The sequence below is a fragment of the Azotobacter armeniacus genome (genome assembly GCF_054779355.1).
Map to the genome: position 1 here is coordinate 1 of NZ_BAAGYK010000036.1, position 56596 is coordinate 56596.

At 62.8% G+C, this 56596-nt stretch carries 50 protein-coding genes and 3 pseudogenes (1 of these 53 cut by a window edge); 17 read left to right on the forward strand and 36 right to left on the reverse strand.

The features are described 5' to 3' along the window. The 10 genes and pseudogenes from ACYVD0_RS08610 to ACYVD0_RS08655 form a co-directional block, all read right to left on the reverse strand. A pseudogene (locus ACYVD0_RS08610) lies at positions 1 to 227 on the reverse strand (Tat pathway signal protein); the annotation flags it as partial. Positions 228 to 402: 175 nt separating this feature from the next. Then, complete coding sequence (locus ACYVD0_RS08615; RefSeq protein ID WP_460426438.1) at positions 403 to 1998, reverse strand: isocitrate lyase; 1596 nt, start codon at positions 1996 to 1998, stop codon at positions 403 to 405. A 278-nt stretch (positions 1999 to 2276) separates the two neighbouring features. Further along, positions 2277 to 3086, reverse strand: a complete 810-nt coding sequence (locus ACYVD0_RS08620; protein ID WP_460426439.1) for a secretin N-terminal domain-containing protein — start codon at positions 3084 to 3086, stop codon at positions 2277 to 2279. Positions 3087 to 3225: 139 nt separating this feature from the next. After that, positions 3226 to 3651, reverse strand: a complete 426-nt coding sequence (locus tag ACYVD0_RS08625) for a GNAT family N-acetyltransferase (RefSeq protein WP_460426440.1) — start codon at positions 3649 to 3651, stop codon at positions 3226 to 3228. Then, a complete protein-coding gene (locus tag ACYVD0_RS08630) occupies positions 3644 to 4810 on the reverse strand; it encodes a ribosomal protein uL16 3-hydroxylase (RefSeq protein ID WP_460426441.1) in 1167 nt (388 codons plus the stop codon). The genes ACYVD0_RS08625 and ACYVD0_RS08630 overlap by 8 nt, the downstream gene beginning before the upstream one ends. A gap of 78 nt (positions 4811 to 4888) precedes the next feature. Beyond that, on the reverse strand, positions 4889 to 6259 hold the full coding sequence (purB, locus tag ACYVD0_RS08635) for an adenylosuccinate lyase (protein WP_460426442.1): 1371 nt from the start codon (positions 6257 to 6259) through the stop codon (positions 4889 to 4891). A gap of 99 nt (positions 6260 to 6358) precedes the next feature. Continuing rightward, positions 6359 to 6982, reverse strand: a complete 624-nt coding sequence (gene hflD, locus ACYVD0_RS08640) for a lysogenization regulator HflD (RefSeq protein WP_460426443.1) — start codon at positions 6980 to 6982, stop codon at positions 6359 to 6361. Continuing rightward, positions 6979 to 8097 (reverse strand): MnmA/TRMU family protein, encoded by a 1119-nt coding sequence (gene mnmA / locus ACYVD0_RS08645; protein WP_460426444.1) that lies wholly within the window; start codon positions 8095 to 8097, stop codon positions 6979 to 6981. Before mnmA ends, hflD begins: the two co-directional genes overlap by 4 nt. Positions 8098 to 8172: 75 nt before the next feature. Further along, positions 8173 to 8607, reverse strand: a complete 435-nt coding sequence (locus tag ACYVD0_RS08650) for an NUDIX hydrolase (RefSeq protein WP_460426445.1) — start codon at positions 8605 to 8607, stop codon at positions 8173 to 8175. Between the two features lie 270 nt (positions 8608 to 8877). Beyond that, on the reverse strand, positions 8878 to 11103 hold the full coding sequence (locus ACYVD0_RS08655; protein ID WP_460426446.1) for an NADP-dependent isocitrate dehydrogenase: 2226 nt from the start codon (positions 11101 to 11103) through the stop codon (positions 8878 to 8880). Positions 11104 to 12298: 1195 nt separating this feature from the next. Here ACYVD0_RS08655 and ACYVD0_RS08660 point away from each other — a divergent pair. After that, a pseudogene (locus ACYVD0_RS08660) lies at positions 12299 to 12569 on the forward strand (transposase); the annotation flags it as partial. 303 nt (positions 12570 to 12872) lie between these two features. Here ACYVD0_RS08660 and cspD read toward each other — a convergent pair. Next, positions 12873 to 13148 carry a S1 domain-containing protein gene (cspD, locus tag ACYVD0_RS08665; protein ID WP_460426447.1) on the reverse strand — a complete coding sequence of 92 codons (276 nt, stop codon included), beginning with the start codon at positions 13146 to 13148 and terminating at the stop codon, positions 12873 to 12875. Between the two features lie 228 nt (positions 13149 to 13376). Here cspD and clpS point away from each other — a divergent pair, with 228 nt between their 5' ends. Together clpS and clpA are read left to right on the forward strand one after the other, a co-directional pair. Next, positions 13377 to 13739 carry an ATP-dependent Clp protease adaptor ClpS gene (gene clpS / locus ACYVD0_RS08670; RefSeq protein WP_460426448.1) on the forward strand — a complete coding sequence of 121 codons (363 nt, stop codon included), beginning with the start codon at positions 13377 to 13379 and terminating at the stop codon, positions 13737 to 13739. Between the two features lie 29 nt (positions 13740 to 13768). Beyond that, positions 13769 to 16039 (forward strand): ATP-dependent Clp protease ATP-binding subunit, encoded by a 2271-nt coding sequence (clpA, locus tag ACYVD0_RS08675; RefSeq protein ID WP_460426449.1) that lies wholly within the window; start codon positions 13769 to 13771, stop codon positions 16037 to 16039. A gap of 70 nt (positions 16040 to 16109) precedes the next feature. On the opposite strand, the gene infA is transcribed toward clpA, so the two are convergent. The 4 genes from infA to trxB all read right to left on the reverse strand — a co-directional run bounded on the left by infA (position 16110) and on the right by trxB (position 18899). Further along, the gene (gene infA, locus ACYVD0_RS08680; protein ID WP_002553999.1) at positions 16110 to 16328 is read right to left on the reverse strand and encodes a translation initiation factor IF-1; all 219 of its coding nucleotides are present in this window, start codon (positions 16326 to 16328) and stop codon (positions 16110 to 16112) included. 102 nt (positions 16329 to 16430) lie between these two features. Beyond that, the gene (locus tag ACYVD0_RS08685; protein WP_460426450.1) at positions 16431 to 17138 is read right to left on the reverse strand and encodes an arginyl-transferase family protein; all 708 of its coding nucleotides are present in this window, start codon (positions 17136 to 17138) and stop codon (positions 16431 to 16433) included. Between the two features lie 80 nt (positions 17139 to 17218). Beyond that, positions 17219 to 17899 (reverse strand): leucyl/phenylalanyl-tRNA--protein transferase, encoded by a 681-nt coding sequence (gene aat, locus ACYVD0_RS08690; protein WP_460426451.1) that lies wholly within the window; start codon positions 17897 to 17899, stop codon positions 17219 to 17221. Positions 17900 to 17951: 52 nt separating this feature from the next. Beyond that, the gene (trxB, locus tag ACYVD0_RS08695; protein ID WP_460426452.1) at positions 17952 to 18899 is read right to left on the reverse strand and encodes a thioredoxin-disulfide reductase; all 948 of its coding nucleotides are present in this window, start codon (positions 18897 to 18899) and stop codon (positions 17952 to 17954) included. 607 nt (positions 18900 to 19506) lie between these two features. Here trxB and ACYVD0_RS08700 point away from each other — a divergent pair. The 6 genes from ACYVD0_RS08700 to cysG all read left to right on the forward strand — a co-directional run bounded on the left by ACYVD0_RS08700 (position 19507) and on the right by cysG (position 27615). Next, positions 19507 to 22269 carry a DNA translocase FtsK gene (locus ACYVD0_RS08700; RefSeq protein WP_460426453.1) on the forward strand — a complete coding sequence of 921 codons (2763 nt, stop codon included), beginning with the start codon at positions 19507 to 19509 and terminating at the stop codon, positions 22267 to 22269. Between the two features lie 27 nt (positions 22270 to 22296). Further along, positions 22297 to 22920: an outer membrane lipoprotein carrier protein LolA gene (lolA, locus tag ACYVD0_RS08705; RefSeq protein ID WP_460426454.1), complete on the forward strand. Its 624-nt coding sequence runs from the start codon at positions 22297 to 22299 to the stop codon at positions 22918 to 22920. A 13-nt stretch (positions 22921 to 22933) separates the two neighbouring features. Continuing rightward, positions 22934 to 24259 (forward strand): replication-associated recombination protein A, encoded by a 1326-nt coding sequence (locus tag ACYVD0_RS08710; protein WP_460426455.1) that lies wholly within the window; start codon positions 22934 to 22936, stop codon positions 24257 to 24259. Further along, the gene (gene crcB / locus ACYVD0_RS08715) at positions 24256 to 24630 is read left to right on the forward strand and encodes a fluoride efflux transporter CrcB (RefSeq protein ID WP_460426456.1); all 375 of its coding nucleotides are present in this window, start codon (positions 24256 to 24258) and stop codon (positions 24628 to 24630) included. The genes ACYVD0_RS08710 and crcB overlap by 4 nt, the downstream gene beginning before the upstream one ends. Positions 24631 to 24650: 20 nt before the next feature. Next, the gene (serS, locus tag ACYVD0_RS08720; RefSeq protein WP_460426457.1) at positions 24651 to 25931 is read left to right on the forward strand and encodes a serine--tRNA ligase; all 1281 of its coding nucleotides are present in this window, start codon (positions 24651 to 24653) and stop codon (positions 25929 to 25931) included. 289 nt (positions 25932 to 26220) lie between these two features. Next, entirely contained in the window at positions 26221 to 27615 is a 1395-nt protein-coding gene (gene cysG / locus ACYVD0_RS08725) for a siroheme synthase family protein (RefSeq protein ID WP_460426458.1), read from the forward strand. A 37-nt stretch (positions 27616 to 27652) separates the two neighbouring features. Here cysG and ACYVD0_RS08730 read toward each other — a convergent pair whose 3' ends face one another. The 7 genes from ACYVD0_RS08730 to ACYVD0_RS08760 all read right to left on the reverse strand — a co-directional run bounded on the left by ACYVD0_RS08730 (position 27653) and on the right by ACYVD0_RS08760 (position 31143). Further along, positions 27653 to 28639, reverse strand: a complete 987-nt coding sequence (locus tag ACYVD0_RS08730; RefSeq protein ID WP_460426459.1) for a glycosyl transferase family protein — start codon at positions 28637 to 28639, stop codon at positions 27653 to 27655. Continuing rightward, positions 28636 to 28971 carry a TusE/DsrC/DsvC family sulfur relay protein gene (locus ACYVD0_RS08735; RefSeq protein WP_460426460.1) on the reverse strand — a complete coding sequence of 112 codons (336 nt, stop codon included), beginning with the start codon at positions 28969 to 28971 and terminating at the stop codon, positions 28636 to 28638. The genes ACYVD0_RS08730 and ACYVD0_RS08735 overlap by 4 nt, the downstream gene beginning before the upstream one ends. After that, a complete protein-coding gene (tusB, locus tag ACYVD0_RS08740; RefSeq protein WP_460426461.1) occupies positions 28968 to 29264 on the reverse strand; it encodes a DsrH/TusB family sulfur relay protein in 297 nt (98 codons plus the stop codon). The genes ACYVD0_RS08735 and tusB overlap by 4 nt, the downstream gene beginning before the upstream one ends. Next, positions 29264 to 29623, reverse strand: a complete 360-nt coding sequence (gene tusC / locus ACYVD0_RS08745; RefSeq protein ID WP_460426462.1) for a sulfur relay protein TusC/DsrF — start codon at positions 29621 to 29623, stop codon at positions 29264 to 29266. Before tusC ends, tusB begins: the two co-directional genes overlap by 1 nt. A 1-nt stretch (position 29624) precedes the next feature. After that, a complete protein-coding gene (tusD, locus tag ACYVD0_RS08750; protein ID WP_460426463.1) occupies positions 29625 to 30017 on the reverse strand; it encodes a sulfurtransferase complex subunit TusD in 393 nt (130 codons plus the stop codon). An 89-nt stretch (positions 30018 to 30106) separates the two neighbouring features. Next, the gene (locus ACYVD0_RS08755; RefSeq protein WP_460426464.1) at positions 30107 to 30778 is read right to left on the reverse strand and encodes a Bax inhibitor-1/YccA family protein; all 672 of its coding nucleotides are present in this window, start codon (positions 30776 to 30778) and stop codon (positions 30107 to 30109) included. Between the two features lie 203 nt (positions 30779 to 30981). Beyond that, on the reverse strand, positions 30982 to 31143 hold the full coding sequence (locus ACYVD0_RS08760) for a hypothetical protein (RefSeq protein WP_165493833.1): 162 nt from the start codon (positions 31141 to 31143) through the stop codon (positions 30982 to 30984). A gap of 222 nt (positions 31144 to 31365) precedes the next feature. On the opposite strand from ACYVD0_RS08760, the gene ACYVD0_RS08765 reads away from it, so the two are divergent. The 4 genes from ACYVD0_RS08765 (at position 31366) to ACYVD0_RS08780 (ending at position 39614) form a co-directional block, all read left to right on the forward strand. Beyond that, entirely contained in the window at positions 31366 to 33384 is a 2019-nt protein-coding gene (locus ACYVD0_RS08765; RefSeq protein ID WP_460426465.1) for an alpha-1,4-glucan--maltose-1-phosphate maltosyltransferase, read from the forward strand. 28 nt (positions 33385 to 33412) lie between these two features. Then, entirely contained in the window at positions 33413 to 36739 is a 3327-nt protein-coding gene (gene treS, locus ACYVD0_RS08770; protein WP_460426466.1) for a maltose alpha-D-glucosyltransferase, read from the forward strand. After that, a complete protein-coding gene (gene glgB / locus ACYVD0_RS08775; RefSeq protein WP_460426467.1) occupies positions 36736 to 38940 on the forward strand; it encodes a 1,4-alpha-glucan-branching protein in 2205 nt (734 codons plus the stop codon). The genes treS and glgB overlap by 4 nt, the downstream gene beginning before the upstream one ends. A gap of 134 nt (positions 38941 to 39074) precedes the next feature. Then, positions 39075 to 39614: a hemerythrin domain-containing protein gene (locus ACYVD0_RS08780; protein WP_460426468.1), complete on the forward strand. Its 540-nt coding sequence runs from the start codon at positions 39075 to 39077 to the stop codon at positions 39612 to 39614. A 67-nt stretch (positions 39615 to 39681) separates the two neighbouring features. Here the strand turns inward: ACYVD0_RS08780 and ACYVD0_RS08785 are convergent, their stop codons facing one another. Then, positions 39682 to 40377: a P-loop NTPase family protein gene (locus ACYVD0_RS08785; RefSeq protein ID WP_460426469.1), complete on the reverse strand. Its 696-nt coding sequence runs from the start codon at positions 40375 to 40377 to the stop codon at positions 39682 to 39684. A 99-nt stretch (positions 40378 to 40476) separates the two neighbouring features. Then, positions 40477 to 40899, reverse strand: a complete 423-nt coding sequence (gene cadR, locus ACYVD0_RS08790) for a Cd(II)/Pb(II)-responsive transcriptional regulator (RefSeq protein ID WP_460426470.1) — start codon at positions 40897 to 40899, stop codon at positions 40477 to 40479. 107 nt (positions 40900 to 41006) lie between these two features. Here cadR and ACYVD0_RS08795 point away from each other — a divergent pair, with 107 nt between their 5' ends. Then, entirely contained in the window at positions 41007 to 41639 is a 633-nt protein-coding gene (locus tag ACYVD0_RS08795; RefSeq protein ID WP_460426471.1) for a cation transporter, read from the forward strand. 275 nt (positions 41640 to 41914) lie between these two features. Here the strand turns inward: ACYVD0_RS08795 and ACYVD0_RS08800 are convergent, their stop codons facing one another. The 3 genes from ACYVD0_RS08800 to nfsB all read right to left on the reverse strand — a co-directional run bounded on the left by ACYVD0_RS08800 (position 41915) and on the right by nfsB (position 44238). Next, positions 41915 to 42910, reverse strand: coding sequence for a tetratricopeptide repeat protein (locus tag ACYVD0_RS08800; protein ID WP_460426472.1), 996 nt, complete (start codon positions 42908 to 42910; stop codon positions 41915 to 41917). 353 nt (positions 42911 to 43263) lie between these two features. Continuing rightward, positions 43264 to 43488, reverse strand: a complete 225-nt coding sequence (locus ACYVD0_RS08805; RefSeq protein WP_460426473.1) for a hypothetical protein — start codon at positions 43486 to 43488, stop codon at positions 43264 to 43266. Positions 43489 to 43584: 96 nt separating this feature from the next. After that, entirely contained in the window at positions 43585 to 44238 is a 654-nt protein-coding gene (nfsB, locus tag ACYVD0_RS08810; protein ID WP_460426474.1) for an NAD(P)H-dependent oxidoreductase, read from the reverse strand. A 150-nt stretch (positions 44239 to 44388) separates the two neighbouring features. On the opposite strand from nfsB, the gene ACYVD0_RS08815 reads away from it, so the two are divergent. Beyond that, positions 44389 to 45321, forward strand: coding sequence for a LysR family transcriptional regulator (locus ACYVD0_RS08815; protein WP_460426475.1), 933 nt, complete (start codon positions 44389 to 44391; stop codon positions 45319 to 45321). Positions 45322 to 45492: 171 nt separating this feature from the next. Here ACYVD0_RS08815 and acuI read toward each other — a convergent pair whose 3' ends face one another. After that, positions 45493 to 46476, reverse strand: coding sequence for an MDR family oxidoreductase (gene acuI / locus ACYVD0_RS08820; protein ID WP_460426476.1), 984 nt, complete (start codon positions 46474 to 46476; stop codon positions 45493 to 45495). 862 nt (positions 46477 to 47338) lie between these two features. Here acuI and ACYVD0_RS08825 point away from each other — a divergent pair. After that, positions 47339 to 48193, forward strand: a complete 855-nt coding sequence (locus ACYVD0_RS08825) for a GNAT family N-acetyltransferase (RefSeq protein WP_460426477.1) — start codon at positions 47339 to 47341, stop codon at positions 48191 to 48193. Positions 48194 to 48240: 47 nt separating this feature from the next. On the opposite strand, the gene ACYVD0_RS08830 is transcribed toward ACYVD0_RS08825, so the two are convergent. From ACYVD0_RS08830 to ACYVD0_RS08860, 7 genes are all read right to left on the reverse strand, one after another. After that, entirely contained in the window at positions 48241 to 49218 is a 978-nt protein-coding gene (locus tag ACYVD0_RS08830; protein WP_460426478.1) for a putative bifunctional lysylphosphatidylglycerol flippase/synthetase, read from the reverse strand. Next, positions 49215 to 50453 carry a cardiolipin synthase B gene (gene clsB / locus ACYVD0_RS08835; RefSeq protein ID WP_460426479.1) on the reverse strand — a complete coding sequence of 413 codons (1239 nt, stop codon included), beginning with the start codon at positions 50451 to 50453 and terminating at the stop codon, positions 49215 to 49217. Before clsB ends, ACYVD0_RS08830 begins: the two co-directional genes overlap by 4 nt. Continuing rightward, positions 50450 to 51217 carry an endonuclease/exonuclease/phosphatase family protein gene (locus ACYVD0_RS08840; RefSeq protein WP_460426480.1) on the reverse strand — a complete coding sequence of 256 codons (768 nt, stop codon included), beginning with the start codon at positions 51215 to 51217 and terminating at the stop codon, positions 50450 to 50452. Before ACYVD0_RS08840 ends, clsB begins: the two co-directional genes overlap by 4 nt. Positions 51218 to 51639: 422 nt before the next feature. Next, entirely contained in the window at positions 51640 to 52989 is a 1350-nt protein-coding gene (locus ACYVD0_RS08845) for a zinc-dependent alcohol dehydrogenase (protein WP_460426481.1), read from the reverse strand. 37 nt (positions 52990 to 53026) lie between these two features. Then, positions 53027 to 53440 carry a CBS domain-containing protein gene (locus tag ACYVD0_RS08850; RefSeq protein ID WP_460426482.1) on the reverse strand — a complete coding sequence of 138 codons (414 nt, stop codon included), beginning with the start codon at positions 53438 to 53440 and terminating at the stop codon, positions 53027 to 53029. A gap of 228 nt (positions 53441 to 53668) precedes the next feature. Continuing rightward, positions 53669 to 55831 carry a glycogen debranching protein gene (gene glgX, locus ACYVD0_RS08855; protein ID WP_460426483.1) on the reverse strand — a complete coding sequence of 721 codons (2163 nt, stop codon included), beginning with the start codon at positions 55829 to 55831 and terminating at the stop codon, positions 53669 to 53671. 232 nt (positions 55832 to 56063) lie between these two features. Next, entirely contained in the window at positions 56064 to 56381 is a 318-nt protein-coding gene (locus tag ACYVD0_RS08860) for a DUF2934 domain-containing protein (protein ID WP_460426484.1), read from the reverse strand. On the opposite strand from ACYVD0_RS08860, the pseudogene ACYVD0_RS08865 reads away from it, so the two are divergent. Continuing rightward, positions 56329 to 56502, forward strand: a pseudogene (locus ACYVD0_RS08865) (helix-turn-helix domain-containing protein); the annotation flags it as partial. The gene ACYVD0_RS08860 and the pseudogene ACYVD0_RS08865 sit on opposite strands and share 53 nt — an antisense overlap. Positions 56503 to 56523: 21 nt before the next feature. Here the strand turns inward: ACYVD0_RS08865 and ACYVD0_RS08870 are convergent. Next, positions 56524 to 56596: the final stretch of a malto-oligosyltrehalose synthase gene (locus ACYVD0_RS08870; protein ID WP_460426485.1), read on the reverse strand. It continues 2687 nt past the right edge of the window; the window shows 73 of its 2760 coding nt (coding positions 2688-2760); the start codon falls outside the window, past its right edge — the gene reads right to left on this strand; its stop codon occupies positions 56524 to 56526.

The window sequence follows — 56596 nt, forward strand, 5'->3', positions numbered from 1 at the left end:
AACGGCAGGCGGCTGGGCCGCTTGAGCAGGCCGTTGGCCTCTCCGGCATCGCCGCTGCGCGGCATGGCCACACCGAGGAAGGCCAGCATGCCCATGGCCATTCCACCGGCAATCACCTGACGACGGCCGATGCCTTCGATCAGGTCGTTCATGTGCGGATTGCCCGAGTGATTGCTGGGTACTTCGTCGCCATCGCCGAACAGGGCGGTGTCTTTGTCGGTCGTCACGAGATAGCTCCGTTTAGGGGGGGTCGAACGGAGACGAACCTAAAGGGTGTGTACGACAAGAGAGTGACAGTGAGGGGAGGGCGCGCGGACTTTCGTCGCGTAACAGAGGCAAAAAAACATCCCCCGGCAAAGCTGGGGGATGTCAGGGGTCACGCTAGGTGCGAACGGGTTCCGATCAGTGGAACTGGTTCATGGTGTTGTCCTTGCCACCAGCCTTCAGGGCTGCTTCACCCGCGAAGTATTCCTTGTGGTTGTCGCCGATGTCGGAGCCAGCCATGTTCTGGTGCTTGACGCAGGCGATGCCCTGACGGAGTTCCTGACGCTGCACGCCCTTCACGTAGGCCAGCATGCCTTCTTCGGCGAAGTAGCCCTTGGCCAGGTTGTCGGTGGACAGCGCGGCAGTGTGGTAGGTCGGCAGGGTGATCAGGTGGTGGAAGATGCCAGCCTGAGCCGAACCGTCGCGCTGGAAGGTGCGGATCTTTTCGTCGGCGATCTGGGCCAGCTCGGTGTTGTCGTACTCGACGCTCATAAGCTTGGCGCGATCGTAGGCGGACACGTCCTTGCCTTCGGCAACCATGGCATCGAACACCTGCTGACGGAAGTTCAGGGTCCAGTTGAAGGACGGGCTGTTGTTGTACACCAGCTTGGCGTTCGGGATGACTTCGCGGATGCGGTCAACCATACCCTTGATCTGGCCAACGTGCGGCTTCTCGGTTTCGATCCACAGCAGGTCGGCGCCGTTCTGCAGGGAGGTGATGCTGTCCAGCACGCAACGGTCTTCGCCGGTGCCCTTGCGGAACTGGAACAGACCGCTGGCCAGACGCTTCGGACGCAGCAGCTTGCCGTTACGGTTCAGCACCACGTCGCCGTTCTTCATCTCGGCCGGGCTGATTTCTTCGCAGTCCAGGAAGGAATTGTACTTGTCGCCCAGGTCGCCTTCTTCGCGGGTCACGGCGATCTGCTTGGTCAGGCCGGCACCCAAGGAGTCGGTACGGGCGACGATCACGCCGTCATTCACGCCCAGTTCGAGGAATGCGTAGCGAACAGCGTTGATTTTGGCGAGGAAGTCCTCGTGCGGAACGGTCACCTTGCCATCCTGGTGGCCGCACTGCTTCTCGTCGGAAACCTGATTCTCGATCTGGATGCAGCAGGCACCGGCTTCGATCATCCGCTTGGCCAGCAGGTAGGTCGCCTCGGCGTTACCGAAGCCGGCGTCGATGTCGGCGATGATCGGTACCACATGGGTTTCGAAGTTGTCGATCTGAGCCTGGATTTCAGCTTCCTTGGCCTTGTCGCCAGCGTTGCGGGCGTCGTCCAGAGCGTTGAACAGCAGGTCCAGTTCGCGGGCGTCGGCCTGGCGCAGGAAAGTGTACAACTCTTCGATAAGCGAGGAGACGGCAGTCTTCTCGTGCATGGACTGGTCGGGCAGCGGGCCGAAGTCGGAGCGCAGGGCGGCAACCATCCAGCCGGACAGGTACAGGTAGCGCTTGTTGGTGGTCTTCAGGTGCTTCTTGATGGAGATCAGCTTCTGCTGCCCGATGAAGCCATGCCAGCAGCCCAGGGATTGGGTATAGACGGACGAGTCGGCGTCGTACTCGGCCATGTCCTTGCGCATGATGGCTGCGGTGTATTTTGCAATGTCCAGACCGGTCTTGAAGCGGTTCTGGATGCGCATGCGAGCGGCGTATTCCGGGGTGATGGCGCTCCAGCTGCTGCCGTACTTCTCTTTCAGGGCAGCAATGGCCTTGATCTCGTTTTGATATGCAGACATGGTCGATCCTTCAAAGTTGGAAATGGTTGAACACTGATTCCCACCTGAACCTGCATGTAGTCGATGATCAATACGGACAACACGCGGTAAAACGTCGAACCTTGTGGGCAGTACAGGCACAGAGCTAGCTCGGCTGGTTGGCTGGAGCAGGCTCCGGAGACCCTTGCCAGGGCCCCTGGTTAGCGGGAGCGAGGAAATCATGCCTAGGGTGGAATCTGTCGTCAATAAATTTGTAGTGAAATCTTATGCGCACTACACGAAAGTATGATGCGTGCTCTTCACTCAAGAGTCTCGACCTTCAGACGCATGGACAGTTCTTCCTGGGTAGACTCGGAGCGTTGGCGCAGCAGTCCCTGACGATCGTTCCAATGGCTTTCGCTGGCATTGCCGAGATCGATCCATTCGCCCAGGCGTCCGCTAACTTGGGTCTCCAGGGTCTGGACATCGATCACGCCGGGGCGGGAGGAGTCCAGTCGATCATTGTTGCTGCTGAGGGTGATATGCACGATCTCGCCGGAGATTCTTGCTGTAACGTAGGTGCCGCGGGTGACATCGCGGTAGTGGGTCTCGCGGTACACTTGTCCGTAGGGACCGACGTGGGTACTGCGCAGCGGCACGCTCTGGCCGGTCTGGATCAGCGCCGGGTAGCCTTCATTGGCCTGGATCTGTTGAAGGGCGCCGCCCCGGCTGTCAGTGCTGCGATTCAGAATGCGTACCCGGTTCTCGCCGTAGACCTGGCCGCGGCCAGACTGGATCTCCATACCGCCGGCGCCGACCGAGTCGTCCACGACATAGCCACGCCGCTCGCCGTTCTTCGCTTCGCTGCTGTCGACGCTGATCAGCAAGCGCCTGGGCGGTGTATCCAGTTGCTCGACCAGTCCGCGCAGTTCCTGGAGCTTCGCCGCCGGGGCATTGACGATGAGTTGGTTGCCGTAGGCATTGATCCGCCCGTCGTCACCGATAACCGACTGCGCCATGGGCAGCAGCTCGTCGGCCATCCGGTAGTTCAGCTGGATGATCTTGGTGGCGGCCAGTGCTTGGGTGGCGGAAAGCATCAGCAACACGACAAACAGTCTGCAGATCTTCATGGGTGGGACTCGGCAGGAAACCATTCATGCCGACATTCTAGGGGAGCGGGGCGGGAGAGTCTGTGGGGTTGGCTGCAGCTCTGTCCAGGACGTCCCGCGCCATCGCCAGGGGAGGGTGCGCAGGGCGTCCGCAGAAAGCTCAGTTGGTCTGGCGCATCATTTCCACATGGGGGATGCCGGCATCGAGGTATTCATCGCTGACCACGACGAATCCGAGACGCTCGTAGAAGCGCGTGGCATGCACTTGGGCGCTCAGGGTCAGGTGGTGGAGCCCACAGCGCTCGGCCTCGGCGATCACCGCACGCATCAGGGCGTCACCGATCTTCAGGCCGCGCCAGTCCTTGAGAACCGCAACACGGCCGATGTGTCCGTCGCGCAGCAGGCGCGCCGTGGCCACGGCGAATCCGCCTTCAAAAGCGAGAAAATGGACGGCTTCGGCATCCTCGCTATCCCACTCCAGTTCGGAAGGAACCGCCTGCTCGGCGATGAAGACGCTGTCGCGGATCCGTCGGATGTCGGCGTTGTCCTTTTGCCAGTCGGCGATCCGCACCTGGATCTCAGTCATCGGCGAACTCCAGACTGCCCAGCACGAACAGTTTCCAGAGGAGCTGACGGCCTTCCTCATCGGTCAGCCAGAAGGCAAGGTTGTCTGTATGCAGGGCATCGGCGCTGCAGATCAGCTTGAGCAGCTCGCGCAGATGACCGGGGAGCAGCCGGCTCTGGCCGCTGGCGAACATCAGTAAATCCTCGCCGACCTCGGACCAGGCCATGCGGGCGCTGGGGTTGCGGACCAGCACGCCACCTTCCTGCAGGTTGGCCAGGAAGTCCTTCTCAGGCATTTCCACGCTGGCGATCAATTCCGGGTAGCGCGGTTCGGTCATGAACTGGCCGAACCAGGTGAGCAGCAGGCGCTCGTCGCCCATATGCTCCTGGATCAGGCCCTTGAGGCGTTCCAAGGCATCGCGTTGGATCTGATACGGGTCCTCGCAGGGGCGGATGTCCGGATCGCCGTAGCGCTCCTCGTCGGGTAGGAATTGAGCAAGGAAGTCGGTGAAATGGGTCAGTACTTCGGCCGCACTGGGGGCACGGAAGCCCACCGAATAGGTCATGCAATCGTCGACCGCGGTGCCGAAGTGGGCCAGGCGGGGCGGCAGATAAAGCATGTCGCCGGGCTCCAGCACCCACTCCTCGCCACTCTGGAATTCGGCGAGGATGCGCAGATCGGCATGCTTCAGCAACGGGCTGTTGCTGTCGCACATCTGGCCGATCCGCCAGCGCCGCTTGCCGTGACCCTGCAGCAGGAATACGTCGTAATTGTCGTAATGCGGTCCTACGCCGCCTCCGGGAGCGGCATAGCTGATCATCACATCGTCAATCCGCCAACTGGGCAGGAAGCGGAAGCTTTCCAGCAGTTCGGCGACCTCGGGAACGAACTGGTCGACCGCCTGCACCAGCAGAGTCCAGTCGTGCGCGGGCAGGTTCTTGTAGGTTTCCTCGTCGAACGGGCCGCGGCGAAGTTCCCAGGGATGGTCGCCGTGCTCGACGATCAGGCGCGATTCGACTTCTTCCTCGAGCGACAGGCCAGCCAGTTCGTCCGGCGAGATGGGGCTTTCGAAGCCGGGGATGGCCTGACGGATCAGCAGGGGCTTCTTCTGCCAGTAGTCGCGCAGGAATTCGCGTGCGCTGAGGCCGCCTAGAAATTGAAGTGGAATATCAGAGGTCATAGATAAGCCCTTGCTCTGCAGAGAGAGCTGAAAATAAAAACGCCCGGCACTGCCGGGCGTGAAGATAAAGAGGCGAAATCAGATGCGCTTGGCCTGGGCGGTCGCATTGCCGATGTAACCGGCAGGGGTCAGCTTGTGTAGCTCGGCCTTGGCGGCAGTGGGGATATCCAGAGCGTCGATGAAGGCCCCGAGCGCTTCGGGGCTGATGCCCTTACCGCGGGTCAATTCCTTGAGCTTCTCGTAGGGATTGGCGACGCCATAGCGGCGCATCACGGTTTGGATCGGTTCGGCCAGAACTTCCCAGCATGCATCCAGATCTTCAGCAAGTTGTTGAATATTAAGCTCCAACTTACTAATTCCCTTAAGGGTAGCTTCATAGGCGATGATGCTGTGGGCGAAACCGACGCCAAGGTTGCGTAGTACGGTGGAGTCGGTCAGATCGCGCTGCCAGCGGGAGATCGGCAGCTTGCTGGCCAAGTGCTGGAGCAGCGCGTTGGCAATACCGAGGTTGCCCTCGGAGTTCTCGAAGTCGATCGGGTTGACTTTATGCGGCATGGTCGAGGAGCCGATCTCGCCGGCCACGGTCTTCTGTTTGAAGTAGCCGAGGGAGATGTAGCCCCAGACGTCCCGGTCGAAGTCGATGAGGATGGTGTTGAAGCGCGCGATGGCGTCGAACAGTTCGGCGATGTAGTCATGCGGTTCGATCTGGGTGGTGTAGGGGTTCCACGCCAAGCCCAGGTCAACTTCAATGAATTCGCGGGCATTGGCTTCCCAATTCACGTCAGGGTAGGCCGACAGGTGCGCGTTGTAATTGCCTACGGCACCGTTGATCTTGCCCAGGAGCGGCACGGCGGCGACCTGGATGATCTGCCGTTCGAGGCGATAGACCACGTTGGCCAGTTCCTTGCCGAGGGTGGTCGGCGAGGCTGGCTGACCGTGGGTACGCGACAGCATGGGCACATCGGCGAACTTCACCGCCAACTCGCGGATGGCCTGGGCGATCTGGCGCATCAGCGGCAGCAGCACGGCATCGCGGCCCTCGCGTAGCATCAAGGCGTGGGAGAGGTTGTTGATGTCCTCGCTGGTGCAGGCGAAATGGATGAATTCATTCACCTTGGCCAACTCCGGCAGCTTGCCGGCCTGCTCCTTGAGCAGGTACTCGACGGCCTTGACGTCGTGGTTGGTGGTGCGCTCGATCTCCTTGACGCGCTCGGCATGCTCCAGCTGGAAGTCCTCAGCCAGCTGGTTCAGCAGGGCGTTGGCCTCGGCGGAGAAGGGCATGACTTCAGGAATGCCGCTGTGGGCTGCCAGTCGCTGCAGCCAGCGGACCTCCACCATGACGCGGAAGCGGATGAGTCCGTATTCGCTGAAGATCGGGCGCAGGGCGCTGGTTTTGCCGGCGTAGCGGCCATCGACGGGGGACACCGCAGTGAGCGAGGAGAGCTGCATGGGAGGAGGTCTCGGACAGTCGGACTACAAAAAGGGCTGCAATGATACACGAAGGCGGACAGGGCGGCCGAACGCAATCTTCGGCCGACCAGTACCTCCTCAACTACGTCGTAACAACGGATAGAGTTCGTCGAGCAGTTTGCGGCGGCTGAACACTAGCTGCCAGCGGTGCCCGCCGAGCTGGCGCCATAGGCGTGCCGAACGGATTCCGGCGAGCAACAGGGCGCGGACCTTGGAGGCGTTGGCAGGGCTCTGCAGGTGGCGCATCTCGCCGTGCACCTGGATACGCTGACGGAAGGTGCTCAGTGTGTCTTCGTACAGGGAGGCGAAGGCGGCTATTACGTTCTCGTGGACCAGGCTCAGGTGCTGGACCTGCAGCTGGATCTGGTCCAGTCGCTGGCCCATGAGTTGCAACATGTCATCGTGCTTGTCCAGTTGCCGTTCTAGAGCGACCAGCGCGAGCGAGTAGCGCAGGGGCTCGCGCTGCAAGCTCTCCGGCTTGCGCTCGAGTGCGCTGGCCAAGGCGCGGTAGCCGTCGCGCAGATTGAGGTCATCGCCGCCGAACACTTCCAGCGTGTTCTTCGGGTTGCGTACCAGCAGACTGCCGAGCATGCAGGCAAGGTCGGCTTCGCCGACCTGTCCGGTCTTGGCGATCCTGTCGACCAGACAGGCCGATTCGAATATACCGCCGAGAGCAACCAGTTGTTCCTGTCTGGGGGTCATGGCTGCCTGCCCTCGCTATTCCATGGTGCGGCGCTCTCGATGACTCCGCCGCCTAGGCAGATCTCGCCATCATAGAGCACCACGGATTGGCCTGGAGTCACAGCTCGCTGAGGTTCGTCGAACACGATTCGGAAGCCCTCGGTGGTCTTTTCCAGGGTACAGGCCTGATCGCTCTGTCGATAGCGAACCTTGGCAGCCAGGCGCTGCGGCAGTGGGAAGTCGAGCGGATTCACCCAGAACATCTCCGAAGCGAGCAGGGCACGGGAGAACAGCCAGGGGTGCTGGTTGCCCTGGCCGACGACCAGTACGTTGCGGACCAGATCCTTGGCCAGAACATACCAAGGCTCGTCGGCAGCATCCTTCATCCCGCCGATACCCAACCCCTGGCGCTGGCCGATGGTGTGGTACATCAGGCCGTGGTGCTGGCCGATGACCTCGCCAGCGGTGGTCTCGATGAGACCCGGTTGGGCTGGCAGATACTGTTTGAGGAAATCGCTGAAACGGCGTTCACCAATGAAGCAGATGCCGGTGGAGTCTTTCTTTCTGGCCGTGGCCAGACCGTGCAGTTCGGCGATGGCGCGCACGGCCGGCTTCTCCAGCTCACCGACCGGGAACAGCGATCTGGCGATCTGTTCGCCGCCCACAGCATGCAGGAAATAGCTCTGGTCCTTGTTCGGGTCTAGTCCCTTGAGCAATTCGGTTCGGCCATCGGTATCACGGCGACGCACATAGTGGCCGGTAGCAATCATATCGGCGCCCAATAACAGCGCATAGTCGAGGAAAGCCTTGAACTTGATCTCACGGTTGCACAGGATGTCCGGATTCGGCGTGCGCCCGGCCTTGTATTCGGCAAGGAAGTACTCGAACACGTTGTCCCAGTATTCGGCGGCGAAGTTGGCGGTGTGCAGCTTGATGCCAATCCTGTCGCAGACGGCCTGAGCATCCGCGAGATCTTTCTTGGCCGTGCATTGTTCGGTGCCGTCGTCCTCCTCCCAGTTCTTCATGAATAGACCTTCCACCTGATACCCCTGTTGCAGAAGCAGGAGGGCGGAAACGGAGGAGTCCACGCCGCCGGACATGCCGACGATCACGCGAGTATGGGCAGGATCTTGCATAATTATTTGGAGTGGGGGTTCTGAAAAGGGGAATTCTATCAGGGTCCTGGGCCTGTCTGCGAAGGCGCGGCTTGTTCAGCGAATGAGGCTTAGCGGGAAGCGTTCCCCGGCCAGGTAGTCGTCGATGCAACGCAGTACAAGTGGGCTGCGCCAGCATTCCTGTTGTGCAAGTAGTTCCTCCCGGCTCAGCCAGCGGGGAGCGATGATTCCCTCGTCAAGCTGGTAGCCGGTGACCGCTCGCAGCGGATGGGCGGCAAAGCAGACGCGCTGATAGGTCACGCCGTTGGGCGCCGTATAGAGGTAAATGCCGATCACGGCTGTGAGTTCTACCTGCCAGCCGGTTTCCTCCAAGGTTTCCCGTAGAGCAGCTTCGAGCAGAGTCTCGTTGGCCTCGAGATGTCCGGCAGGCTGATTGAGGACTGTCCGATCATCCTGCAGCTCTTCTACCAGGAGGAAGAGACCGTTTTCTTCCACTACCGTGGCGACGGTGACCTGGGCCTGCCAATTCATAAAATCCGTCCGGGTGCTTGCAGATGGCTGCGTATTATATGCGGCAGGTCTGTTTCCGGGCATGCATGATGGAGACTTCCTTGCCGAAGTTGCGTTCGAGTCGGACGGTGCCGGCTTGTCGAAGAAGTTTGCCTTGGAACTGGGCTGACTTCGATTGGGTTGCACTGAGATATCTCGCAAGGAGGCTGTAAAAAACCCCGGCTTTGCAGCCGGGGCTCTTGTCAAGCCAAAGGCGAGGTGAGTCGCCCCTCATGCGCTGGGCGTGGCGCTTTATGCAAGTGCCGCCAGAGCCGCATTGAGGGTTGCGCTCGGGCGCATGGCCTTGCTGGTCAATTCGGTGTTCGGGTGATAGTAACCAGCGATGTCCATGGGCTTGCCCTGGGCTGCAGCCAGCTCGGCAACGATCTTGGCTTCGTTGTCGGTCAAGGTCTTGGCGAGGCCGCTGAACTGCGCCTGCAGTTCCTTGTCCTCGGTTTGAGCTGCCAGAGCCTGGGCCCAGTAGAGTGCCAGGTAGAAGTGGCTGCCGCGGTTATCGATCTCGCCAACCTTGCGCGATGGCGACTTGTTGTTGTCGAGGATCTTGCCGGTAGCTTGGTCCAGGGTTTTTGCCAGAACCAGTGCCTTGGGATTCTTGTACGCAGTGCCCAGGTGTTCCAGCGATGCGGCAAGGGCCAGGAACTCACCGAGCGAATCCCAGCGCAGGTAGCCTTCCTCGAGGAACTGCTGGACATGCTTGGGAGCCGAGCCGCCTGCGCCGGTTTCGAACAGGCCACCACCACTCATCAGCGGGACGATCGACAGCATCTTGGCGCTGGTGCCCAGTTCCATGATCGGGAACAGGTCGGTCAGGTAGTCACGCAGGACGTTGCCGGTGACGGAAATGGTGTCCTTGCCTTCGCGGATGCGGGCCAGAGAGAAGCGAGTTGCCTCGACCGGAGACATGATGCGGATGTCGAGGCCACTGGTGTCGTGATCCTTCAGATAACACTCGACCTTGGCGATCACCTGGGCGTCGTGGGCACGGGCGGGATCCAGCCAGAACACCGCCGGGGCACCAGTGGCACGGGCGCGGTTGACGGCCAGCTTGACCCAGTCCTGAATCGGAGCATCCTTTACCTGGCACATACGCCAGATATCGCCGGCTTCGACGTTTTGCTCCATCAGTACCTTGCCATCGGCATCGCTCACGCGTACCACGCCGTCTGCCGAAATTTGAAAGGTTTTGTCGTGGGAGCCGTATTCCTCGGCCTTCTGAGCCATCAGGCCGACGTTGGGGACGCTGCCCATGGTGGTGGGGTCGAAGGCGCCATGCTGTTTGCAGTCCTCGATGACGACTTGATACACGCCGGCGTAGCAGCGGTCGGGGATGACGGCCTTGGTGTCGTGCAGTTTGCCGTCAGTGCCCCACATCTTGCCGGAGTCACGAATCATGGCCGGCATTGAGGCATCCACGATGACGTCGCTCGGCACATGCAGGTTGGTGATGCCCTTGTCGGAATTCACCATCGCCAGTTGCGGACGTTGGGCGTAAACCGCCTGGATGTCGGCCTTGATCTCGGCCTGCTTCTCGGCGGGAAGGGTCTTGATCCGGGCGTAGAGATCGCCGATGCCGTTGTTGACATCGAAGCCGATCTGCTTCAGTACGTCGGCATGCTTGGTCAAGGCATCCTTGTAGAATTCGGACACGATCTGGCCAAACATGATGGGGTCGGACACCTTCATCATGGTGGCTTTCAGGTGTATGGACAGCAGTACGCCTTTATTTTTCGCATCTTCGATTTCGGCGGCAATGAAGCTGCGCAGAGCGTTCTTGCTCATTACCGAAGAGTCGATGATTTCACCGGCCTGAACGGTGGTTTTTGCTTTCAGGACAGTGCTGCTGCCGTCTTTGGCGATCAGCTCGATTTTCACGCTGCCAGCAGTGTCGAGCAGGGCAGCTTTCTCGCTGCCGTAGAAATCGCCGCTGTTCATGTGGGCAACATGCGACTTGGAGTCTGCACTCCATGCGCCCATCTTGTGGGGGTGCTTTCTGGCATAGTTCTTGACGGAGAGAGGGGCGCGTCGGTCGGAGTTGCCTTCACGCAGGACAGGATTCACGGCACTGCCCTTGATCTTGTCGTAACGGGCTTTGACGTCTTTTTCCGTGTCGCTCTTGGGCTCTTCGGGATAGTCCGGCAGCTTGTAGCCTTGCTGCTGCAGCTCCTTGATTGCAGCCTTGAGCTGCGGTACGGAGGCACTGATGTTGGGCAGCTTGATGAGGTTGGCTTCCGGCGTGGTGGCCAGTTTCCCCAGCTCGGCCAGATCGTCGGAAATTTTCTGGTTATCGCTCAGATATTCGGGAAAAGTTGCGATGAGGCGGCCTGCAAGGGAGATATCGCGGGTTTCAATGGCGATACCTGAAGACTCGGTGAACGCTTTAACGATTGGAAGAAGAGAGTAGGTTGCCAGTGCGGGTGCTTCGTCAGTGAGCGTATAGATGATCTTCGATGTGGACATTTTTTACGTTAACCCCTCTGTATTGCTACATTTGCAAGTGCACAAACTCTTGATGCGCGCAAGGTAGGCGAAGCTGCCTAAAGGCATCAATGAGCGTAAAGTCGAGGTTCCTGGAGAGGCTCCGGATGCCTCGGGCTGTGATCTGCCAAGGGCGGCGGTTACCAGGTTCAAGCCTGTATGCTGCTTGGGTTTTAGAGTGGCTCATTCCAGAATGGCTCTGGATCCAATGTCCTTTCAGTTGCGCGGAGTATATCAGTACGACATATCTTTTGCATTCGTGGGCTTCTTGTCCTGATGAGTCTGGCGGAGTGTAGGCCTGCTCTGCAGGCAGGGGCTGTGACTCACAGACTGGTGGCGCTTCGGGTTTTATCTGGCTGTCAGCTGGCGTGTTTCCCTGATATATTTTAGGGATTCTGCTGAGTGGCCAGGCCTGGGCTGAAGCCCAGACTTGGCTGTAATCTCTCACCCCCCCCTTTCCAAGGTCATTTGTTTTTTGAGGCCGTGATGACGCGGGCGATGGAGACATGAGCAGAGGTCGTGGCTCCATCGCCCCATCCCTTGGGTTTGTCCACCTGGGGACCGCGTTTGCTGGTGGCAACCTGTCGGGGTGCGATGCACTGGGCCAACGCCAGCAGGCGCTGGGCCAGTCCGTTGGCCGAATCCTCATCCCGGCTGGGCCAGTGCTCCGCGCGACCTGCGCGGCCCGGTGTTGCCCCGGCTGCGCGCTGGCCAGCAGGGGCAGCACGCCGGTGCGCTCGCTTTCGTGGGTGTCCTCGCAGGCCGCCAGGCCGGTCACCTGATCGAGAGCGGGATCGTAGACCGCAGCGAATGCCCGGCAGGGCCGCGCCGCGATGGCTGCGCAGCGGGCTAGGCGCCCCCGGCTTGAAGCGCTTTCCGTGGTGGGCAGAGGGTTGCCGTCGACGATGCGCAGTTGCCTGCCCGGCAGACTGGGTGTGCTGCCTGGGCCGAAACGATCGGCTTCAGACGTTCAGCGCTGCCCTGCACCAGAGCTCGCAGCAGCCGACCAGCATGGCCCGCTCCAACGCCAGGCGTGCCATGACATGACGCTGGCCGGTGCCTGCTTCTCGAACCGCGCCAGGACTGCATCCCGAATCGTCTTATCCCCCCTGATCGACTACTGTCGAGGGGGTCTACTCAAAGACCTTGAAAAGGGGGGGCACTCAAGCGCGAATAGCATCACTTGCCGGTGTCCAAACGCTTCGCTGCCGATGGGCACGAGCCGAACGCCGATGACCCGTTGAGCAAAATGGCCCATCGGCTGGCCAGCCGGGCCGGGCACTGTACTCCCCGCGCAAGCAAACTGTCGAATCGGTGTTCGGCATCAACAAGCAGGTTATGGTCTTTGGGCACATGAGCATGCGCGGGCTGCAAGCAATCCATGGCGAGTGGGACTGATGACGCTGGACTGGAACATCAAGCGCATGCAGGTGCTGCGCCGGACATGAGGGGCATGCCGTGGATCGGGCGCCCTCACAAGCCCGCCGGGGGCTCCTGCATTTGTTCTCTGTGTATCCACAATCGGGCCGTTGTGGCGCAACACGCCATAATACCCTCGGATTTCAGATCGTCGTCGACTCAAGTCCGACAGACTCCTGGGAGCAGAGCTAAAGGGTGCCAGTTTGGCTCACGCAGGAGTTGAGGCTTGATCGCTCCTTGTTGAGCTGCAGTCATGCCCCTGTGACCGGACTGCTCCAGGCTGCGCCAGAGAGGGACGGTCGGTAACCGGCCCTGCGCGGATCCGGTCCGTTCTACAGGGTGCCGGCGGTATCCGTGATGGATGGCTGTGTCAGGCTGAGCTTAGCCGAATTCTCGGCCTGAGCCGGGCAGGGACTTATATTGATTGCGTGGAGGCCCTTCGGGCCTTGCAGCAGTTCGAAAGTCACCGCCTGACCGGCTTTCAAGGTCTTGTAGCCGTCCATTTGAATAGCTGAGTAATGGGCGAACAGATCCTCGTCGCGGCCATCTGCCACTATGAAACCGTATCCCTTGGCGTTATTGAACCACTTGACCTTGCCGCTTAGCATGCCGACATCCCTCTGCAAAGACTCCGTCACTGGAGTATCATCCATTTTGACCCTAAACCCACGCTCGACCCCACGGTCGGGACATGTAAGAGCCCCCTGAAACACCCTCTTGGGTACTCATTGTTTTATCATTGTTTGGCCGATAGTCAAGGTGGGGCTGCACTTGGCTGCCCAAAGGGGCAAAATCTTTCTAGTATCCGTATTCGTTCAACCGGAAGCTTGTCCAGCATGTTCGCAAGCACTGAGATTCGACTAACATTCAATCAAGACCGTCCCGAGCCGTACGAGGACGACTCTCACGGGCTGGTCGTGCAGGAGTCTAAGCCTGCGCTGAAGGTGCCGCCCATGTACAAGGTGGTGATGTTCAACGATGACTACACGCCGATGGATTTTGTGGTCGAAGTGCTGGAGAAATTTTTCAACCTTAACCGCGAGTTGGCAACGAAGGTCATGCTGACTGTCCATACAGAAGGGCGGGCAGTGTGCGGGATGTTCACTCGTGACGTTGCGGAAACCAAGGCCATGCAGGTCAACCAATATGCAAGGGAATGCCAGCATCCGCTGCTCTGTGAGATCGAGAAGGACGGTTAATGCCGACCGCTTGGGTATGAGGTGAAGCTATGTTGAACCGTGAGCTCGAAGTCACTCTCAATCTTGCCTTCAAGGAGGCTCGCGCAAAACGTCATGAGTTCATGACAGTGGAGCATCTCTTGCTGGCGCTTCTGGACAACGAGGCCGCGGCTGCCGTACTGCGCGCCTGCGGTGCGAATATTGACAAGCTCCGGCATGACTTGCAGGAGTTCATCGACTCCACAACCCCCCTGATTCCACAGCATGACGAAGAGCGCGAGACCCAGCCAACCCTTGGATTTCAGCGGGTGTTGCAACGTGCGGTCTTCCACGTGCAGAGCTCCGGCAAGCGGGAAGTGACTGGAGCCAACGTGCTTGTGGCCATTTTCAGCGAACAGGAAAGCCAGGCCGTCTTTCTGCTCAAGCAGCAGAGCGTGGCTCGCATAGACGTGGTGAACTATATCGCCCATGGTATTTCCAAGGTGCCGGGGCATGGCGACCATCCAGATGGCGAACATGAAATGCAGGATGAAGAGGGCGGGGAGTCTTCGGCTGCCGGCCATCCCTTGGAGGCCTATGCCAGCAATCTGAATGAGCTGGCTCGCCAGGGACGGATCGATCCATTAGTGGGGCGCGAATTCGAGGTCGAACGGGTCGCGCAGATTTTGGCCCGGCGGCGCAAGAACAATCCCTTGCTGGTGGGCGAGGCGGGCGTCGGTAAGACGGCTATTGCCGAAGGTCTGGCAAAGCGCATCGTCGACAGCCAGGTTCCGGATCTCTTGGCGCACAGTGTCGTGTACTCCCTCGATCTTGGCGCGCTACTCGCTGGAACCAAATATCGCGGCGATTTTGAAAAGCGTTTCAAGGCGTTACTTAACGAGCTGCGCAAGAAGCCTCATGCCATCCTGTTCATTGACGAAATTCATACCATCATCGGTGCCGGGGCTGCTTCTGGTGGGGTGATGGATGCTTCGAACCTTCTCAAGCCGCTGCTTTCATCCGGCGAGATCCGCTGCATCGGCTCGACCACTTTCCAAGAGTTCCGAGGCATCTTCGAAAAGGATCGGGCGCTGGCCCGGCGTTTCCAGAAGGTCGACGTAATTGAGCCCTCGGTCGAGGATACCGTGGGTATTCTTCGCGGCCTCAAGCCGCGCTTCGAGCAGCATCATGGCATCGAGTACAGCGACGAGGCATTGCGTGCTGCGGCAGAGTTGTCCTTCCGCTATATCAATGATCGTCATATGCCGGACAAGGCTATCGACGTTATTGACGAGGCTGGAGCGTTCCAGCGTCTCCAGCCGGAGGAGATGCGTGCCAAGCTTATCGATGTGGCTCAGGTCGAGGACATCGTTGCCAAGATCGCCCGCATCCCGCCCAAGCATGTGTCCAGCTCCGACAAGGAGTTACTGCGTAACCTCGAGCGTGATCTCAAGTTGACCGTATTCGGTCAGGATGCGGCTATCGACTCGCTTGCGACCGCGATCAAGCTGTCGCGGGCCGGGTTAAAATCGCCGGACAAGCCGGTCGGCTCCTTCCTCTTCGCAGGTCCCACAGGTGTGGGCAAGACCGAGGCTGCTCGGCAGCTGGCCAAGGCTCTGGGCGTGGAATTGCTGCGCTTCGACATGTCCGAATATATGGAGCGGCACACCGTTTCGCGCTTGATCGGTGCGCCTCCCGGATATGTCGGCTTCGACCAGGGAGGTCTCCTCACCGAGGCGATTACCAAGCAGCCGCACTGTGTATTGTTACTGGATGAAATCGAGAAAGCGCATCCAGAGGTATTCAACCTGCTGTTACAGGTCATGGATCATGGCACGCTGACCGACAATAACGGACGTAAGGCCGATTTCCGCAGCGTTATCATCATCATGACCACCAATGCTGGCGCGGAGACTGCGGCCCGTGCCTCGATCGGCTTCACCCTGCAGGATCATTCTTCCGATGCCATGGAAGTGGTCAAGAAGAGCTTCACGCCCGAGTTCCGCAACCGTTTGGACACCATCATCCAGTTCGGGCGGCTGAGTCATGAAGTGATCAAGAGCATTGTCGACAAGTTCCTTACCGAGCTTCAGGCGCAGCTGGAGGACAAGCGCGTGCAGTTGGATGTTTCCGAGCAGGCACGTAGCTGGCTTGCGGAGCATGGCTACGATGCGCAGATGGGCGCGCGGCCGATGGCTCGTCTAATTCAGGATAAGATCAAGCGTCCCTTGGCCGAGGAGATACTTTTTGGCGAGTTGGCCGAGCATGGTGGTCTGGTGCATATCGATTTGAAGGATGAGGAGCTGTCCTTCGAGTTCGAGACTGCTGTCGAAGTAGCTTGAGTGCGCCAGCAACAAGTTTGCCAGAATGAAAAACGCCCGGCATAGCCGGGCGTTTTTCATTGGATCCGTTTCAGCGGGCGCGATAGGTGATGCGACCTTTGCTCAGGTCGTAAGGAGTCAGTTCAACGCGCACCTTGTCGCCGGTGAGGATGCGGATGTAATTCTTGCGCATCTTGCCGGAAATGTGCGCGGTAACGACATGCCCATTTTCCAACTCCACGCGGAACATGGTGTTGGGCAGGGTGTCGACGACAGTACCTTCCATTTCGAAGCTGTCTTCTTTCGACATTCAATAAAGCCCTCGGTATGCAATGAATGGCCCAACGTAGCTGGCACGCCGAGCAAAACGGCGTGCATTGTGCCTGAAAATGGCTGTTGACGCCAAGGGCTATCAAGTTAAAGTGAGCCAGCGATGATTCACCAGCAATTCGATTGGGCGATATTGGGTCTTGTAGCTCATCTTTCGGCAATTCTTGATCCAGTAGCCTAGATACACTGCCTGTAGGCCGAGACGCGCAGCTTCGCCAATTTGCCAGAGAATGGCATAGCGGCCGAGGCTGCGTCGTTCTTCGTCTGGGTCGTAGAAGGTATAGACTGCCGACAGGCCATTGGGGAGCGCGTCGGTCACGGCGACGGCCAGCAGGCGTCCGGACAGACGGAACTCATAGAAGCGGGAGAAGGGCAGATCGCGGACCAGGAATGTGCAGAACTGGTCCCGGCTGGGGGGGTGCATGTCACCATCGGCATGGCGCTGTTCGATATAGCGTGCGTATAGCTTGTAATACTCTTCGTTGAAGCTGGGGCGTACGGCTTGCACTGAGATGTCTGCATTGCGTTTCAGGATACGCCTCTGCTGGCGATTCGGTAAAAAGCTCGTGGCAGGGATGCGGGCCGGGATGCAGGCATTGCAGCCTTGGCAGTGAGGGCGATAAAGGTGGTCACCGCTGCGCCGGAAGCCGAGCTCGGAGAGTTCCGCATAGACGCGCATGTCCATTGGTTGGCTGGGATCGAGGAACAGAGTCGTCGCCTGCTCGTTGGGCAGGTAGCTGCAGGCGTGCGGTTGAGTGGCGTAGAACTTGAGACGAGCCAGCTCGGTCATGGTCAACCCCCGGAAAGCTCTTAGCAGGCCGTGATTGTTCAGCGGCACTCAGCAAGTGTATGCCAGGCTGTGAACCTCTACTAGGCAACCCAGTCAGCCGTGCTCGGCTGGTCCAGATGACGCTGCAGGTAGTCGGAGAACTCGCTGCGAGGAATGCTGCGAGCGCCGAGGTTTTGCAGGTGCTGGGTGGGCATCTGGCAGTCGATCAGCACGAAGCCCCATTGCTCGAGTCGTTTCACCAGTGTCGCAAAGCCGACCTTGGAGGCGTTGTCGGCATGGCTGAACATGGATTCGCCAAAGAATAGTTGACCGATCGCCAAGCCGTAGAGCCCGCCGACAAGTGTGCCGTTCTGCCAGACCTCGACCGAGTGGGCGACGCCGCGGCGATGTAGTTCCTGATAGGCGTCCTGCATTTCCGGCGTTATCCAGGTGCCGTCGGCATAATCGCGAGGGCCGGCGCAGGCGTGGATCACTGCAGGAAAATTGCGATCGAAGGTGACCTGGAAGAGGCCTTGGCGGAGGGTTTTGCGCAGGCTGCGGGAAACGTGCAGTTCATGGGGGAGCAACACAGTGCGTGGATCCGGTGCCCACCAAAGAATTGGCTGTCCTGCCTGATACCAAGGGAAGCAGCCGTGCCGATAGGCCTGGATCAGGCGTTCGGCGGAGAGATCGCCTCCGACGGCCAGAAGGCCATTGGGATCGCACAAGGCTCTCTCCAGAGGGGGGAAGCTCAGGCTGTCGCGTTGCAAACAGGTCAGCATGTTGACGCCGCAGTGTGAATGGGGGAGGGCGGGCCGGAGCCCGCCAGGGGGGTCAGTTGTCCAGATAGCGCTCGGCATCCAGGGCGGCCATGCAGCCGGCACCGGCCGAGGTAATGGCCTGGCGGTAGACATGGTCGGCCACATCGCCGGCAGCGAAAACGCCTTTGATGCTGGTGGCGGTGGCATCGCCCGCGCTGCCGCCCTTGATCGACAGGTAGCCGTTGTGCATCTCGAGCTGGCCTTGGAAGAGCTCGGTGTTGGGCTTATGGCCGATAGCGATGAAGACGCCGGTCAAAGGCAGCGTTTCGGTGGTGCCATTCAGGGTGTCCTTCAGGCGCACACCAGTCACTCCGGAGGCGTCGCCAAGCACCTCATCCAGGGTCTGGTTCCAGTGCAGGCGGATATTGCCGTTTTGTGCCTTTTCGAAGAGCTTGTTCTGGAGAATCTTTTCGGCGCGCAGCTTGTCGCGACGATGAATCAGGTGCACCTCCTTGGCAATGTTCGACAGATACAATGCTTCCTCCACCGCGGTATTGCCGCCGCCAATCACGCAGACCACCTGATTGCGATAGAAGAAACCATCACAGGTGGCACAGGCGGAAACGCCCTTGCCGGAGAAGGCTTCTTCCGAAGGCAGGCCGAGGTACTGGGCGGAAGCTCCGGTGGCGATGATCAGCGCGTCGCAGGTGTAGGTCGCGCTGTCGCCGATCAGGGTGAAGGGGTGCTGCTGCAACTTGACGGTGTGGATGTGGTCGTAGGCAATCTCGGTATCGAAGCGCTCGGCGTGTTTCTGCATGCGCTCCATCAGGGCGGGACCGGTCAGGCCTTCAACGTCGCCGGGCCAATTGTCCACTTCGGTAGTAGTGGTCAGTTGGCCGCCAGGCTGGATGCCGGTGATCAGCAGGGGCTTCAGATTAGCGCGCGCAGCATAGACGGCGGCGGTGTAGCCGGCTGGGCCGGAGCCCAGGATGATCAGCCGCGAATGCTTGACATCATTCATAAAAAGTCCCCGTAAGCCTTTGTCACAAAAGAAAATGCATGGTCCAATGGAGCAGCATGGCAATGAGTGTCGACTATGCTACACCGAAGTATGAGAGGTCGGCAAAAAGGGGGCAGGCTCTCCAGGGCAATCGCATGTAAGGGGCAGGTGCAGCCGTTCACTCCCTCTCCCGCGTGCGGGAGAGGGGCTGGGGAGAGGGAAAACAGGCCATTGCTGCTCATTTGCCCTCTCCCCAGCCCCCTCTCCCATGAATGGGAGAAAGTTATTCATGCGATTGTCCCGGCAGGCTCTCTGCCTGGCATCGGATAGGTAAAACCGTACAATGGAGGCGCTCAAAGAGCCGGCCTCGCCGTTTCCTCGTGGGGATCGCCAAACGAGCTGACGTCCCCGTAGGGGGACAAAGGCAGGATGAGACGGGAAAGGCGAAATTCGGCCGAAGACGTGGAATTTGCTCATTATAAATGAGTAGTCTAAGCCTGGTTTCAACACTGCATGGTTGGGCCTACGGATCAGCCTGAACTCAGCCGTCGTTGCCGCACTCTTGGCTCTCGACCGATACGTAACCTATATAGATGGAACGCGCCGTTGGCGCAGGAAAAGAAGCGTTTTGAAGAATTCCTCTACTAAAGTACGGCTTCCGGCGTGGCAGCAACAGTTGAGCTCCCGCCTCAAGGAAGGTGCCCTGATCGCCCTGAGTGCCCTGTGCCTGTACCTCTGGATGGCACTGTTGACCTATGATCCTTCCGACCCGGGTTGGAGTCACAGCAGCAGTGTGGTGCAGGTGCAGAATGCCGCTGGCCGGGCAGGGGCCTGGTTCGCCGATATCCTGTTCATGGCTCTGGGCTATTTCGCCTATCTCTTTCCCTTGCTGATGGTGATCAAGACGGCCCAGGCGTTCATGGCGCGTCATGACCCCTGGCCATGGAGCGGCTGGCTGTTCTCCTGGCGCCTGACCGGTCTGGCGATCCTGGTTCCGGCGGGCTCCGCGCTGGCTTACATCCATTTCCATTCGGCCTCCGGGCTGCCGGCCTCGGCGGGTGGTGCCCTGGGCGAGGTTCTGGGCAAGCTCGCCCTGGATGTACTCAACGTGCAGGGCAGCACGCTGATCTTTCTTGCGCTGTTCCTCTTCGGGTTGACCGTGTTCGCCGATCTGTCCTGGTTCAGAGTCATGGATCTGACCGGGAAGATCACTCTCGATCTGTTTGAGCTGGTACAGGGCGCCATCGGCCGCTGGTGGGGCGCCCTGGCCGAGCGCAGGCGACTGGTCGCCCAGTTGCGCGAGCCGGAGAGGCCGGCCAAGTCCCGCAAGGTCGACGAGGCACGGGGCGAGCCGTCCCGCGCCCTCGAACCGCGGCTCGCCGAGCCGCTGGCTGCCGTACAGGCCGAGTCGGCCAAGCCCAGTCCCCAACGCCGCAGCGCAGCCGCGGATGTTCCGGCCAGGTTCCAGCGTCCGCCCGAATCTTCCTTACCGCGCAAGCCGCGCATTGAGCCCGAACTGGCAACACCCAAGGCCCGTATCGAGCCCAAACTCGCAACCGCCAAGCCCCAGAGCCGCAACGAACCCGAGGAGGTTAGGGCCTGGTCCGAGGATTTCGGCGGATTCGACGACCTGTCACTGAGCTTCCAGGGTCGCGACCCATCCGAGGAGGCGCTGCCGGTCAGTTTCCAGGATTTCGACGAGCCCGAGCCGCCAGCAGCCCAGCCCCTGTCGCGCACCGAACCGGACCCGCTACCGGCCAGGCCTGTGGTCAAGCCGGAGCGGCGACCGGCACCGGTCATTACTCCGCTGTCGGAGTCCCTGGCCATGGAGCCCAGGCCGCAACCCGTGCCCATGCCCGTGATGAGGGACAGGCCCGCTTCGTTCGTCGACAGTGCCCTGGAGGGCACCCTGCCGCCGCTTTCCCTGCTGGATGCGCCCGAGAGGAAGTCCCAAAACTATTCACCCGAGTCGCTCGAAGCGCTGTCGCGCCTGCTCGAGATCAAGCTCAAGGAGTTCGGAGTCGAGGTGACCGTCGAGTCCGTGCATCCCGGCCCGGTGATCACCCGCTTCGAGATCCAGCCGGCACCGGGCGTTAAGGTCAGCCGGATTTCCAACCTGGCCAAGGATCTGGCGCGCTCGATGGCGATGATCAGCGTGCGCGTGGTCGAGGTCATTCCCGGCAGGACCACAGTGGGCATCGAGGTGCCCAACGAGGACCGGCAGATCGTCCGCTTCTCCGAGGTGCTGGAGTCCACCGAATACGAGGACGCCAAATCGCCGGTCACCCTGGCGCTCGGCCACGACATCGGCGGCAAGCCGGTCATCGCCGACCTGGCGAAGATGCCGCACCTGCTGGTGGCCGGCACCACCGGCTCCGGCAAGTCGGTGGGGGTCAACGCCATGATCCTGTCGATCCTCTTCAAGTCGACGCCCGAACAGGCGCGCCTGATCATGATCGACCCGAAAATGCTCGAGCTGTCGATCTACGAGGGCATTCCCCATCTGCTCTGCCCAGTGGTGACCGACATGAAGGAAGCGGCCAACGCCCTGCGCTGGAGCGTGGCCGAGATGGAGCGCCGCTACAAGCTGATGGCGGCCATGGGCGTGCGCAACCTGGCCGGCTTCAACCGCAAGGTGAAGGATGCCGAGGAAGCCGGCATGCCGCTCGGCGATCCCCTGTACCGGCGCGAGAGCATGGATGACGAGCCGCCGCTGCTGCAGCCGCTGCCGACCATTGTGGTGGTGGTCGACGAGTTCGCCGACATGATGATGATCGTCGGCAAGAAGGTCGAGGAACTGATCGCGCGTATTGCCCAGAAGGCTCGTGCTGCCGGCATTCACCTGATCCTGGCGACCCAGCGTCCTTCTGTGGACGTGATCACCGGCCTGATCAAGGCGAACATCCCGACGCGGATGGCCTTCCAGGTGTCCAGCAAGATCGACTCGCGCACCATCCTCGACCAGGGCGGCGCCGAGCAGCTGCTCGGCCACGGCGACATGCTCTACCTTCCGCCCGGTACCGGCCTGCCCATTCGCGTGCACGGCGCCTTCGTCTCCGACGACGAGGTGCACCGCGTCGTTGAGGCCTGGAAGCAGCGCGGCGCGCCGGACTACGTCGAGGACATCCTCTCCGGCGCCGAGGAGGCTGGCGGTGGCTTCGAGGGTGGTGGCGACGGCGAAGGCAGCGAGGAGGATCCACTGTACGACGAGGCCGTGCGCTTCGTGACGGAAAGCCGCCGTGCTTCGATTTCCGCTGTACAGCGCAAATTGAAAATCGGCTATAACCGCGCGGCACGGATGATCGAAGCCATGGAGATGGCGGGTGTGGTGTCCTCGATGAATACCAACGGTTCACGGGAAGTAATCGCTCCCGCGCCGGTTCGCGACTGATTTCCCAACGCTCCCATGAGGATTGTCATGCGCCTTTTCCGCATGCTGTTGCTGTCCGCTCTCACCCTCGTCCTCCTGCCGGCGCAGGCCGACGAGCGCTCGATCCAGCGTCTGACCCAGTTGCTCGACCAGGCGCAGACCCTGACCGCGCGCTTCTCTCAGCTCACCCTCGACGGCTCCGGCACCCAGCTGCAGGAGACCTCGGGCGAGATGGCGCTGAGGCGCCCGGGGCTGTTCCGTTGGCACACCGACGCGCCGTTGGAGCAACTCCTGGTGTCCAACGGCGCCACGGTCTGGCTGTACGATCCGGACCTGGAGCAGGTGACCATCCGCAGCCTCGACCAGCGCCTGACCCACACTCCGGCGCTGCTGCTCTCCGGCGATGTGTCGAAGATCGGCGAGAGCTTCGAGATTAGCCACAAGGAGGCAGGCGGCGTGGTGGACTTCATTCTCAAGCCGAAGTCCAAGGACACCCTGTTCGACAACCTGCGCCTGTCCTTCCGCAATGGCGTGATCAATGACATGCAACTGATCGACGGCGTTGGCCAGCGCACCAACATCTTGTTCTTCGGGGTGAAGATGAACCAGTCGATCGATCCCGCGCAGTTCAATTTCAAGGTGCCGGAAGGCACCGATGTCATCCAGGAGTGATCCGGCAAAGCCCATGGACCTGTTTCACGCCGACCCCATCGCCCAGCCCCTAGCCGCGCGCCTGCGCCCGGCCAGCCTGGACGAGTACGTCGGCCAGGAGCATCTGCTGGCTCGCGGCAAGCCACTGCGCGAGGCGCTGGAGCAGGGCGCTCTGCACTCGATGATCTTCTGGGGCCCCCCGGGGGTTGGCAAGACCACCCTGGCGCGGTTGCTGGCGAAGGTATCCGACGCCCATTTCGAGACACTTTCCGCGGTGCTCGCCGGGGTTCGGGAGATTCGCCAAGCGGTCGAGGTCGCCCGGCAGCAGGCAGCCCAGTACGGCCGGCGAACCATCCTCTTTGTCGACGAAGTACACCGTTTCAACAAGTCCCAGCAGGACGCCTTCCTGCCCTATGTGGAAGACGGCACCCTGGTCTTCATCGGCGCCACCACCGAGAACCCTTCGTTCGAGCTGAATAACGCGTTGCTCTCGCGGGCCCGCGTCTACGTGCTGAAGAGCCTGGACGAGGCAGCTCTGCGCCGGCTGGCCGAGCGTGCCCTGGGCGAGGAGCGCGGGCTTGGCAAGCGCCACCTGAGTCTGCTGGAGGAAAGCCTGCAAATGCTGTTGGCGGCGGCCGACGGCGACGGTCGGCGCCTGCTCAACCTGTTGGAGAATGCCGCCGACCTGGTCGAGGACGGCGAGGCGATCGGTGTCAAGCTGCTTGTCAATCTGCTGGGCGACAGCCGCCGGCGCTTCGACAAGGGCGGCGAGGCCTTCTATGACCAGATCTCCGCCTTGCATAAATCGGTGCGTGGCTCGAACCCCGACGCCGCGCTTTACTGGTTCGCGCGGATGCTCGACGGCGGCTGTGATCCGCTGTACATCGCCCGCCGCGTGGTGCGCATGGCCAGCGAGGACATCGGCAATGCCGACCCGCGGGCGCTGCCCCTGTGCCTGGCCGCCTGGGATGTGCAGGAGCGCCTGGGTAGTCCCGAGGGCGAGCTGGCGGTGGCCCAGGCCATCGTCTATCTCGCCTGTGCGCCAAAAAGCAACGCCGTCTATACCGCCTTCAAGGCAGCGATGCGCGATGCCGCGCAGCAGGGTTCGCTGGAAGTGCCGCTGCACCTGCGCAACGCGCCAACCCGGCTGATGAAAGAGCTCGGCTACGGTGAGGAATACCGCTACGCCCATGACGAGCCGGACGCCTACGCCGCCGGCGAGGATTACTTCCCTGAAAGCCTCGAGCCGCGCCGTTACTATCAGCCGGTGCCGCGCGGCCTGGAGCTGAAGATCCGCGAGAAACTGGCCCACCTGGCGGCGCTGGATGCGGCCAGCCTGTGGCAGAGGAGAAAACCATGATCGGTGTGACCCTGGCGGTGGCGGCGGGGGGCGCGTTCGGCTGCCTGCTGCGCTTCGCCGCCAGCAACTGGGTGTCCGCGCACTGGCCGCAGCACTTCTACCTGGCCACTCTGGCAGTGAACATTGTCGGCTGCCTGCTGATCGGCTATCTCTATGGCCAGTTCCTCCTGCGCCCCGAAGTGCCGCTGGCGCTGCGGGCCGGTGTGATCGTCGGCTTTCTCGGCGGCCTGACCACCTTTTCATCCTTTTCCCTCGACACGCTACGCCTGCTGGAAAGCGGCCAGGCATCGCTGGCCTTCGGCTACCTGGCGCTCAGCGTGCTGGGCGGTCTGCTTGCCACCTGGGCCGGCCTGACACTCACCAAGCTCTGATCGATAGACGAGAACATCCCATGCTCGACTCCAAACTGGTTCGTACCCAACTGCAGGAGATTGCGGACCGCCTGGCAACCCGTGGCTTCCAACTAGACGTGGCACGTTTCGAGAGCCTCGAAGCCCAGCGCAAGGCCGTACAGACCCGCACCGAACAGCTGCAGGCCGAGCGCAACGCCCGCTCCAAGGCCATCGGCCAGGCCAAGTCGCGCAGCGAGGACATCGCCCCGCTGCTGGCCGAAGTCGACCGCATGGGTAGCGACCTGGAAGCCGGCAAGCGCGAGCTGGAAGCCATCCAGGCCGAACTGGACAGTCTGCTGCTGAGCATCCCCAACCTGCCTCACGAATCGGTGCCGGTCGGTGCCGACGAGGAGGGGAACGTGGAAGTGCGCCGCTGGGGCACCCCGCGCGCCTTCGACTTCGAGATCAAGGACCATGTCGCCCTCGGCGAGCGTCACGGCTGGCTGGACTTCGAGACCGCCGCCAAGCTCTCCGGCGCTCGCTTCGCCCTGATGCGCGGCCCCATCGCCCGTCTGCACCGGGCCCTGGCGCAGTTCATGCTCGACCTGCACACCGGCGAGCACGGCTACGAGGAGGCCTATACCCCCTACTTGGTGCAGGCCCCGGCTCTGCAGGGCACCGGCCAGCTGCCGAAGTTCGAGGAGGACCTGTTCAAGATCAGCCGCGAGGGCGAGGCCGACTTCTACCTGATCCCCACCGCCGAGGTATCGTTGACCAACATCGTTTCCGGCGAGATCCTCGACGCCAAACAGTTGCCGCTGAAGTTTGTTGCCCACACCCCGTGTTTTCGCAGCGAGGCGGGCGCCTCCGGTCGCGACACTCGCGGCATGATCCGCCAGCACCAGTTCGACAAGGTGGAGATGGTGCAGATCGTCGATCCAGCCAGCTCCTACGAGGCGCTGGAGGAGCTGACCGGCAACGCCGAGAGGGTGCTGCAGCGGCTCGAACTGCCGTACCGGGTGCTGGCCCTGTGTACCGGCGACATGGGCTTCGGCGCGACCAAGACCTACGACCTGGAAGTCTGGGTACCGAGCCAGGACAAGTACCGGGAGATCTCCTCCTGCTCCAACTGCGGCGACTTCCAGGCGCGACGCATGCAGGCGCGCTGGCGCAACCCGGAAACCGGCAAGCCGGAGCTGGTGCATACTCTCAATGGTTCCGGTCTGGCGGTCGGCCGCACCCTGGTGGCGGTTCTGGAAAACTACCAGCAGGCCGACGGCTCGATCCGCGTGCCCGAGGTGCTCAAGCCCTACATGGGCGGCATCGAGGTCATCGGCTAGTACATTTTCACATACTCTCGCTCACCTTTTGGGGCGAACGGCATGCACTGATTCCGCCCCTCTCCCATGCTTGGGAGAGGGGCGGGGGGGAGGGAAGTTGGCCGAGATGCTTGCCTCCCTCTCCCCAGCCCTCTCCCCGGCGGGGCGAGGGAGCCGAAAGCCATCGTGCCCAAGGCTGCTGCAGGGGTGATCAGGTATTTCATTTCATTGCTCTAGGCCGAGCCGAGCGGCACTGAATGCGGGGTGGCTAGGGCCATCCCGTTTTGTTTCATCCGTCGAGAGTCGATCCATGGACTATCTTCCGCTGTTTCACAACCTCAAGGGCCGCAGCGTGCTGCTGGTAGGCGGCGGCGAGATCGCCCTGCGCAAGGCGCGTCTGCTCGCCGACGCCGGTGCCGTGCTGCGGGTCGTGGCGCCGCAGATCGAGGCGGCGCTCGCCGAGCTGGTGCTGCAGGGTGGCGGACACTGCCTGGTGCGGGGCTACGCGGAAGAGGACCTGGACGGCTGCGTGCTGGCCATCGCCGCCACCGACGACCAGGCGCTGAACGGCCGGGTATCCCGTGATGCCCACGGGCGCGGCGTGCCGGTCAACGTGGTGGACGCGCCAGCCCTGTGCAGCGTGATCTTCCCGGCCATCGTCGACCGTTCTCCGCTGCTCGTCGCGGTATCCAGCGGCGGCGACGCGCCGGTGCTGGCGCGGCTGATGCGGGCACGGATCGAAACCTGGATCCCGGCCAGCTACGGCCAACTGGCCGGGCTGGCGAAGAAGTTCCGCGAGCAGGTCAAGCGCCTGCTGCCCGACGTGCAGCAACGCCGGGTGTTTTGGGAGGAGGTGTTCCAGGGGCCGATCGCCGAGCGGCTGCTGGCCGGGCAGGGGGGCGAGGCCGAGCGGTTGCTCGATGCGAAGCTCGGCGGTGCGACGCCCAGGGCCCTCGGCGAGGTCTATCTGGTCGGCGCCGGGCCTGGTGATCCGGACCTGCTGACCTTCCGCGCCCTGCGGCTGATGCAGCAGGCCGATGTGGTGCTCTACGACCGCCTGGTGGCCCCGGCGATCATCGAGCTGTGCCGGCGCGATGCCGAGCGCATCTATGTCGGCAAGCGCCGCGCCGAGCATAGCCTGCCGCAGGAGCAGATCAACCGGCTGCTGGTAAAGCTGGCTGGCGAGGGCAAGCGGGTGCTGCGCCTGAAGGGTGGCGATCCTTTCATCTTCGGCCGTGGCGGCGAGGAGATCGAGGAGCTGGCTGCCCACGGCATTCCCTTTCAGGTGGTGCCGGGGATCACCGCGGCGAGCGGCTGCGCTGCCTACTCAGGCATCCCGCTGACTCACCGCGACCACGCCCAGTCGGTGCGTTTCGTCACCGGCCACCTCAAGGATGGAAGCTTCGATCTGCCCTGGGCCGATCTGGTGGCGCCAGCACAGACCCTGGTGTTCTACATGGGGCTGGTCGGTCTGCCGGTGATCTGCGCCAAACTGATCGAGCATGGCCGCGCGGCGACGACCCCGGCGGCACTGATCCAGCAGGGCACCACCCCCCAGCAGCGGGTGATCGTCTCCACCCTGGCCGAACTGCCGGAGCGGGTCGCGCAAGCGAAGGTGACGGCGCCAACCCTGTTGATCGTCGGTGAGGTGGTGCAGCTGCGCGCCAAGCTGGCCTGGTTCGAGGACCGGCAGAATGCCGACTGAGCCCCCGTTTTCGGGCTCGGCCGGCGGCCTTTATCTGTCACTCGGAGCGGTCGCGGGCATCCCAGTAGCGCTGCGCCTGGGCCAGGGCCTCCTCGCGGGGCGTACCGAGGGCGCGCAGGGCCAGAGCCATGGTTCCCAGCACGGCCAGGCGGCCGTAGGCGTCTTCGTTCTCGCCGTGCCAGAAGGCTTGCAGCTGCGCCGGATCGAGGCGTTCGGGCTTGACGTGGCGCTGGGCGGCCATGGGCGGCCATTCCTCGTCCCAGCTCTCGCCCCCGGCGGTGCCGTACAGATGGCTGACGGCATCCGGATTGATCTCGATTTCGCCGCCGTCGCCCTTGATCACCACGGCGGTATCGCCGAGCAGGCGGCTGCCTTCGCGGTGGATGGCCTGGTAGCCGGGATGGAAGATGCTCTGCAGGCTGCAGCGCGCACCGAGTGGGTTGAGCATGCGCGCCAGGGAGTGGATCGGCGAACGCAGGCCGAGGGTGTTGCGCAGCTCGATCATCCGCTGCAGGCGCGGCATCCAGGCGCCGAGGGGGATGAACGCCAGGTTGCGCGTCTGCAGCGCCTGCTCGACCGCCGCCCAGTCTTGGCACAGGGGAATGTCCAGAAGGCTGAGCAGTTCCTCGCTGTAGAGGCGCCCGGCGGTATGCGCGCCGCCGCCGTGCATGAGGATGCGCACGCCGTTCTGCGCTAGGCATTTCACCGCTAGCAGATACCAGGGCAGGTGGCGCTTCTTGCCGGCGTAGCTCGGCCAATCCAGATCCACCGCGAGGCTCGTCGGCGGTTGCAGGCGGGTGCGGACGGCCTCGGTGAAGCCGGCCAGCTCCTCGGCGCTTTCCTCCTTGTGGCGCAACAGCATCAGAAAGGCGCCGAGCTGGATTTCCTCGGCTTGGCCGTCGAGCAGCATGCCCATGGCCTCGCGGGCCTCCTTGCGGGTCAGGCTGCGCGCGCCGCGCTTGCCTTTGCCGAGGATGCGGACGAACTGGGCGAACGGGTGTTCCGGGGGCGTGACGGTAATCATAGGCAGTTGCTCGGCTTCGGCAGGCCGGCCAGCTTGGCGGCCAGTTTGGCAGGGGTGCCCTTGAACAGGCGGTTCAGGTGTAGGCTGTTGCCCTTTTCCTGACCGAGTTTCAGGGCGACATACTTGATCAGTGGACGGGTCGCCGGCGACAGCTGGAACTCCGCGTAGAAGTCGCGCAGCAGGCGGAGGATCTCCCAGTGCTCGGCGCTTAGCTCCAGCTCCTCGCGCCGGGCCAGTGCCTCGGCGACCTCTTCCGACCAGTCCTGCAGGTCGGCCAGATAGCCGTCCTCGTCCAGGGCCAGGCGGCGGCCGGAGACGTTCAGCGGGTTCATAGCCAGCCGTTGACCTTGTCGTAGCGGGTGCACAGCTCGACGAAGCCGGGGTAGTCCACTACCTGCACGCGCTCCGGCGCCGCGAGCTTGCGCGCCTCCAGGTCTTCCGCGAGGGCATGGAGGGCGATGGAAGCGGGCAGATGCTCCAGCATTTCGCGTGGTGCACTGCCGGGCTGCAACGCATGGCAGGCGTCGCCACAGAGCAGCAGACCATCGCGAACCCCGAGCAGACGCAGGGTGCTGTCCAGCGGATTGGTAAACGGCGATTGGGAAAGCAGGTGCAGGGTCGTCATCAGAGGGTGATCACCAGATCGTAACGGTCGAAGAGATCAGCCAGCTCCGGCCCCTCCAGCGGGGTGGCCGGCAGGGCCAGGGGCTGGCCGTCCAGGCCGCGCAGGCGCAGGCTCTGGCGGCAGACGTAGAGATCTTCCACGCCGAACAGCGGCAGGGCCTGCAGGTTGGCGGCGAAGTCCTTCTGCTCGAGGGCGGCGGGCTGCTGGCCGGGCACCAGCTGGAACACGCCGTCGTCGAGGAACAGCAGGCCGATGGGGAGCTCGAAGGCGCCGCCGGCCAGGGCGATGTCCAGCGCCTCGCGGGCGCCCAGGCCGCTCCAGGGGCTCTGGCGGCTGACGATCAGCATCGATTTGGCCATTTCAAGCACCTCCGAAGCAGACCAGACGGTCGGCCTGCTGGGCGGCCTCATGCAGCTGGCCTAGGCCGGACAGCTCCCAGGGCGGCGTCACCGCGACCGCCGTGCGGCCATAGCGCTGCGCCTCCTGCGCATCCAGCACGCCGCGGCGCAGGGCGGCGGCGATGCACACCACCGCATCCAGCTCGTGCCGTTCGACGAAGGTGCGCCACTGGGCCGCCAGGTCGAGCTCGTCCTGGGGCGTGACGATGCTGCCAGCGGCGTTGTGTACGCCGTCCTGGTAGAAGAAAAGCCGGACGATCTCGTGGCCGCCAGCGAGTACGGCCTCGGCGAAGCGCAGTGCCCGTCGCGAGGAGGGCGCATGAGGCGGGGAGAACAGGGCAATGGCGAATTTCATGGGCAGCGGCCGCAGGAATAGGAAGGAAAATGATACGCCAGAAAAGCGAAAGCCCGCATCGCGCGGGCTTTCGTGAGGCCGGTTGGCGATCAGTCGTCGCTGCTCATGATGCCGAAGATCTGCAGCAGGCTGACGAACAGATTGTAGATCGACACGTACAGGCTGATTGTCGCCATGATGTAGTTGCGCTCGCCGCCATGGATGATGGCGCTGGTCTGGAACAGGATGCAGGCCGAGGAGAACAGCACGAAGCCGGCGCTGATCGCCAGTTGCAGGCCGCTGATCTCGAAGAACAGGCCAGCCAGGCTGGCGCCGAGCAGGACGAAGAAGCCAGCGGTGATGAAGCCGCCGAGGAAGCTCATGTCCTTGCGGGTGGTCAGCACGTAGGCGGACAGGCCAATGAACACCAGAGCAGTCATGGCGAACGCCGAGGACACCACCTCGCCGCCGTTGGGCATGCCCAGGTAGCGGTCGAGGATCGGGCCGAGGGTGTAGCCCATGAAGCCGGTCAGGGCGAAGGTGGATAGCAGGCCCCAAGCCGAGTCGCGTAGTTTGACGGTGAGGAAGAACAGCCCATAGAAGCCGATCAGGACGACGAAGATGTTCGGATAGGCCACCTTCATTTGTTGCGCCATGTAGGCAACTACGCCACTGAAGGCGAGGGTCATCGCCAGCAGGCCGTAGGTATTGCGCAGGACGCGGCTGACTTCCAGCTGTTCTACCTGGGCGGATTGGAGGACATAACTGTTGGGTTCGTGCATGGCACAGCTCCTTGAGTCGAGGTTCCGTAAGTGATGCCGGGGATCATAGCAAAGGACGCAGTGTCGCCGCCCGTCAGAGTTTGACAGTGTGTTTCGTGCAAAGTGGCTTCCACGCGCCTGCGTGAGAGCCCGAAGACGGAGGCGGGTGGCTTGCCAGCCCGCCACGAGAGCATGTGGAGCGATCGCAAAGCTCGCCCACTCCGTCACTGTGGCTCCTGCTCCTCCTCCCCATGGGACAGTTTCCCGTCGTTAGGTGGGGTGTATTTGACTTCCTCTGCCGGTTCGTATTCCGGCATCTGCGGGAAATCCCCCGGATGGTTCCAGACCACTGGGTCGGGCTGGGGAATATCGGATCGCTGGCTCATGTCGTACTCCTTGCGTCAGGTCTAAAGGTGCCGGGTAAAAGTCCGTGACGAGCGGTATTCGTTATCTATAACTCATGGATGGGGGACTGGCCGGAGAGTTCCGCCAACGACCGGGCACAGAACTTTTTCCACGCACCTGCCATCGGAATCAGCATGGGCGGCCAACGCCGACCGTGCCAGTCGCCTGTTGCCCGGTGGCAGTCCAGCAGAGGAACGAGCCCGATGTCCGATACCAGGTCCCACGACTTGCGCCAGCCCGGCGTGCATTGCGAGAACCATCGTCCCGAGCTGGACGAGGCGTTGCGCCTGCCACGGATCGCCATCGAAGACACCGAACCGTCAATCGACAACGGGCGCTTCGCCGTCAAGGCGATCGCCGGCCAGCCGGTCACGGTGAGCAGCACCATCTTCACCGACGGCCACGACCAACTCGGTGCCGCTCTTTACTGGCGCGCCGATGGCGAGACGGGCTGGCGCCGCCTGCGCATGAAGTTCGTCGGCAACGATCGCTGGCAGGTCGAGTTCACTCCGCTGCGCATCGTACGGCATCTATTCGTGGTCGAGGCCTGGTGGGACATCTACGAAACCTACCGGCATGAGCTGCAGAAGAAGCATGCCGCCGGCGTGCCGGTCTCCCTTGAATTGCAGGAGGGCCGCTTGCACTTGCAGAGGGCGGCTGAGCACAGCCAGGGCGAGGCTCGTGTGGTGCTGGAGGATCTCCTCCGGCGTCTGGACCAGACCTCCCACACTGAGGCCATCGACCTGCTGCTGAGCGGCGAGGCTTCCGCCGCCATGACCGCCGTCGCCCTCCATCCCCATCGCACCTACAGCAATGCCTTCTCCCTGGACGTGGAGCGCGAACGCGCTCTGTTCGCCAGCTGGTATGAGCTGTTCCCCCGTTCACAGACCGACGATCCGCGCCGCCATGGGACCTTCAAGGACGTCATCGCACGCCTGCCGGCGATCCACGACATGGGCTTCGACGTGCTCTACTTTCCGCCGATCCACCCCATCGGCCGGTGCTTTCGCAAGGGCCGCAACAACAGTCTGGAAGCCGGGCCGGACGACCCTGGCAGCCCCTACGCCATCGGCGGCGAGGAGGGCGGCCACGAGGCCATCCATCCGCAGTTGGGCAGCCGCGAGGATTTCCGCGAGCTGATCGCCACCGCCGGCGAGCATGATCTGGAGATCGCTCTGGATTTCGCCATCCAGTGCTCCCAGGACCACCCCTGGCTGAAGCAGCATCCCGGCTGGTTCTCCTGGCGCCCGGACGGCAGCATCCGCTACGCGGAAAACCCGCCGAAGAAGTATCAGGACATCGTCAACGTCAACTTCTACGCCAAGGATGCCATCCCCGACCTCTGGCTGGCCCTGCGCGACGTGGTGCTCGGCTGGGTCGCCGAGGGGGTGAAGATCTTTCGCGTCGACAACCCGCACACCAAGCCGCTGCCCTTCTGGGAATGGCTGATCGCCGATGTGCGCAGCCAGCACCCGGAAGTGATCTTCCTCTCCGAGGCCTTCACCCGCCCGCCGATGCTGCTGCGTCTGGGCAAGCTCGGCTTCTCGCAGAGCTACACTTACTTCACTTGGCGCAACACCAAGGAGGAGCTCGGCGCCTACTTCACCGAGCTGAACGAGGCCCCCGCGAAGTACTGCATACGGCCGAACTTCTTCGTCAACACCCCGGACATCAACCCGGTGTTTCTGCAGACCTCCGGGCGCGCCGGTTTCCTCATCCGCGCCGTGCTGGCCACCATGGGCTCCGGGCTGTGGGGCATGTACTCCGGCTTTGAGCTGTGCGAGTCGGCGCCGATTCCCGGCAAGGAGGAATACCTTCATTCGGAGAAGTACGAGATCCGCCCGCGAGACTACCAGGCGCCCGGCAACATCGTCGCCGAGATCGCCCAGCTCAACCGCATCCGTCGCTACAACCCGGCGCTGCAGACTCACCTGGGCTTCAAGCTCTACAACGTGTGGAACGACAACATTCTGTTGTTCGGCAAGCGCACGGCGGATCTTTCCAACTTCGTCCTGGTTGCCGTCTGTCTTGATCCCTTCAACGCCCAGGAGTCCCATTTCGAGCTACCCCTGTGGGAGTTCGGCCTGCCAGACCATGCCGCCATGCATGGCGAGGATCTGATGAGCGGCCACCGCTGGACATGGCATGGCAAGATCCAGTGGATGCGCATCGAGCCTTGGCACCTGCCCTTCGGCATCTGGCGGCTGACCCCGCCGAAGTAAATCGCTGGTAGTAGGAGCAGAGAAAAAAATGGAACAACCGCCCAAGCCTGCCGCCTTCCTCGAGGATCCGCTTTGGTACAAGGACGCAGTGATCTACCAAGTCCATGTCAAGTCGTTTTTCGACTCGAACAATGACGGCATCGGCGACTTCCCCGGCCTGATCGCCAAGCTGGACTACATCGCTGACCTGGGGGTCAACACCGTCTGGCTGCTGCCGTTCTATCCTTCGCCTCGGCGCGACGACGGCTATGACATCGCCGAATACCGCGGCGTGCATCCCGACTACGGCAGCCTGGCCGACGTCCGCCGCTTCATCGCCGAGGCGCACCGGCGCGGGCTGCGGGTGATCACCGAACTGGTGATCAACCACACCTCCGACCAGCACCCCTGGTTCCAGCGGGCGCGCAAGGCCAAGAAGGGCTCGGCGGCGCGCAACTTCTACGTCTGGTCGGATACCGACGACAAGTACCCGGACACGCGGATCATCTTTCTTGACACCGAGAAGTCCAACTGGACTTGGGACCCGGTCGCCGGCCAGTACTTCTGGCACCGTTTCTACTCGCACCAGCCGGATCTGAACTTCGACAATCCGCAGGTGATGAAGGCGGTGCTCAGAATCATGCGCTACTGGCTCGACCTGGGCGTCGATGGCCTGCGCCTGGATGCCATTCCCTACCTGATCGAGCGCGACGGCACCAATAACGAGAACCTGCCCGAGACCCACCAAGTGCTCAAGCGCGTTCGTGCCGAGCTCGATGCCCACTACCCGGACCGCATGCTGCTGGCCGAGGCCAACCAGTGGCCGGAGGACACCCAGCTGTATTTCGGCGGTACCCCGGAGGGCAGGGGCGATGAATGCCACATGGCCTTCCATTTCCCACTGATGCCGCGCATGTACATGGCCCTGGCCCAGGAAGACCGCTTCCCGATGACCGATATCCTGCGCCAGACGCCAGATATCCCTGCCGACTGCCAGTGGGCGATCTTCCTGCGCAACCACGATGAATTGACCTTGGAGATGGTCACCGACCGCGAGCGCGACTATCTGTGGAACTTCTACGCTGCCGACCGCCGTGCGCGGATCAACCTGGGGATCCGCCGGCGCCTGGCGCCGCTCCTGGAGCGCGACCGGCGGCGCATCGAGCTGCTCAACAGCCTGCTGCTGTCGATGCCAGGCACCCCGGTGATCTATTATGGCGACGAGCTCGGCATGGGCGACAATATCTACCTGGGCGACCGCGACGGGGTGCGCACGCCGATGCAGTGGAGCAACGACCGCAACGGCGGCTTCTCCCGCGCCGACCCGGCGGGGCTGGTGCTGCCGCCGATCATGGACCCGCTGTACGGCTTCCAGACCATCAATGTCGAAGCGCAGCAGCGCGACAGCTATTCGTTGCTCAACTGGACTCGGCGCATACTCACCGTGCGCAAGCAGCAGAAGGCCTTCGGCCGCGGTTCGCTGAAGTTGCTGGCGCCGGCCAACCGGCGCATCTTCGCCTACCTGCGCGAGTGCAGCGGAGTGGAGGGCAGCAGCGAGACCGTCCTCTGCGTGGCCAACGTCTCGCGCTCGGCCCAGGCCGTGGAGCTGGAGCTGCCCCAGTACGCCGGCATGGTGCCGGTGGAAATGACCGGCGGCAGCGCCTTCCCGCCGATCGGTCAGCTGCCCTACCTGCTGACCCTGCCGCCCTACGGCTTCTGCTGGTTCCTGCTGGCTTCCGAGGCGCAGATGCCCAGCTGGCACATCAAACCGGCCGAAGGCATGCCCGAATTCCAGACCCTGGTGCTCAGGCGCCTCGACGACCTGCTGGTGCCGCTCAACCGGCGCATCCTGGAAAAGGAGGCGCTGCCGGCTTACTTGCCCAAGCGCCGCTGGTTCGCTGGCAAGGGCGCGCCGCTGGGCAATCTGCGCATCGTCTACACGGTGCCCTTCGGCGATCCGCAGCGCCCCGTGCTGCTCAGCGAGATCGAGGCGGGCGCCGAGGGCAACCTGCAGCGCTACCAGCTGCCACTGGGCTTTCTCGCCGAGGAGGAGTTCGGCAGCGCTTTGCCCCAGCAACTGGCCCTGGCCCGCGTGCGCCGCGGCCGGCAAGTGGGTCTTTTGACCGACGGCTTCACCCTGGAGAGCTTCGTCCGCGCGGCGATCCAGGGGCTGCGCGAGCGCCGCGTACTGTCCTTCGAGCAGGGCGAGCTGCGCTTCCTTTCCGCCGCTCAGCTCGACACGATAGAGCTGCCGGCCGACGCCGAGGTGCGCTACATCTCGGCGGAGCAGTCCAACAGCTCGGTGGTGATCGGCAACGCCCTGGTGCTCAAGCTGATCCGCCGGGTGTCCCCCGGCGTACATCCCGAGCTGGAAATGGGCCTGTTTCTCACCGAGTGCGGCTTCACCCACATCGCCAGCGTGCTCGGCGAAGTGTGCCGGGTCAATGTACAGGGCGAGTGCACGGCCTTGATGATTCTGCAGCGCTACCTGGAAAACCAGGGCGATGCCTGGGAGTGGACGCGGAACACCCTCGACCGTGCCATCCGCGACGAACTGGCCGGCGGCGAGTCTCTCCTGGAGAGCCAGTACAGCGCACTGCACGAACTGGAAAGCTTCTCCGGCCAACTCGGCCAACGCCTCGGCGAGATGCACATGGCCCTGGCCGCGCCCACCGATAACCCGGATTTCGTCCGCGAAACCACCGGCCCCGAGGATGTCGCGCGCTGGACCGAGAGCATCAGCGCCCAGCTGGAGAGGGCGCTGGAAATCCTCGCCGAGCGTCAGGCGACTCTTGCCGAGGAAGCGCGCGCCACCGTCGAGCAGCTGCTGCTGCAGCGCGACGCCCTGCTGGACAAGGTCGGCGAGCTGGCCGAGGCCTGCGTCGGTAGCCTGCGCATCCGCGTGCACGGCGACCTGCACCTCGGCCAGGTACTGGTGGTGCAGGGCGATGCCTACCTGATCGATTTCGAGGGCGAGCCGTCCCGGCCGCTCGTCGAGCGCCGTGCCAAGCACAGCCCGTACAAGGATGTCACCGGCGTGCTGCGCTCGATCAGCTACGCTGCCGAAATGGCCATACGCAACGCGCAGAGCGTCGACAGCTCGGAAGCGGCCGACCAGGCCCGCCAGCGCATCGCTTCGCTGTACCAATACAACGCCCGCCAGGCGTTCCTTGCCGCCTATCGCCGGGCTGCGGCCGACATCGGTCATGCCTGGTCCGGAGCGGACGGCGAGGAGGCTGCCCTGGCGCTGTTCAGCCTGGAGAAGACCGCTTACGAAATCGCCTACGAAGCCGAACACCGGCCCGCCTGGCTGGCCGTGCCGCTGCAGGGTTTGGTGAAACTGGCACAACAGCTACTGGATGGAGACGTGCAATGATCCAACGCTGGACTCTGACCCAATCGGGGGAATCCCTGCTACCGAGCGATGACGATGTCGATGCCCTGATCCGTGGCGAGCATGTCGATCCCTTCGCCATTCTGGGCCCCCATACCGACGGTGATGGACTGATCGTGCGAGCCTATCTACCCAATGCCCTGGGCGTCTCCCTGCTCGACCGGCAGAGCGGCGCGCCGCTCGTCAGCATGGACCAGGGGCAGGTTCCCGGCCTGTTCTTCTGTCGCCTGGACCATCCGCAGCCCTATCTGATGCACATCCGCTGGGCGCAGGGCGATCAGCTGACCGAGGACCCCTACAGTTTCGGCCCGCTGCTGGGGGAAGTGGATCTCTACCTGTTCGCCGAAGGTAACCACCGCGACCTTGGCCACTGCTTCGGCGCCCAGTGCATGACCGTGGGCGGGGTGGAGGGCGTACGCTTCGCGGTATGGGCGCCGAATGCGCGGCGGGTCTCGGTGGTCGGCCCCTTCAACGGCTGGGACGGCCGCCGTCATCCGATGCGCCTGCGCTACCCGGCCGGGGTATGGGAAATCTTCATTCCGCGCCTCAAGCCGGGCGAGGTCTACAAGTATGAAGTGCTCGGCCCCCACGGCATCCTGCCGCTGAAGGCCGATCCCGTGGCGCTGGCAACCGAAGTCCCGCCAAACACCGCCTCGGTGGTTGCCGCACCGCTGGAGCACGCCTGGCAGGACCAGGAGTGGATGCGTCAGCGCGCCGCCCGCCAGGCACCGAACGCGCCGCTGGCGATCTATGAGCTGCATGCCGGCTCCTGGCGCCGGGAGGATGGCGCGCTGCCCAGCTGGAGGCAGCTGATCGAGCGGCTGATCCCCTATGTGCTGGAAATGAGCTACACCCATGTGGAGCTGCTGCCGATCATGGAGCACCCGTTCGGCGGCTCCTGGGGCTACCAGCCGCTGTCACAGTTCGCCCCCAGCGCCCGCTATGGCGCGCGGGAGGATTTCGTCACCTTCGTCGACGCCTGCCACCAGGCCGGCATCGGGGTAATCCTCGACTGGGTGCCGGCGCACTTTCCCACCGACACCCACGGCCTCGGCCGCTTCGATGGCACCGCGCTCTACGAGTACGACCACCCCTTCGAGGGTTTCCACCAGGACTGGGACACTCTCATCTACAACCTCGGGCGGACCGAGGTGCACGGCTTCATGATCGCCTCGGGGCTGCACTGGTTGCGCGAGTTCCACGTCGACGGGTTGCGCGTGGACGCGGTGGCGTCCATGCTCTACCGCGACTATTCGCGCAATGAGGGCGAGTGGATTCCCAACCGCTACGGCGGACGCGAGAACCTCGAGGCCATCGACTTCCTCCGTCACCTCAACGACGTGGTCAAGACCGAGGCGCCCGGCGCGCTGGTCATCGCCGAAGAGTCCACCGCCTGGCCGGGGGTCAGCAAGCCGACATCCGAGGGCGGCCTGGGCTTCGACTACAAGTGGAACATGGGTTGGATGCACGACACCCTGAAATACATGGCCGAGGATCCGGTCCACCGCACCTACCATCACGACCGCATGACCTTCGGCCTGATCTATGCCTTTTCCGAGCGCTTTATCCTGCCCATCTCCCACGATGAGGTGGTGCATGGCAAGCGCTCGCTGATCGACAAGTTGCCCGGCGACCGCTGGCAGAAATTCGCCAACCTGCGCGCCTACCTGTCGTTCATGTGGAGCATGCCGGGCAAGAAGCTGCTGTTCATGGGCTGCGAGTTCGGCCAGTGGCGCGAATGGAGCCACGACCACGAGCTGGACTGGTACCTGCTCAACTATGACGACCACCAGGGCGTGCAGCAACTGGTCAAGGACCTCAACCGGCTGTACCGCCAGGAACCGGCGCTCCACGAGCAGGACTGTGTGGCGGAAGGTTTCCAGTGGCTGATCGGCGACGACCGCCACAACAGCGTGTTCTCCTGGCTGCGCTGGAGCACCGGCGGCGAGCCGCTGCTAGTGATCGCCAACTTTACCCCGGTGGTGCGCCATGGTTACCGGATCGGCGTGCCCTACGGCGGCAACTGGCAGGAAGCCCTCAACAGCGACGCCGAATGCTATGGCGGCTCCAACGTCGGCAACGCCGGCGAAGTAATCGCCGACGAGCTGGCCAGCCACGGTCAGCCATTCAGCCTCAACCTCAAGCTGCCGCCGCTGGGGGTGCTGATCATGCGGCCGGCGTGAGCGGGAGCAGCGGCGGCCTCGGGGTCGGCGTGCGGGTCGCTTGCGGATGAGCGGCCCGGCACCGGGGAGAGGCCTGAACTAGGCTTAGGGGCTATCGGTTTTTCCAGACTGCCCAGCCGTCACAGGAGCCGCCCATGAGCCAGGCCATCGACGCTCTGCGCCACGAACACGATGCGATTCTCTCCACTCTGAAGATCCTCCGGCGCATGGCCGACCGGGCCCGACAGGGCACTGCGGATACCGGCGACATTGCCGCACTGCTCGGTTTCCTGCAGGAGTTCGTCGACAAATGCCACCACGGCAAGGAGGAGGGGCTGCTGTTTCCGGCCTTGCAGCGGGCCGGCCTGGTGCAGCGCGGCGAACTGGTCGGCGAGCTGAGTGCCGAGCACGAGCAGGGCCGCGCCCTGGTCGGCGCCCTGCGCCAGGCCAGCACGCCGGTCCTCGACGCCGAGGCGTTCGCCGCCGCGGCCGGGACCTATGCGGAGTTCCTCGAACGGCACATCGACAAGGAGAACGATGTGCTCTTCCCCCAAGCCGAGCAGGTTCTCAGTACGGACGAGCTGGACACGCTGCAGCGCGCCTTCGCCGAGTTCGAGCTGCAGGTCATCGGCCAGGGGCGCCATGAGCAGCTGCACGACCTGCTGCACCGCTGGAAGGCGACCTATCTCGGCTGAAGGCTACTGTGAAGCCCGCAAGATGGGTCAGGCCTGAGGGCCTGGCCCATCGATGGTGCACTTTGCTTCAGACCTCCGCCGTCTCGATTTCCCTGTAGGCATGCTCCAGCCAGATCTTCACCCGCTGCCTTTCCAGCAGGCTCAGGGCATCGGGGTTGGCATCGTCGCGGTTTTTGGCTGCCCAGAAGCTGTAGCCGTTGCGGTCGATTTTGCTCATCACTGGTGGGTGCAGCCGCTTCAGGCTGATGACGGCGGCATTCAGGTCCTGAGCGCGCTGCTGTACCTCGGAGTTCTCCAAGGCCGTGAAATCGTTGTCGCGCAGCTGGTTGCGGACCAGCACATAGTCGAGACGGGAGCCGAACTGTTCGAGCAGCCTTTCCAGCAGATCCACCGAGTCCTTGCCCGAGTCCATGACGTTCCAGTAGCTGATGGCGATGCCCAGCTCCTCGGCCAGCTCCAGCACGCCCGACTCCTCCATCCATTGGCTGAGCGGCCGATGGGTCTGCGCGGCGAGGTCGACCAGGATGCGCTGCTCCGGCTGCTCGGTGGCGGTCTCGACGATGGCGTCCAGGCTCTGGTAGCTGTCGATGACGGTGGGCGAGGCGTAGTCGCCGTAGTAGCGCAGCAGTGCGCCATGGGATCTGTCGGTGTCGAAGCCGATGAACGGCAGGTCGCGATCGATCATGTACTGGGCCAGCAGGCGGGCAATCACCGATTTGCCCACGCCACCCTTTTCGCCGCCAACCAGATGAATGGTCGTCATGTTTTCCTCTTGCACAGGGTTGTTCATCGAGAAAGTGTACAGGCGATCCTGTCGCCTTTTTATGACTGATGAATAACGCTCCGTTCCTTTCCTTTGGGATCAGGGCCTGTCCGGGCGAGCCTCCTCCTGGGCGGCGGCGAGCAGTTCGCGGAGGATGCCGCACTCGCCGGCGAGCCGCCCGGCGGCGCAGCGCCTGCGCAGCGCGGAAAGCTGGCGCTCAAGCGTCTGCAGGCTCTCCAGGCGCGCCCGCACCCGCGCCAGTTGCGTCTCGATCAGCCGGTCGACGTCGGCGCAGTCCGTTTTCGGATGTAGCAGGAACTCCAGTAGGCGCCGCACCTCCGCCAGGGGGATGTCGAGCGCCCGGCAGTGGCGGATGAACGCCAGCCGCTCCAGGTGCTCCGCACCATAGATGCGATAGCCGTTGCCGGCGCGAGCCGGGGCGGGAAGCAGGCCGGCCTTTTCGTAATAGCGGATGGTTTCGACGTCGATGCCGGTGGCCTTGGCCAATTCGCCGATGCGCATGATCTTTCCTCTGCAGACAGGCCCCATTCGTTCGATGGTAGCGCCCTTGACCTTGGAGTAGCTACAGGGTGTGCAATGCCGGCAAATTCACTCGAAGGAGAACCGTCATGCCCTGCTGCAGTTCCTGCTCATCATCGCCCCCGGTCGGTCCGCGCTTTCGCAAGGCGCTGTGGGTGGCCCTGTTCATCAATGTGGCGATGTTCTTCATCGAGGTCGGCGCCGGGGTCAAGTCGGGGTCGGTGTCGCTGCTGGCGGATGCCGTGGACTTCGCCGGCGATGCGGCCAACTACGGCATCTCCCTCGCCGTACTGGCCATGGGGCTGGCCTGGCGGGCGCGGGCGGCGCTGGTCAAGGGGCTCAGCATGGCGGCATTCGGAGTCTTCGTGTTCGGCAAGGCCGGTTGGGACGCCTTCGCCGGCATTCCCCCCGAGCCACTGACCATGGGCGCGGTCGCCACCCTGGCGCTGTTCGCCAATGCCGGCGTGGCGCTGATGCTCTACGCCTTCCGCGACGGCGACGCCAACATGCGCTCGGTCTGGCTGTGCAGTCGCAACGACGCCATCGGCAACCTGGCGGTGATGCTAGCTGCAGCCGGGGTGTTCGGTACCGGTGCGGGCTGGCCGGATACCCTGGTGGCGCTGCTGATGGGCGGGCTGGCGCTCAACTCGGGGGTCGCCGTGGTGCGTCAGGCGCGCCAGGAGCTGGGCTCGGCTATCCAGGCGCCAACACAGATCCTCTGAAGCCCCCAGGGGCAGGACGCCGACATGGGCCACTTCGGCCGCCGGCCGATCGCTCGCGGAAGCGCGGCAAGGAGCCCTCTTCGAACGCTTGGGGAAACCGCGTTGTCGCTGCCGGCTTTTGCCGGCGAACCGGGTGATCGAGCCGGGGACGCAGGTGGAGATCTAGTGGCCTGTGCGGTTGATTGCTTATTAACCAGGCTCATTAATAGACCGACCAATATATTCGTGGAAGCCGTGAAAACCGGGCTTCCTGACAAATTTATTTTTGGGCTGGGTTAATAACTCAAGTTCGGATGACCGGAGTTCCGAGACAAGGCGCCCCAACGAGTCATAGTAGGGCTATGGTGAGGAGTGGCTTCGTAGTATCGGAGCCTCGGGCGCCGAAATTGACTAATCGAATCACCCAAAAATGCCTTCGGCATCTGGTCGATAGGGCGTGGGTCGAGCATGGTGTCACGGATGGCGTCCAGCACGCTCTTCTGGGATTCCGTGGGGGCCGTGTTCACCGCGGCGTCCATCAGGCTCCTGCCTCGCTCCTTTTCCCCTTTCAGGTAATGCGCCTGACCCAGGCTCATGAGGAACTGCGCGTCCATGATCTTCCTCAGGTCGGGAGAGGGCCAGCCGCCATAGGTAGCGTTCTTCTCCAGTGCCATCTTCAACAGACCGATCGCCTCGTCATGCTTCTGCTGGGCAGTCTTCACCTGGGCGAGCTGGCTGTAAACCGCAGGCGCCGGCTCCTTTTCGCTTTCCAGAGCCAGCCTGGCATAGCGCTCGGCCTTGGCCAGGGCATCCGGGGCGGCCGCCTGGCCATCGGCGGATGCCCGTTTCAGGTAGGCAGTCGTCAGCTTGCTGTAGATCGCGGGCTTGGCGTGCTCGGGCAGCTTGCCCTGCAGGGCTTCCTCGAAGGAGGCGATGGCCTCTTCGTCCAGGCCGCTCCGGAATTGGCTGCTGCCCAGGAAGTCCAGCAATCGAGGGTCGCGATTGCCCATGGCCAGCCTGCCCTTGAGGAATTCGATGGTTACGGCGTCGCGGCGTGCCTCCGCCAGGCACCCGGCCTTGAGCGCCACATAGTCTCGCCAGTCCTTGCCGGAGACGTCCTTGGGCTCTTCGAGCGCGTCGATCTTCGGCTGGATCTGGGGACAGGCCCTGGACCAGCCCTGGTGCTTGACGGTCTCGGTCAGCGTCTTCTGCGCCGCGCTGGCGGCGAAGGCGAAGTTGCCGACGGCCATGCAGGTAGCGAGCAGCGAAATGAGTGCATTCCGGGCTTTCATGAATAGTTCCTTGTCGCCAATGCGAATTGTTCGCAATGTGATCCATTCGACATTTCAACGTCAAGTGCCTTGAAGGCGCTTTGGGACTGCTTTTCGCCTGCGAAGGTCGTTGTTCCTCCCATTCAGGTAGCGGATGGTTGGAGAATCGTGAGCAGGTTGCACCGAGGATCGCCATGACTTAAGGAGTCAGGCCCGTGCCCAGGCTTCGTTGGGGTGGCGTATTGATATTGCGGCCCGACTAGGAGCCTGTCGGACTTAGGAAATCCGCGTGGCACTGCGTGAATTCTGAGCCTTTCAACGCAAGTGAATCTTGTGAAATTTACGCAGGAAGCGATTTTTTGATCAAAATCTGATCATTCTTGTTGCTCGCACGGAAAGTCCGACAGGCTCCTAGTGGCACTTCGAGCATAATCGAGGCAAGCCATGCCGGTGTGGAACAGCCAGATGCTCGCCGGATTCTTCGTGCAGAAGCAGAAGGCAGTGGCCAGCAGGTCGACGAACAGGATTAATGCGGGTGTCACCCACAGCAACTCCAGCGTTGCGCGCTGCAGCAGGGGCACCGCAAGGCAGCGCTGCACCGAGCGGTCTGAGAGTTCCAGAATGTGGGATGGCGGCGGGCGGATCAGCAGTCGCCGCGCTCCCGGCGATGGCGCGGCGATGCCCGGCGGAGCCGGTTACAGGAAGGTGAAGATGTCCTCGGCGGGCAGGCGCGACTTCGGCAGTTTGGCGTTGAAGTCGTCATCGCTGCGATAGCCCAGGCTGACCAGCACCACGCTGGTGAAGCCGCGCTCGCGCAGGCTCAGCTCTTCGTCGAGCTTGCGGAAGTCGAAGCCCTCGATGGGCGTGGCGTCCACGCCAAGGGCGGCGGCGCCGAGCAGCAGGGTGCCCAGAGCCAGGTAGACCTGCTTCTCCATCCAGTGCTGCAGATCCTTCTGGTCGTAGCGGTGCAAGTTGACGTAGGAGCTGCGAACGTTGCCCTGGCCGGCCTTGCCCTCCGGATTGGCGAAGCGGCCGTCGAGGTCCTCCTGGTTCAGCACGGCTTTCAGGTGGGCCGGGTCCATGTCGGTGCGGGCGCAGAGCACCACGACGTGGGAGGCGTTGAGGATCTTCGCTTCATTGTAGGCATAGCCGCCCTGGGTCGCCTTGGCGATGCGGGCCTTGCTTTCCTCGCTCGCGGCGACGACGTGATGCCAAGGCTGCGAGTTCACCGAGGACGGACTGTAGCGCAGCAGGGTGCGCAACTCTTCCATGGTGTTCTCGGGAATCTTTCGGGCCGGGTCGTAGGCCTTGGTGGTGTAGCGCGTCTTGGCGGCGGTCGCGATGGTCAAGGTTCGTTCTCCTGTTGAGGGTTTCCGTTATTGATCGGCTGCCTCCGCTCCCGCCATCGGGTGCGGCGAGCGGGCTGGAGGGATGTTCGTCTGTGCAGCTTTCAATGAAAAGCAGCAAAATCAGCCAACACTTTCATTTAAGGAGTGAAAATGATCCGCCTGGAGGATCTGGCCCTGTTCGTCCGCTCCGCCGCCCTCGGCAGCTTTTCCAGCGCCGCGCGGGAGGTCGATCTGCTGCCGGGGCAGGTCAGCGCGGCGATCAAGCGTCTGGAGCGGGAGCTGGACATTCGCCTGTTCGCCCGTTCGACGCGCAGCCTGCGGCTGACCGTCGAGGGCGAGCAGTACTTGCCCTATGCCGAGCGGGTGCTGGAAACCTTGCGCGAAGGCCATGAGCGCCTGCACAGGGAACGGGCCGAGCTGCAGGGCCTGCTGCAGGTCAGCGCGCCCTCTGACCTGGGGCGCAACCTGCTGCTGCCCTGGCTCTCCGAGTTCTGCCGCGCGCATCCGCGGCTGACCCTGCGCCTGCTGCTCTCCGATCAGGTCGCCGACATCTTCCGCGATCCGATCGACGTGGCGATCCGCTACGGGCCCATGGAGGACGCCAGCTTCATCGCCCTGCCGCTGGTGCCGGACAACCGCCGGGTGCTGGTGGCCGCGCCGGAATACCTGGAACGCTGCGGCCGACCGCAAGCGCTGGACGAGCTGGCTGGGCACGCCTGCTTGGTCTATCTGCTGAGCGGGCGGGCCCATGACAAGTGGGCATTCGAGGAGGAGGGGCGCCGGCGGGTGATTTCGGTGGATGGGATGCTGCTTAGCGACGATGCCGATGTGGTGCGCCGCTGGGCCATTGCCGGGCACGGCATCGCTTACAAGTCGTGGCTGGATGTTGGCGAAGAGGTGGCTGCTGGGCGTCTGGAGATACTGCTCGTGGATTGCCCGGGCGAGCCGGCACCACTGCATCTGGTCTGCCCGCACCGCAAGCAGTTCTCGCCGGCGATCCAGCAGCTATACGCCCTGCTCAAGGCCCGCTTTGCCGAATTGGGCGAGCACCTGCGGCGGCGAGCCTTGGCTCCCTCTCCCTGAGGGGCTAAAGCATGCACAAAAAGTGAAATTTGCTCGTAAGAACAGCAGCTTACCAAAAGTGGCATTGAAGGATAACTAACTGTTTTTATTGCGTTTTCATAAATTTGTGTGCACACATTAGCCCTGAGGGGAGAGGGCTGTGGAGAGGGGTGAAATTGGCGCCGCTCGGGCTCAGCGGTTCACATCCACCACGATCCGCCCGCGCACCCGCCCGGCGAGCAGTTCGCCGGCCATGGCAATGGCCTCCTCCAGGCCGATCTCGCGGGTGATGTCGTCCAGCAGCGACAGGTCGAGATCGCGGGCCAGGCGCTCCCAGGCGGCGATACGGTCCTCGCGTGGGCGCATGACGCTGTCGATGCCGGCCAGGCTAATGCCGCGCAGGATGAAGGGCGCCACCGTGGCCGGGAAGTCCATACCCTGGGCCAGGCCGCAGGCGGCGACGGTGCCGCCGTAGCGGGTGGCGGCGCAGGCGTTGGCCAGGGTATGGCTGCCCACCGAGTCGACCACGCCAGCCCAGCGCTCCCTGGCTAGTGGACGGCCGGGTTCGGAGAGCGTGGTGCGATCGATGATCTCGCTGGCGCCAAGCTTTTTCAGGTAGTCGGCCTGTTCCGGGCGGCCGGTGGAGGCGACCACCCGGTAGCCCAGGCGGGCGAGCAGGGCGATGGCGAAGCTGCCGACTCCGCCGTTGGCGCCGGTGACCAGGATCTCGCCCTGTTCGGGCGTCACGCCGTGGCGCTCCAGGGCCAGCACTGAGAGCATGGCAGTATAGCCGGCAGTGCCGACGGCCATGGCCTGGCGAGGCGTGAAGCCCTGGGGCAGGGGGATCAGCCAGCGGCTTTCCAGTCGCGCCTTCTGGGCCAGCCCGCCCCAATGCGTCTCGCCGACGCCCCAGCCGTTGAGCAGCACCGGATCGTTGACCTTGAACGCCGGACTGGTGCTGGCCTCGACCGTACCGGCCAGATCGATCCCTGGCACCATCGGGAACTTGCGCACCACCGGCCCCTTGCCGGTGATGGCCAGCGCATCCTTGTAGTTGAGCGTGCTGCAGTCCACCCGCACGGTGATATCGCCCTCGGGCAGTTGCGCCTCGTCCAGCGTGGTGCTTCGCGCGCGATAACCCGCCTCGTCCTTCTCGATCAGGATCGCCTTGAACATGCACTGTCTCATTTTTGGACCGATTGTCTATAAAAGGCTGAAAAATAGGCCAGGACGTTCGTGAGCGTACCTGGCCTTTTCTTTCTCGCCGCCGCCTTGGCGGTGCTGCGAGTTCCACGGTGGCTGATTATAGACTGATCGTCTCTAAAGGCAACAGGCCGGCCTTCGGCAAGCGAGTCGGTACTACACTGTGAATATCCGTAAATCGGAAATCAAGGGGATGAAAGCCTTCACCCGAGAAACGCTGTGCATCACTGATCCTAATGGCAATCAGGAAAAGGAATGGATCGGGAAGAGGAGGAAGCGTCGTTTGGGGGTTGGCAGGAGCGGTGCAGTAGAGCTGTGGAGGATGATGGGTTGAATCGAATCGCTGATTCCGAGGCCGCTTGATGAGCTCTGGAGATATTGGGCTGCAGTCTCCAACTTTGATGGGGGCGGGCTGGTGCGATGGCCAGAACGGGATAAGGCCATTGGAGCTGGTCGGAAATGATGTCGTTAAGGGTTTATATATAAATCCTGCCAAAATATTAAAGGTTGGCTGGATTGCCGCCTGGGGTGAAGGCACACTGGCCGAATATATTTGCCCAGTGCAAGGAGTGGAGGCAGTGCTGCGAGAATAAAAAATCGTGCGCTTACCGCCGGCAACGGTAGGCAAGTGATATCACTGTATTCTGTAGTGTCTTGTTGTCAGCTATAACTGGCTGCTTTCAGTTGGTGTAGATAAGCGTAGGGCAATGGTCTTGATGGTAGAAGGCTTGCATGCGGCGCCGACGACCGAGCCTGTACTACGCTTTACCTTGTTGCAGTCGCCCGTTATGAGGCATTGATCGATAAATGAAGATATCAATCTCAAGGGGGATGTATGCAGCAGGAAACTTATGAAATCAGCACCATGAGTCGTAATGAGGTTGAGCTCATGATTGACTGGGCGGCCAGGGAGGGCTGGAATCCAGGCATTCATGATGCGGAGTGTTTTTATGCGGCTGACCCGAACGGTTTCCTGGTCGGACTTTTGAACGATGAGCCGATCGCCACGATTTCCGCAGTCAAATATGGCGACTCGTTTGGCTTCATTGGGCTCTACATTGTCAAGCCGGAATATCGTGGTAAAGGTTATGGCACTCAGCTCCTGAGGGCCGCGACCCAGTATCTCGAAGGACGGAATATCGGTCTCGATGGAGTTGTCGCACAGCAGGACAACTACAGGAAATACGGTTTCAAGTTGGCATACCGCAATGTGCGCTATGAGGGACAAGGTAGTGCCATCGCTTCCGAGAGCACGAACGAATTTGCAAACTTGGCCTCTTTGCCGCTCGAGGAAGTCGATGCGTATGACAGGGCTTTCTTTCCGGAGCCTCGCACGGACTTTCTCAACTGCTGGATCAATCAGGGCGACTGCAAGGCGCTGGGGATCATGCAAAATGGCCGTCTTGCCGGTTATGGCGTCCTGCGCAAGTGCCGCTCCGGTTACAAGATAGGCCCCTTGTTCGCCGACACGCCGGCATTGGCGGAATCGCTCTTTTTGAAACTCCGCTCCGGACTCGAAGCCACGGAGTTGTTTTATCTGGATGTACCGGAAGTCAACCGGGAAGCGATCGAGCTGGCCGAGCGGTACGCAATGAAAGTGGTGTTCGAGACGGCGCGAATGTACACGGGGCCTGAACCGGACATAGGGTTGAACCGCCTTTATGGGGTGACTTCCTTCGAGCTTGGCTGAAACAGGCACTTGCGCCTCTGAAAGGCACGGGGCGGAGGCGCATCGGCCTACATCAGTTTCTCGGCAGCCCTCCGCCGCATCCGTTCTATCTGCGCTTCGAGGGCGAGGTAGACGAGGCTGGCGACCAGCATTGGCAGGAGGTAGTAGATCGCCCGGTAGCCGATCAGCGCGGCCAGCAGGCTATCACGCTCGATCTGCTGGTGGAGCAGGGCGACGAACACCGTCTCCAGCACGCCGAGGCCGGCAGGGATATGGGCGATCAGTCCGGCGATGCTGGCGATCAGCAGCGTCCCGAGCACTGCGCCATAGTCGACCTGTTGCTGCAGCAGGGTATGGATGACCAGCGCCATCAGCAGCCAGTTACCACTGCCCAGGGCGAGCTGCAATAGAGCCAGGCGCAGGCTCGGCAGGCCGATCGAATGGCCACGCACGGTCCAGACGCGGCGGCGGGAAAAGGCGCAGAGCAGCAGGTAGAGCCCGGCCAGGAGCAGCAGCAGGAAGCCCAGGGCTCGCAGGCTGGGCAGGCCGATCGCCCAGTTCGCAGGCGGTCGCACGGTGCCGGCGGCGAAAGCCAGGCCGGCCAGCAGCAGGTAGGCCATCCAGTTGGTCGTCAGGCTCAGGCTGTAGATCTGGGCGATCTGCAGGGGCTCCAGGCCCAGGCGCGAATAGAGCCGGTAGCGCAGACCAAGGCCGCCGATCCAGGCGCCGAAGTTGAGGTTGAAAGCATAGCAAACGAAGGTCACCGCCAGCACCTGGCGTGGGGGCAGATGGTGATGGGCGTAGCGGCGCCCGAGCAGGTCGAAGCAGCTGTAGAGCAGGAAGCTGGCCGCGGCGATGCTCAGGGCCAGCAGCAGAGTGCTCAGGCGATAGCCGGCCAGCGTGGCGAGGACGTTCCGCCACTCGATGGTGCGTGCCAGACTGAACAGCAGCCATGCCACCAGAATTAAGAAGGCCCAGAAGAGCAGGCGCCGGACAAGCGGCCAGCGGCTGCGGATTCGTGCGGCAAGGGAGGTGGAGTGCTTCATGGGCTGGGCCGGCGCAGGTCGTTGCCGTCATCCGGCGGGGGACAGCCCTGCAGAACTTCCACCTTCGGGCTGTGCGCCGGCAGCCAGCCGACCCAGGCCGGAAAGTGGGTGAGGGCGTGGTAGGCGAGGAAGGCCAGCGGCAGGCGCCACCAGGCGTCGCGGGCGATCTTCTCCTTGGTCATGCGCTGGCAGTGATTGCGCCGCAGCCGGTCGAGCCGCTCGCTCAACTCCTGGTTGAAGGCACGATCGCGAATGATCAGGTTGGCTTCCAGATTGAGCGACAGGCTCAGCGGGTCGAGGTTGCTCGAGCCAACGGTGGCCCATTCGTCATCGGCCAGGGCGACCTTGCCGTGCAGCGGGCGGTCGCAGTATTCGTGGATGATTACGCCGTCCTTGAGCAGGTACTCGTAGAAGAGACGTGCACCGAAGGTGGCGATCGGCATGTCCGGTTGCCCCTGCAGGATCAGCTCCACCTTGACGCCGCGCCTTGCGGCTCGGCGGATCTCCCGCAGCAGGCGGTAGCCGGGGAAGAAGTAGGCATTGGTGATCACCAGCCGGTGGGTCGCCAGGCGGATGGCCTGCAGGTATTGCTCCTCGATGTCATTGGTATGATTACGGTTGTCGCGGGTGACGAAAAGTACCTGGGCCGTCCCCGCGTCCGCCGCTGGTTGGCCGTTGGCGCCGTTTTTGACGCGGTGCCGCCGCCACCAGAGCCGGGATGGTTCTTCGCCGGCGATGCTGGCGAGGGCGAAGCGCTGGATATCGCGGGTCACCGGTCCAACCACCTCGACAGAGTAGTCCTGCTTGGCGGTCGGGCCGAAGTCGCCCAGGTGATCGGCGGAGAAGTTGATGCCGCCGATGAAGGCGCGAGCGCCGTCGATCACCACGATCTTGCGGTGCAGCCGGCGGAACAGGTTGGTGCGCATGCCCATGAACTTCGGCCGCGGATCGAACATGCGGATGCGGATACCCACCTCGGTCATGGCTGTGATGAATTCCGGCGTCAGGTCCGCCGAGCCATAGCCATCCACGGTGATCTCGATGCGCACGCCGCGCCGCGCGGCGGCGATCAGTTCCTGGTGCAGTTCGTTGCCGACCTTGTCCTCGAAGAGGATGAAGGTCTCGATGAGGATTTCCTGGCGGGCCTGGCGAATGGCCTCGAACACGCGGGGAAAGAACTCCTCGCCGTTTTCCAGCAGGCACAGGCGGTTGCCGCTTCGCCAGGAAAATCTCATAGCAGCACCTCCGCCGCCAGCGGCAGGTGGTCGGAGAGGTGGGGCCAGGGGGTGTGGGAGAGGACCTTGGCATTTTGCGGGATGGCGTTGCGCACGTAGATGCGGTCCAGGCACAGCAGTGGAAAGCGCGCCGGGAAGCTGCGCGCGCACTTGCCATGGGCCTGCTCGAAGGCCTCGACCAGGCCGGAGCAGCGCAGTTGGGCGTTGGCGCGCAGGCGCCAGTCGTTGAAGTCCCCGGCAACCACGATGCGCGCTTCGGCCGGCAGGGATTCGACCAGCTCGCAGAGCAGGCCGAGCTGCTTCTGTCGGTGGCTTTCGAGCAGGCCCAGGTGTACACAGATCGCGTGTACTTGCGGCTGCCCCGGCACTGCCAGTTCGCAGTGCAGCAGGCCACGGCGCTCTGGGCCGGGGACGGAAATGTCGAGGTTGTTGTAGCGTTGGATGGGGTATTTGGAGAGTACGGCGTTGCCGTGGTCGCCATCCGGGTAGACGGCGTTGCGGCCGTAGGCGAAGTCATTCCACATGGTGTGGGCGAGAAATTCGTACTGCGGCGTTTCCGGCCAGTTGCGGTGACGCCGGGCATGACGCTCGTGGGTACCGAGCACCTCCTGGAGGAAGACCAGGTCGGCCGAGACATTGCGCACAGCCTCGCGCAGTTCGTGCAGGATGAAGCGGCGATTGAGCGCGGTGAAGCCCTTGTGGGTGTTCACCGTGAGAATGTGCAGTGACTCGACTCGCTGGTCTCCGCTGTAGGGTTGGCTCACGTAACGGCTCCTTGTGCTTTCGACTGCAGGGCACAGTCCAAGCCGAGCTGCTGGCGCCGCCGGCGTGCCTCCGGGGTTTCGGCATGGCGCTCGGAAAGGCTGCAGGACGCAGAAGGAACCGTCGATCTTGATGCTGTCCAGCGCCCGCGAGGCAAACTGCAGCTCGCCCTTCTGCGCCAGTCCTCTGGGATAGACGGTGACGCGCCCAGGAGGGTAATGCCCCCCGGCAAGGCCGATGCGGATGCCAGGGCTTATTGAGTTGATTCTATGGGGAAATTCCGGCGTCTGCGGTTCCGTCACGGCATTGCCGCTCCTCGCCATGGCTAGGTCATGGCGAAAAGCAGTGTCTTGTCTCGGGACCTCGGTCGCCCGAATCAGCCGATCAACCCACAAACCACTAGGCATGGGCCTTCCGCCGATGCTCAGCGCTGTTCCGGCCGGCGGGTGACGGAGACCGGATCGCTGGCGGGAAAAGTCTCCTCGATGCCTTCATCGAGCAGACTTTCCGCGTTCAACCCTTCTGCAGTCAACACTTCCTCGCTACCCACGCGGCTGCCCTGCATCTGTTGTGGATGCAGCTCGACCTTGATCCAGCCATGCTCGCGCCGGTCGAAGGCCTTGATCGCGGTGATGGCATCGCTCATGGGCTTGATCTGGGTGAGGATCTTCGCTGGATCGATGCGCTTGGCCAGAATCAGTTCGATCAGCTTGGGAATATATTTGCGGTGATGGCAGTTGCCCATGTTGATGGTCAGGTTCTTCTCTGTCGCCAGTCCGATGGGAAAGCTGTGTGCCTGCGGCGGATAGACCCCGATGATCGACAGGGTGCCGGCCTTGGCCAATGCCTCGACTGCCCACTCGAGCGCCTGGCTGGGCGCGCCGCCCGGGTGCCAGTTGTTCCCCTCGGGATGAGTCCGTGGCGCCACGGCTGCGACTTCGCGGGCGAAGCGTTCCTCCTGCTCGGGGTCGTGGGCATGCAGGTGGGCGTGTTCGTGTTCGGCATCCACGCCCACGGCATCGATGGCGCGGTCGACGCCGATCCCGTCGGTCAGCCGGCGCAGGGTCTGCACCGGGTCCTCGCGGTTGAAGTCGATGGTTTCCGCGCCTTGCTGGCGAGCCATCTGCAGACGGTCCTCGCACTGGTCGATGGCGAACACCCGCGCCGCGCCGAGAAGCTTGGCGCTGGCAATGGCGAACTGGCCGACCGGACCACAGCCGAACACGGCGACGGTATCGCCGTCGTCGATTTCGGCCATTTCCGCACCGAAATAGCCGGTGGGAAAGATGTCCGATAGCAGGATGGCCTGATCATCGCTGATTTCGCTGGGCAGCTTGACCAGGCCGATGTTGGCGAAGGGGATCCGCGCCTTTTCCGCCTGTAGTCCCTGGAAGGGCCCGCTCTGCGCCGGGCCCCCATAGAAGGCGGTGCCGGCTTCCTTGCCATTGGGGTTGGCCACGTCGCACTGAGCATAGTAGCCGGCGCGACAGTAGGAGCAGTTGCCACAGGCAATGGTGGAAGGGATCACCACGCGATCGCCGATCTGCAGATTGCGTACCTCCTCCCCTAGTTTCTCGACGATACCGACTCCCTCGTGGCCGAGGATGGTGCCCGGGCGCATGCCGCCGACAGTGCCACGGATGAAGTGCAGGTCAGTACCGCAGATAGCCGAGGCAGTCAGACGGACGATGGCATCGGTCGGCGCTTCGATTTGGGGATCCGGTACATCATCCAGGCGAATATCGCCGACATCATGGAAAACTACCGCTTTCATATGCACCTCCCCGGAGGGTAGTCGGTTTGCTCCGATGTCAGTGCGCCTGGGCCACGCCCTGCAGCACGGTATCGCTGACCGAGGGGTTGTGACATTCGGCGATATTGCCCAGCGAAACCACGCCAACCAGGCGCTTCTCACGGCTCATTACCGGAAGGCGGCGCAGATGGATGTCGGCCATGTTTTCGGCGACATGCTGCACCTCCTCGTCCTCGAAGCAGTAACACACGTTGGGTGTCATTACCTGGCGCACCGGCGTATCGCAGTCCATTCCCTTGGCCACGGCACGGATGGCGATGTCGCGGTCGGTCAGCATGCCCACCAGACGGTCGCCTTCGTTGACCAGCAGGGCACCGGAGTCGATCTGGTCCATAATCTGGGCCGCTTCGCGCATGCTCTGGTCGGCGCGGATGGTTTGTACATCACGGGTCATAATTTCTTGGATTTTCATGTAAGCCTTCCTCTCCTGCATATTGAAAGTAGGCTGGTCGCCGCTTGGCCTGGCCAGTCGAGGTACTGCCGTACCTATTAACAAGACTAGCTCCACTGATGGGGGGTTCCCCTTTTTTCGCGAGCGGTACGGGGCGCCGGTGGGCTATCCCATTCCGTGAAGCAGCTCTGCCAGGGGCGGACCATGAACGCAGCCCGTCAAAATTGCTCTGGTCCGCATGGCAGGCGTTCAGGATGCCCGGCCAGCGCTTTTGATCAGTTCGAATAGCAGGAGCGAGCGGCCGGTAACGCCGTACTGGCTACCGAAGGCGAACCGCTCGTCGTCTGCGGTCGGCTTGTGGGTGTCTACCAGGCGCTTCCAGCGGCTGCCCTGGGGAACCTGCGGAAGATGGAAGTTGACCAGGTCGTAGTGGGCATTCACCAGCAGCAGCAGGGTGCTGTCGGCGCCGGGGCGGCGGATGCCGGTGGGTTGGGCGCGGCCGTCGAGGAGCATGCCCAGGCAGCGGCCGTGATCTTCTTTCCATTGCTCGGTGGTCATCTCGTCGCCGCTGGGCGACAGCCAGGTCACGTCCTTGACGCCCAGCTCCTCATTGTAGGCGCCAACCAGGAAGCGGGCGCGGCGCAGGATGGGAAAGCGCAGGCGCAGGCGGATCAGGCGACGGACGAATTCCAGCAGCGCCTTGGCGTCCTCGCTGAGGTTCCAGTCGACCCAGCCGATCTCGCTGTCCTGGCAGTAGGCGTTGTTGTTGCCGTGCTGGGTACGGGCGAACTCGTCGCCGGCGACGATCATTGGCGTGCCCTGGGAGAACAGCAGGGTGCCGAAGAGGTTGCGCATCTGCCTAAAGCGCAGGGCCCTGATTTCCGGGTCGTCGGTAGGGCCCTCGACACCGTGGTTCCAGGACAGGTTGTGATCGGTGCCGTCCTGGTTGTTCTCGTCGTTGGCCTCATTATGCTTGTCGTTGTAGGACACCAGATCGTTGAGGGTGAAGCCGTCGTGGGCGGTGATGAAATTGATTGAGGCGAACGGCCGGCGGCCGCGCTGGTTGTAGAGATCGCCCGAGGCGGTGAGACGCCAGGCGATATCGGCCATCTGATCCTCATCGCCTCTCCAGAAGGCGCGCATGGTGTCGCGGAACTGATCGTTCCATTCCGCCCAGCCGGGTGGGAAGCCGCCGACCTGATAGCCGCCCGGGCCGCAATCCCAGGGTTCGGCGATCAGTTTGGTCTGACGCAGCACCGGGTCCTGGCGGCAGGCGACCAGGAAACTGTGGCGTTCGTCGAAGCCTTCCGGCCTGCGGCCGAGGATGGTCGCCAGATCGAAGCGGAAGCCGTCCACGTGCATTTCCGTGGCCCAATAGCGCAGCGAGTCGGTGACCATCTGCAGCACGCAGGGATGACTCAGGTCGAGGGTGTTGCCGGTGCCCGAGTCGTTGATGTAGTAGCGCCTGTCATCGGGCATCAGGCGGTAATAGGTGGCGTTGTCGATACCGCGCATGGAGAGGGTCGGGCCCAGCTCGTTGCCCTCGGCGGTGTGGTTGTAGACCACATCGAGGATCACCTCGAGGCCGGCATGGTGCAGGTGGGCGACCATCTCCTTGAATTCCTGGATTTTGCCGCTGGCCAGGTAGCGTGGGTGCGGGGCGAAGAAGCCGATGGTGTTGTAGCCCCAATAGTTCTTCATGCCCTTTTCCAGCAGGTGCTGGTCCTGGACGAAGGCGTGGACCGGCAGCAGCTCGATCGCCGAGACGCCGAGCTGGCGCAGGTAGTCCAGCACTGCTGGTTCCATCAGTCCGGCGCAGGTGCCGCGTAGCGCTTCCGGCACCGCAGGATGACGCATGGTGAAGCCGCGCAGGTGAGTTTCATAGATGATGGTACGGTCCCAGGGGATTTGCACCGGGCAGTCGCGGCCCCAGGTGAAGGCCGGGTCGATGACTTTGCTCTTGGGTACGTAGGGGGCGCTGTTGCGCTCGTCGAAACTGAGATCGGCGTCGGGGTGGCCGATGGTGTAGCCGAACAGGGATTCCGACCAACTCAGTTCGCCAACCAGCTGCTTGGCGTAGGGATCGATCAGCAGCTTGTTGGGGTTGAAGCGGTGTCCGGCGTCCGGTTCGTAGGGACCGTGCACCCGGTAGCCGTAGACCTGTCCCGGATGGGCCTCCGGCAGGTAGCCGTGCCAGATCTCGTCGGTGTATTCGGGCAGCTCGATGCGCTCCAGTTCGGTCTGTCCGGCCTCGTCGAACAGGCAGAGTTCCACCTTGGTAGCGTGGGCGGAGAACAGCGCGAAGTTGACGCCCAGGCCGTCCCAGGTCGCGCCCAGGGGGAAGGGCAGGCCTTCGCGGATGCGGGACGGGATTTTCACCTGAGGTGCTATGGTCTTCTTGTGCCGATCCATGCTCATTTCTCCGACTGCTGAGGGGAAGGCGTCTCCGTTCCGTTTCAACGATGCGCTGCTGCGCAGCAAGCAGCAAGCGATCAGGTTCGTGCCTCCTTGCAATCGCTCAAATATTCTGAAATTCAAGGACTCAGCCAGTGCTGACGCGAGCGGCCTTGGCCGCGCTGTCCTTGGCGGACGGAATCTTTCGTGAGAAGTCTCCATAGGTCGGCAGTCGATCCGTACCTGCGTCTCAAGGGCTCAACGGCCGTGTGCGCGTGGCACGCGGCTTCTTCCTGGCCGGCTTGGCTGGGATTTCGCCGTTGGCAGCGGGCGGGACCTCCACTGGCTTGGTGGCGGGGCCGGCCTTGCGCATGGTAGCGGACTTGCGGGTACGGGGCTCCGGCGCAGAGGCCTGCAACTCGGCCTCGGCCAGTTTGCAGGCCATCTGCCAATGGCGATCCTGCTGGCCGTCGGGACAGCCTTCGGATTGCCAGATTTGATAGGCAAGTTCGCGAATGCGTTGTTCATCACTCGTCATTCCATTCCTTCCTTTTATATCCGTATTCATCCGTTTTGCGCGAGAAACCTCGGCCTTTAGGCTGGGGCGGGATAGCGCGGCGCTCGCAGAGCGCCCCTTCCAATATCGCTTCTACCCGACGCCGGAGCAGGCCGAGTTGCTTGCCAGGACGTTCCTTCAGGGAGGGGAGCAGTCAAGCGCAATAGAAAAGGCCAACCGGGAACGTCGTCAGGGCCTCGCTCACGAACAGCTCTCCCTTCCTGTCT

Coding starts and splice junctions, on each gene's coding strand:
- glgX (WP_460426483.1), bottom strand. CDS start 55,831: ATGGATCGGCACAAGAAGACCATAGCACCTCAGGTGAAAATCCCGTCC.
- mnmA (WP_460426444.1), bottom strand. CDS start 8,097: ATGCAAGATCCTGCCCATACTCGCGTGATCGTCGGCATGTCCGGCGGC.
- ACYVD0_RS08765 (WP_460426465.1), top strand. CDS start 31,366: ATGTCCGATACCAGGTCCCACGACTTGCGCCAGCCCGGCGTGCATTGC.
- purB (WP_460426442.1), bottom strand. CDS start 6,259: ATGCAGCTCTCCTCGCTCACTGCGGTGTCCCCCGTCGATGGCCGCTAC.
- hflD (WP_460426443.1), bottom strand. CDS start 6,982: ATGACCCCCAGACAGGAACAACTGGTTGCTCTCGGCGGTATATTCGAA.
- tusD (WP_460426463.1), bottom strand. CDS start 30,017: ATGAAATTCGCCATTGCCCTGTTCTCCCCGCCTCATGCGCCCTCCTCG.
- ACYVD0_RS08845 (WP_460426481.1), bottom strand. CDS start 52,989: ATGAAAGCGGTAGTTTTCCATGATGTCGGCGATATTCGCCTGGATGAT.
- ACYVD0_RS08615 (WP_460426438.1), bottom strand. CDS start 1,998: ATGTCTGCATATCAAAACGAGATCAAGGCCATTGCTGCCCTGAAAGAG.
- ACYVD0_RS08655 (WP_460426446.1), bottom strand. CDS start 11,103: ATGTCCACATCGAAGATCATCTATACGCTCACTGACGAAGCACCCGCA.
- acuI (WP_460426476.1), bottom strand. CDS start 46,476: ATGTTCAAGGCGATCCTGATCGAGAAGGACGAGGCGGGTTATCGCGCG.
- lolA (WP_460426454.1), top strand. CDS start 22,297: ATGCGCCTTTTCCGCATGCTGTTGCTGTCCGCTCTCACCCTCGTCCTC.
- cadR (WP_460426470.1), bottom strand. CDS start 40,899: ATGCGCATCGGCGAATTGGCCAAGGCCACCGGCATCGACGTCGAAACC.
- tusB (WP_460426461.1), bottom strand. CDS start 29,264: ATGACGACCCTGCACCTGCTTTCCCAATCGCCGTTTACCAATCCGCTG.
- ACYVD0_RS08630 (WP_460426441.1), bottom strand. CDS start 4,810: ATGACCTCTGATATTCCACTTCAATTTCTAGGCGGCCTCAGCGCACGC.
- trxB (WP_460426452.1), bottom strand. CDS start 18,899: ATGAATGATGTCAAGCATTCGCGGCTGATCATCCTGGGCTCCGGCCCA.
- ACYVD0_RS08735 (WP_460426460.1), bottom strand. CDS start 28,971: ATGAACCCGCTGAACGTCTCCGGCCGCCGCCTGGCCCTGGACGAGGAC.
- treS (WP_460426466.1), top strand. CDS start 33,413: ATGGAACAACCGCCCAAGCCTGCCGCCTTCCTCGAGGATCCGCTTTGG.
- crcB (WP_460426456.1), top strand. CDS start 24,256: ATGATCGGTGTGACCCTGGCGGTGGCGGCGGGGGGCGCGTTCGGCTGC.
- tusC (WP_460426462.1), bottom strand. CDS start 29,623: ATGGCCAAATCGATGCTGATCGTCAGCCGCCAGAGCCCCTGGAGCGGC.
- ACYVD0_RS08650 (WP_460426445.1), bottom strand. CDS start 8,607: ATGAATTGGCAGGCCCAGGTCACCGTCGCCACGGTAGTGGAAGAAAAC.
- clpS (WP_460426448.1), top strand. CDS start 13,377: ATGTTCGCAAGCACTGAGATTCGACTAACATTCAATCAAGACCGTCCC.
- ACYVD0_RS08760 (WP_165493833.1), bottom strand. CDS start 31,143: ATGAGCCAGCGATCCGATATTCCCCAGCCCGACCCAGTGGTCTGGAAC.
- ACYVD0_RS08730 (WP_460426459.1), bottom strand. CDS start 28,639: ATGATTACCGTCACGCCCCCGGAACACCCGTTCGCCCAGTTCGTCCGC.
- ACYVD0_RS08710 (WP_460426455.1), top strand. CDS start 22,934: ATGGACCTGTTTCACGCCGACCCCATCGCCCAGCCCCTAGCCGCGCGC.
- ACYVD0_RS08850 (WP_460426482.1), bottom strand. CDS start 53,440: ATGAAAATCCAAGAAATTATGACCCGTGATGTACAAACCATCCGCGCC.
- infA (WP_002553999.1), bottom strand. CDS start 16,328: ATGTCGAAAGAAGACAGCTTCGAAATGGAAGGTACTGTCGTCGACACC.
- ACYVD0_RS08800 (WP_460426472.1), bottom strand. CDS start 42,910: ATGAAAGCCCGGAATGCACTCATTTCGCTGCTCGCTACCTGCATGGCC.
- ACYVD0_RS08685 (WP_460426450.1), bottom strand. CDS start 17,138: ATGACCGAGCTGGCTCGTCTCAAGTTCTACGCCACTCAACCGCACGCC.
- cysG (WP_460426458.1), top strand. CDS start 26,221: ATGGACTATCTTCCGCTGTTTCACAACCTCAAGGGCCGCAGCGTGCTG.
- glgB (WP_460426467.1), top strand. CDS start 36,736: ATGATCCAACGCTGGACTCTGACCCAATCGGGGGAATCCCTGCTACCG.
- ACYVD0_RS08825 (WP_460426477.1), top strand. CDS start 47,339: ATGCAGCAGGAAACTTATGAAATCAGCACCATGAGTCGTAATGAGGTT.
- clpA (WP_460426449.1), top strand. CDS start 13,769: ATGTTGAACCGTGAGCTCGAAGTCACTCTCAATCTTGCCTTCAAGGAG.
- ACYVD0_RS08795 (WP_460426471.1), top strand. CDS start 41,007: ATGCCCTGCTGCAGTTCCTGCTCATCATCGCCCCCGGTCGGTCCGCGC.
- aat (WP_460426451.1), bottom strand. CDS start 17,899: ATGCTGACCTGTTTGCAACGCGACAGCCTGAGCTTCCCCCCTCTGGAG.
- ACYVD0_RS08785 (WP_460426469.1), bottom strand. CDS start 40,377: ATGACGACCATTCATCTGGTTGGCGGCGAAAAGGGTGGCGTGGGCAAA.
- ACYVD0_RS08860 (WP_460426484.1), bottom strand. CDS start 56,381: ATGAATACGGATATAAAAGGAAGGAATGGAATGACGAGTGATGAACAA.
- ACYVD0_RS08780 (WP_460426468.1), top strand. CDS start 39,075: ATGAGCCAGGCCATCGACGCTCTGCGCCACGAACACGATGCGATTCTC.
- clsB (WP_460426479.1), bottom strand. CDS start 50,453: ATGAGATTTTCCTGGCGAAGCGGCAACCGCCTGTGCCTGCTGGAAAAC.
- ACYVD0_RS08815 (WP_460426475.1), top strand. CDS start 44,389: ATGATCCGCCTGGAGGATCTGGCCCTGTTCGTCCGCTCCGCCGCCCTC.
- ACYVD0_RS08755 (WP_460426464.1), bottom strand. CDS start 30,778: ATGCACGAACCCAACAGTTATGTCCTCCAATCCGCCCAGGTAGAACAG.
- ACYVD0_RS08620 (WP_460426439.1), bottom strand. CDS start 3,086: ATGAAGATCTGCAGACTGTTTGTCGTGTTGCTGATGCTTTCCGCCACC.
- serS (WP_460426457.1), top strand. CDS start 24,651: ATGCTCGACTCCAAACTGGTTCGTACCCAACTGCAGGAGATTGCGGAC.
- ACYVD0_RS08830 (WP_460426478.1), bottom strand. CDS start 49,218: ATGAAGCACTCCACCTCCCTTGCCGCACGAATCCGCAGCCGCTGGCCG.
- ACYVD0_RS08625 (WP_460426440.1), bottom strand. CDS start 3,651: ATGACTGAGATCCAGGTGCGGATCGCCGACTGGCAAAAGGACAACGCC.
- cspD (WP_460426447.1), bottom strand. CDS start 13,148: ATGCTAAGCGGCAAGGTCAAGTGGTTCAATAACGCCAAGGGATACGGT.